This is a genomic window from Bradyrhizobium sp. Mp19 (assembly GCF_029952935.1).
GTDB classification, from domain to species: domain Bacteria; phylum Pseudomonadota; class Alphaproteobacteria; order Rhizobiales; family Xanthobacteraceae; genus Bradyrhizobium; species Bradyrhizobium elkanii.
In genome coordinates this window covers 1-56,364 of the sequence record NZ_JASAUT010000010.1, presented here as the reverse complement: position 1 = coordinate 56,364, position 56,364 = coordinate 1, and the positions used below count along the sequence as shown (strand labels likewise).

At 65.0% G+C, this 56,364-nt stretch carries 52 protein-coding genes, 1 tRNA gene and 2 pseudogenes (1 of these 55 only partly in view); 20 read left to right on the top strand and 35 right to left on the bottom strand.

The window, feature by feature from the left end:
* The 4 genes from atpD to QJT82_RS14830 all read left to right on the top strand — a co-directional run.
* Positions 1-289, top strand: partial view of a F0F1 ATP synthase subunit beta gene (gene atpD / locus QJT82_RS14845; RefSeq protein ID WP_016843821.1) — the final stretch only. 1,154 nt of this gene lie to the left of the window's left edge; only the last 289 of its 1,443 coding nucleotides appear in the window; its start codon lies off the left edge, out of view; its stop codon occupies positions 287-289.
* A gap of 117 nt (positions 290-406) precedes the next feature.
* Positions 407-814: a F0F1 ATP synthase subunit epsilon gene (locus tag QJT82_RS14840; RefSeq protein ID WP_028340802.1), complete on the top strand. Its 408-nt coding sequence runs from the start codon at positions 407-409 to the stop codon at positions 812-814.
* Positions 815-960: 146 nt separating this feature from the next.
* Complete coding sequence (locus QJT82_RS14835) at positions 961-1,173, top strand: hypothetical protein (protein ID WP_245288722.1); 213 nt, start codon at positions 961-963, stop codon at positions 1,171-1,173.
* 104 nt (positions 1,174-1,277) lie between these two features.
* Complete coding sequence (locus tag QJT82_RS14830; protein WP_028340801.1) at positions 1,278-2,273, top strand: helix-turn-helix domain-containing protein; 996 nt, start codon at positions 1,278-1,280, stop codon at positions 2,271-2,273.
* Here QJT82_RS14830 and QJT82_RS14825 read toward each other — a convergent pair.
* From QJT82_RS14825 to QJT82_RS14770, 12 genes and pseudogenes are all read right to left on the bottom strand, one after another.
* Positions 2,231-2,731, bottom strand: a complete 501-nt coding sequence (locus QJT82_RS14825) for an RNA pyrophosphohydrolase (RefSeq protein WP_028340800.1) — start codon at positions 2,729-2,731, stop codon at positions 2,231-2,233. The two genes, QJT82_RS14830 and QJT82_RS14825, sit on opposite strands and share 43 nt — an antisense overlap.
* A gap of 33 nt (positions 2,732-2,764) precedes the next feature.
* On the bottom strand, positions 2,765-3,268 hold the full coding sequence (locus tag QJT82_RS14820) for an RNA pyrophosphohydrolase (protein WP_016843816.1): 504 nt from the start codon (positions 3,266-3,268) through the stop codon (positions 2,765-2,767).
* A gap of 81 nt (positions 3,269-3,349) precedes the next feature.
* Entirely contained in the window at positions 3,350-4,564 is a 1,215-nt protein-coding gene (locus tag QJT82_RS14815; RefSeq protein ID WP_028340799.1) for a divergent polysaccharide deacetylase family protein, read from the bottom strand.
* 152 nt (positions 4,565-4,716) lie between these two features.
* Positions 4,717-6,077, bottom strand: a pseudogene (locus QJT82_RS14810) (S41 family peptidase).
* Complete coding sequence (locus QJT82_RS14805) at positions 6,074-7,480, bottom strand: peptidoglycan DD-metalloendopeptidase family protein (RefSeq protein WP_028340798.1); 1,407 nt, start codon at positions 7,478-7,480, stop codon at positions 6,074-6,076. Before QJT82_RS14805 ends, QJT82_RS14810 begins: the two are co-directional and overlap by 4 nt.
* A gap of 40 nt (positions 7,481-7,520) precedes the next feature.
* Positions 7,521-8,003, bottom strand: a complete 483-nt coding sequence (rlmH, locus tag QJT82_RS14800; protein WP_028340797.1) for a 23S rRNA (pseudouridine(1915)-N(3))-methyltransferase RlmH — start codon at positions 8,001-8,003, stop codon at positions 7,521-7,523.
* Positions 8,004-8,053: 50 nt separating this feature from the next.
* Positions 8,054-8,422: a ribosome silencing factor gene (gene rsfS / locus QJT82_RS14795; RefSeq protein WP_028340796.1), complete on the bottom strand. Its 369-nt coding sequence runs from the start codon at positions 8,420-8,422 to the stop codon at positions 8,054-8,056.
* Between the two features lie 186 nt (positions 8,423-8,608).
* Entirely contained in the window at positions 8,609-9,232 is a 624-nt protein-coding gene (locus QJT82_RS14790; protein ID WP_028340795.1) for a nicotinate-nucleotide adenylyltransferase, read from the bottom strand.
* Between the two features lie 45 nt (positions 9,233-9,277).
* Complete coding sequence (locus QJT82_RS14785) at positions 9,278-10,570, bottom strand: glutamate-5-semialdehyde dehydrogenase (RefSeq protein ID WP_028340794.1); 1,293 nt, start codon at positions 10,568-10,570, stop codon at positions 9,278-9,280.
* Positions 10,571-10,693: 123 nt separating this feature from the next.
* Entirely contained in the window at positions 10,694-11,836 is a 1,143-nt protein-coding gene (gene proB / locus QJT82_RS14780) for a glutamate 5-kinase (RefSeq protein WP_028340793.1), read from the bottom strand.
* 82 nt (positions 11,837-11,918) lie between these two features.
* Positions 11,919-12,968: a GTPase ObgE gene (obgE, locus tag QJT82_RS14775; protein ID WP_028340792.1), complete on the bottom strand. Its 1,050-nt coding sequence runs from the start codon at positions 12,966-12,968 to the stop codon at positions 11,919-11,921.
* 262 nt (positions 12,969-13,230) lie between these two features.
* A complete protein-coding gene (locus tag QJT82_RS14770) occupies positions 13,231-13,710 on the bottom strand; it encodes a MaoC family dehydratase (RefSeq protein WP_028340791.1) in 480 nt (159 codons plus the stop codon).
* Positions 13,711-13,864: 154 nt separating this feature from the next.
* On the opposite strand from QJT82_RS14770, the gene QJT82_RS14765 reads away from it, so the two are divergent.
* Positions 13,865-14,779 (top strand): DMT family transporter, encoded by a 915-nt coding sequence (locus QJT82_RS14765; protein WP_028340790.1) that lies wholly within the window; start codon positions 13,865-13,867, stop codon positions 14,777-14,779.
* A 105-nt stretch (positions 14,780-14,884) separates the two neighbouring features.
* On the opposite strand, the gene QJT82_RS14760 is transcribed toward QJT82_RS14765, so the two are convergent.
* The 4 genes from QJT82_RS14760 to QJT82_RS14745 form a co-directional block, all read right to left on the bottom strand.
* Complete coding sequence (locus QJT82_RS14760; protein ID WP_028340789.1) at positions 14,885-15,481, bottom strand: GNAT family N-acetyltransferase; 597 nt, start codon at positions 15,479-15,481, stop codon at positions 14,885-14,887.
* A gap of 170 nt (positions 15,482-15,651) precedes the next feature.
* Positions 15,652-15,921 (bottom strand): 50S ribosomal protein L27, encoded by a 270-nt coding sequence (rpmA, locus tag QJT82_RS14755; protein WP_016847848.1) that lies wholly within the window; start codon positions 15,919-15,921, stop codon positions 15,652-15,654.
* Between the two features lie 102 nt (positions 15,922-16,023).
* The gene (rplU, locus tag QJT82_RS14750; RefSeq protein WP_028340788.1) at positions 16,024-16,491 is read right to left on the bottom strand and encodes a 50S ribosomal protein L21; all 468 of its coding nucleotides are present in this window, start codon (positions 16,489-16,491) and stop codon (positions 16,024-16,026) included.
* Positions 16,492-16,747: 256 nt separating this feature from the next.
* Positions 16,748-17,698: a GlxA family transcriptional regulator gene (locus tag QJT82_RS14745; protein WP_028340787.1), complete on the bottom strand. Its 951-nt coding sequence runs from the start codon at positions 17,696-17,698 to the stop codon at positions 16,748-16,750.
* A gap of 123 nt (positions 17,699-17,821) precedes the next feature.
* Between QJT82_RS14745 and QJT82_RS14740 the strand changes: the two genes are divergently transcribed.
* Both QJT82_RS14740 and QJT82_RS14735 read left to right on the top strand, forming a co-directional pair.
* On the top strand, positions 17,822-18,625 hold the full coding sequence (locus QJT82_RS14740; RefSeq protein ID WP_028340786.1) for an SDR family oxidoreductase: 804 nt from the start codon (positions 17,822-17,824) through the stop codon (positions 18,623-18,625).
* A 165-nt stretch (positions 18,626-18,790) separates the two neighbouring features.
* Positions 18,791-19,948 carry an ROK family protein gene (locus QJT82_RS14735; RefSeq protein WP_028340785.1) on the top strand — a complete coding sequence of 386 codons (1,158 nt, stop codon included), beginning with the start codon at positions 18,791-18,793 and terminating at the stop codon, positions 19,946-19,948.
* Between the two features lie 433 nt (positions 19,949-20,381).
* Here QJT82_RS14735 and QJT82_RS14730 read toward each other — a convergent pair whose 3' ends face one another.
* Positions 20,382-21,245 carry an alpha/beta hydrolase gene (locus QJT82_RS14730; RefSeq protein ID WP_028340784.1) on the bottom strand — a complete coding sequence of 288 codons (864 nt, stop codon included), beginning with the start codon at positions 21,243-21,245 and terminating at the stop codon, positions 20,382-20,384.
* A gap of 213 nt (positions 21,246-21,458) precedes the next feature.
* Here QJT82_RS14730 and QJT82_RS14725 point away from each other — a divergent pair.
* Positions 21,459-21,548, top strand: a tRNA-Ser gene (locus QJT82_RS14725).
* Positions 21,549-21,787: 239 nt separating this feature from the next.
* Here the strand turns inward: QJT82_RS14725 and QJT82_RS14720 are convergent.
* Entirely contained in the window at positions 21,788-22,543 is a 756-nt protein-coding gene (locus QJT82_RS14720; protein WP_035632987.1) for a helix-turn-helix transcriptional regulator, read from the bottom strand.
* Positions 22,544-22,794: 251 nt separating this feature from the next.
* Here QJT82_RS14720 and QJT82_RS14715 point away from each other — a divergent pair, with 251 nt between their 5' ends.
* On the top strand, positions 22,795-24,210 hold the full coding sequence (locus QJT82_RS14715; RefSeq protein WP_028343794.1) for an MFS transporter: 1,416 nt from the start codon (positions 22,795-22,797) through the stop codon (positions 24,208-24,210).
* 25 nt (positions 24,211-24,235) lie between these two features.
* Here QJT82_RS14715 and QJT82_RS14710 read toward each other — a convergent pair.
* Both QJT82_RS14710 and QJT82_RS14705 read right to left on the bottom strand, forming a co-directional pair.
* A pseudogene (locus QJT82_RS14710) lies at positions 24,236-24,325 on the bottom strand (IS5/IS1182 family transposase); the annotation flags it as partial.
* Between the two features lie 4 nt (positions 24,326-24,329).
* On the bottom strand, positions 24,330-25,307 hold the full coding sequence (locus tag QJT82_RS14705) for a dienelactone hydrolase family protein (protein ID WP_063607120.1): 978 nt from the start codon (positions 25,305-25,307) through the stop codon (positions 24,330-24,332).
* A gap of 677 nt (positions 25,308-25,984) precedes the next feature.
* Here QJT82_RS14705 and QJT82_RS14700 point away from each other — a divergent pair.
* Positions 25,985-26,962, top strand: coding sequence for a LysR family transcriptional regulator (locus QJT82_RS14700; protein WP_196238229.1), 978 nt, complete (start codon positions 25,985-25,987; stop codon positions 26,960-26,962).
* A gap of 256 nt (positions 26,963-27,218) precedes the next feature.
* Here the strand turns inward: QJT82_RS14700 and QJT82_RS14695 are convergent, their stop codons facing one another.
* The 4 genes from QJT82_RS14695 to QJT82_RS14680 all read right to left on the bottom strand — a co-directional run bounded on the left by QJT82_RS14695 (position 27,219) and on the right by QJT82_RS14680 (position 33,466).
* Positions 27,219-27,629 carry a hypothetical protein gene (locus QJT82_RS14695; RefSeq protein ID WP_155258727.1) on the bottom strand — a complete coding sequence of 137 codons (411 nt, stop codon included), beginning with the start codon at positions 27,627-27,629 and terminating at the stop codon, positions 27,219-27,221.
* Positions 27,630-27,797: 168 nt separating this feature from the next.
* The gene (locus tag QJT82_RS14690) at positions 27,798-29,387 is read right to left on the bottom strand and encodes an ABC-F family ATP-binding cassette domain-containing protein (RefSeq protein ID WP_028343797.1); all 1,590 of its coding nucleotides are present in this window, start codon (positions 29,385-29,387) and stop codon (positions 27,798-27,800) included.
* A 132-nt stretch (positions 29,388-29,519) separates the two neighbouring features.
* On the bottom strand, positions 29,520-30,839 hold the full coding sequence (locus tag QJT82_RS14685) for an Hsp70 family protein (RefSeq protein WP_028343798.1): 1,320 nt from the start codon (positions 30,837-30,839) through the stop codon (positions 29,520-29,522).
* A 251-nt stretch (positions 30,840-31,090) separates the two neighbouring features.
* A complete protein-coding gene (locus QJT82_RS14680; protein ID WP_259245070.1) occupies positions 31,091-33,466 on the bottom strand; it encodes a glucose/quinate/shikimate family membrane-bound PQQ-dependent dehydrogenase in 2,376 nt (791 codons plus the stop codon).
* 340 nt (positions 33,467-33,806) lie between these two features.
* Between QJT82_RS14680 and QJT82_RS14675 the strand changes: the two genes are divergently transcribed.
* Positions 33,807-34,556 (top strand): class I SAM-dependent methyltransferase, encoded by a 750-nt coding sequence (locus QJT82_RS14675; RefSeq protein ID WP_028343800.1) that lies wholly within the window; start codon positions 33,807-33,809, stop codon positions 34,554-34,556.
* Between the two features lie 5 nt (positions 34,557-34,561).
* Here the strand turns inward: QJT82_RS14675 and QJT82_RS14670 are convergent, their stop codons facing one another.
* Complete coding sequence (locus QJT82_RS14670; protein WP_028343801.1) at positions 34,562-35,050, bottom strand: SRPBCC family protein; 489 nt, start codon at positions 35,048-35,050, stop codon at positions 34,562-34,564.
* A gap of 7 nt (positions 35,051-35,057) precedes the next feature.
* A complete protein-coding gene (locus QJT82_RS14665) occupies positions 35,058-36,014 on the bottom strand; it encodes a LysR family transcriptional regulator (RefSeq protein WP_028343802.1) in 957 nt (318 codons plus the stop codon).
* A gap of 100 nt (positions 36,015-36,114) precedes the next feature.
* On the opposite strand from QJT82_RS14665, the gene QJT82_RS14660 reads away from it, so the two are divergent.
* Together QJT82_RS14660 and QJT82_RS14655 are read left to right on the top strand one after the other, a co-directional pair.
* The gene (locus tag QJT82_RS14660) at positions 36,115-37,296 is read left to right on the top strand and encodes an MFS transporter (RefSeq protein ID WP_028343803.1); all 1,182 of its coding nucleotides are present in this window, start codon (positions 36,115-36,117) and stop codon (positions 37,294-37,296) included.
* A gap of 22 nt (positions 37,297-37,318) precedes the next feature.
* Positions 37,319-38,353, top strand: coding sequence for an aldo/keto reductase (locus tag QJT82_RS14655; RefSeq protein ID WP_028343804.1), 1,035 nt, complete (start codon positions 37,319-37,321; stop codon positions 38,351-38,353).
* 19 nt (positions 38,354-38,372) lie between these two features.
* Here QJT82_RS14655 and QJT82_RS14650 read toward each other — a convergent pair whose 3' ends face one another.
* On the bottom strand, positions 38,373-39,275 hold the full coding sequence (locus QJT82_RS14650) for an AraC family transcriptional regulator (protein ID WP_028343805.1): 903 nt from the start codon (positions 39,273-39,275) through the stop codon (positions 38,373-38,375).
* A gap of 303 nt (positions 39,276-39,578) precedes the next feature.
* On the opposite strand from QJT82_RS14650, the gene QJT82_RS14645 reads away from it, so the two are divergent.
* Both QJT82_RS14645 and QJT82_RS14640 read left to right on the top strand, forming a co-directional pair.
* Positions 39,579-41,219 (top strand): NAD(P)/FAD-dependent oxidoreductase, encoded by a 1,641-nt coding sequence (locus tag QJT82_RS14645; RefSeq protein WP_028343806.1) that lies wholly within the window; start codon positions 39,579-39,581, stop codon positions 41,217-41,219.
* A gap of 40 nt (positions 41,220-41,259) precedes the next feature.
* Positions 41,260-42,453 (top strand): serine hydrolase domain-containing protein, encoded by a 1,194-nt coding sequence (locus tag QJT82_RS14640; RefSeq protein ID WP_028343807.1) that lies wholly within the window; start codon positions 41,260-41,262, stop codon positions 42,451-42,453.
* Positions 42,454-42,479: 26 nt separating this feature from the next.
* Here the strand turns inward: QJT82_RS14640 and QJT82_RS14635 are convergent, their stop codons facing one another.
* The 3 genes from QJT82_RS14635 to QJT82_RS14625 are packed head-to-tail and all read right to left on the bottom strand — an operon-like array spanning position 42,480 to position 45,461.
* Positions 42,480-43,613: a threonine synthase gene (locus QJT82_RS14635; RefSeq protein WP_028343808.1), complete on the bottom strand. Its 1,134-nt coding sequence runs from the start codon at positions 43,611-43,613 to the stop codon at positions 42,480-42,482.
* Between the two features lie 13 nt (positions 43,614-43,626).
* A complete protein-coding gene (locus QJT82_RS14630; RefSeq protein WP_028343809.1) occupies positions 43,627-44,283 on the bottom strand; it encodes an HAD-IA family hydrolase in 657 nt (218 codons plus the stop codon).
* 17 nt (positions 44,284-44,300) lie between these two features.
* Positions 44,301-45,461 (bottom strand): DSD1 family PLP-dependent enzyme, encoded by a 1,161-nt coding sequence (locus QJT82_RS14625; protein WP_028343810.1) that lies wholly within the window; start codon positions 45,459-45,461, stop codon positions 44,301-44,303.
* 71 nt (positions 45,462-45,532) lie between these two features.
* Here QJT82_RS14625 and QJT82_RS14620 point away from each other — a divergent pair, with 71 nt between their 5' ends.
* A complete protein-coding gene (locus tag QJT82_RS14620; RefSeq protein WP_028343811.1) occupies positions 45,533-46,456 on the top strand; it encodes a LysR substrate-binding domain-containing protein in 924 nt (307 codons plus the stop codon).
* A 14-nt stretch (positions 46,457-46,470) separates the two neighbouring features.
* Here QJT82_RS14620 and QJT82_RS14615 read toward each other — a convergent pair whose 3' ends face one another.
* On the bottom strand, positions 46,471-48,516 hold the full coding sequence (locus QJT82_RS14615; RefSeq protein WP_028343812.1) for an acetoacetate--CoA ligase: 2,046 nt from the start codon (positions 48,514-48,516) through the stop codon (positions 46,471-46,473).
* Between the two features lie 182 nt (positions 48,517-48,698).
* On the opposite strand from QJT82_RS14615, the gene QJT82_RS14610 reads away from it, so the two are divergent.
* Together QJT82_RS14610 and QJT82_RS14605 are read left to right on the top strand one after the other, a co-directional pair.
* Positions 48,699-49,700: a glycoside hydrolase family 3 N-terminal domain-containing protein gene (locus QJT82_RS14610; protein WP_028343813.1), complete on the top strand. Its 1,002-nt coding sequence runs from the start codon at positions 48,699-48,701 to the stop codon at positions 49,698-49,700.
* Between the two features lie 96 nt (positions 49,701-49,796).
* Entirely contained in the window at positions 49,797-49,979 is a 183-nt protein-coding gene (locus QJT82_RS14605; protein ID WP_028343814.1) for a hypothetical protein, read from the top strand.
* A gap of 95 nt (positions 49,980-50,074) precedes the next feature.
* Here QJT82_RS14605 and QJT82_RS14600 read toward each other — a convergent pair whose 3' ends face one another.
* Positions 50,075-50,470 carry a hypothetical protein gene (locus tag QJT82_RS14600; RefSeq protein ID WP_245288879.1) on the bottom strand — a complete coding sequence of 132 codons (396 nt, stop codon included), beginning with the start codon at positions 50,468-50,470 and terminating at the stop codon, positions 50,075-50,077.
* 608 nt (positions 50,471-51,078) lie between these two features.
* Here QJT82_RS14600 and QJT82_RS14595 point away from each other — a divergent pair.
* Positions 51,079-51,681: a helix-turn-helix transcriptional regulator gene (locus tag QJT82_RS14595; protein ID WP_028343816.1), complete on the top strand. Its 603-nt coding sequence runs from the start codon at positions 51,079-51,081 to the stop codon at positions 51,679-51,681.
* Positions 51,682-51,800: 119 nt separating this feature from the next.
* On the opposite strand, the gene QJT82_RS14590 is transcribed toward QJT82_RS14595, so the two are convergent.
* From QJT82_RS14590 to QJT82_RS14580, 3 genes are all read right to left on the bottom strand, one after another.
* Positions 51,801-52,049, bottom strand: coding sequence for a hypothetical protein (locus QJT82_RS14590; protein WP_028343817.1), 249 nt, complete (start codon positions 52,047-52,049; stop codon positions 51,801-51,803).
* Between the two features lie 155 nt (positions 52,050-52,204).
* A complete protein-coding gene (locus QJT82_RS14585; protein ID WP_028343818.1) occupies positions 52,205-52,924 on the bottom strand; it encodes a Crp/Fnr family transcriptional regulator in 720 nt (239 codons plus the stop codon).
* A gap of 189 nt (positions 52,925-53,113) precedes the next feature.
* Entirely contained in the window at positions 53,114-53,824 is a 711-nt protein-coding gene (locus tag QJT82_RS14580; protein WP_035632992.1) for a Crp/Fnr family transcriptional regulator, read from the bottom strand.
* 550 nt (positions 53,825-54,374) lie between these two features.
* Between QJT82_RS14580 and QJT82_RS14575 the strand changes: the two genes are divergently transcribed.
* Entirely contained in the window at positions 54,375-55,898 is a 1,524-nt protein-coding gene (locus QJT82_RS14575) for a flagellin (protein ID WP_028343820.1), read from the top strand.
* Positions 55,899-56,364: the final 466 nt, after the last annotated feature.

Sequence of the window (56,364 nt, the reverse complement as noted above, 5' to 3'; positions counted from 1 at the left end):
GCTGCAGGACATCATCGCCATTCTCGGCATGGACGAACTGTCGGAAGAGGACAAGCTGACGGTGGCCCGCGCCCGCAAGGTCGAGCGCTTCCTGTCGCAGCCGTTCCACGTCGCCGAAGTCTTCACCGGCTCGCCCGGCAAGTTCGTCGACCTCGCCGACACCATCAAGGGCTTCCGCGATCTCTGCCAGGGCAAGTACGACCATCTGCCGGAAGCGGCGTTCTACATGGTCGGCACCATCGAAGAAGCCGTCGAGAAGGGCAAGAAGCTGGCGGCTGAAGCCGCCTAAAGCTTTGGGATGTCGTCATCGCCGGACTTGATCCGGCGATCCATCGCACGCGAAGTATTTTGACTGATGGACCCGCGGGTCGAGCCCGCGGGTGAGCGCGCAAAGAACGGAAAGACCATGGCCACCTTCCACTTCGATCTCGTCTCTCCCGAAAAGCTCGCCTTCTCCGGCGAGGTCGATCAGGTTGACGTCCCCGGCGTGGAGGGTGATTTCGGTGTGCTCGCCGGACACGCTCCGGTCATCGCCACGGTTCGTCCGGGCATCCTGACGATCACGGCGGCCGGCAAGCGCGAGAAGGTGATCGTGCTCGGCGGCCTTGCCGAGGTCTCGGACAAGGGCCTCACCGTGCTCGCCGACGTCGCGACCGCGCTTGCGGACATCGATCGCGCGAAGTTCGCCGAGACGATCAACGAGATGCAGGAGAAGCTCGCCGAGAAGGAGGGCTCCGAGCTCGACCACGCGATCGAGCGGCTCGACCACTTCAAGAGCATCCAGCAAGAGCTCAACACGACGGCTATGCACTAGGGCGCGGTTGCTGACCGGCGATCGCGCCTTTGCGTCGAGTGAGCCGACCCCCTTAGTGGAATAGCTCACGTTTTTTTTTCGATCATCGCCTGCAAAGGCTTGAATAATTCAACGCTCGCCACGCCCTGGCGAGCGTTCAATGCTTATTGCGCGCGGGATCGTCTGGCGGCATTCTCCCCGGCATATCTTCCGGGGCTGATATTCATGAAGCGCAGGTCGCAGCGATCCTCGCGGCCGATATTGCAAGTCAGAGCCGATTGGTTGCCGACGATGAGGAAGAGACGCTGCGGCGGCTCGCCTCTTCTCGACAAGCCGGCATCTTCGCGGTCGGCCTGAACGAACGACCTGCAAATATGTGAAGCAGTTTACAGCAGGGATCGTGCACAAATGACAAGCTGCAGCGCGATGACGATTTGGCCCGACCGCATCGCGATTTCATTCCTGACATAACGGACAAGCTGCCGTGCTGACTTTCTCCACCGATGCTCTCCGCCCGCAGGACCGTTTCGAGCACTGGTGCGAGGTGCGGGGCAAGAGCCTGTTCGGGGTCACGATCGAACTCGAGCGCGACAAGAGGGCCGATTTCCGCGGGCGCTTCTCCGCGACGCCGGTGGGTAGTGCCGTGCTGGCGCAAATGTCGGCCTCCTCCTACCGCGTCAGTCGGACCTCATCCGACATCGCGCGCGTTCCGAGCAACAGCCTGCATCTCGCCTGGCAGGTGCGCGGCCCCGGCCACATGAATATCGGCCGCGATCGCGTCCAGTTCGTGCGCAACGGCGACCTGGTGTTCGGCCATTCCAATCTTCCGTTCGCCTCGACACCCGAACGGACCGATGGCTTTGACTTCTTCAGCCTCAAGATTCCCGTCACCGACGAGCTCGTGCTCGGCGCGCGGATCGAGGACGCGCCGCCGGTCGCGCTGGCGCGCGATGCGAGCCTGACCCGGCTTGTCGGCGCCATGTTCCGCTCGATGACGCGAGATCTTGCGCAAGCCGGGCAGTTCGCCGGCGACGTTGCGCATATGGTCCGCCTGGCGTTGCTCGCGCGCGGCCGCGTGCGGCCACGCCAGGACGAAATCCGTGCCGCGCTGCATGCGGGCTACCTGCATGCCGCGCGCGAAATTCTGCTCCGCGACCTGCATCGCGCCTCGCTCACGCCGGCCGCGGTCGCCGCCGAGCTCGGCATCTCGCTGCGGCAATTGCATGCGCTGTTCGAGCCGACCGGCCTGTCCTTTGCGCGGACGCTGACGGCGGCAAGGTTGAAGGCGGCGAGGCGTGCGCTCTACGCCATAAGGGAGCGCAGCATCGACGAGATCGCGTTCTCGTACGGCTTCGACAGCATCGCGACCTTCTATCGCGTCTTCCGTTCGACCTACGGCATGACGCCGGGCGACGCGCGGCGCATTCCGCCGCAGGATCAGCCGGCGAATCCCGCGAACCGGGTCGCGACCGCGCGATAAACGTCGCGGCGGAACGGCACCACGAGATCGGCAACGCGATCGAGGCGCTCCCAGCGCCATCGATCGAATTCAGCAGGCTGGCCGTTGCGCGGCGTCAATGGATCGATCTCCTCGTCGCGCCCGGTGAAGCGCAGCGCAAACCATTTCTGCCGTTGGCCGCGGAATTTGGCCAGCCGGTGCGATGCCGGCCCGTCATAGGCGGGGAATTCGTAGGTCATCCAGTCGGTCTCGCCGAGATAGTCGGCATTGACCGCCCCGGTCTCCTCCCACAATTCGCGCATCACGGCCTGGCGCGGATCCTCGCCGGCGTCGATGCCGCCCTGCGGCATCTGCCATTCGAGGCCGGGCAACACGATCTCCGGACCGTCGTCCTTGATCCGGTGGCCGATCAGCACGCGTCCGTCGGCGTTGAACAGCGCGATGCCCACATTGGGGCGATAAGGCTTATCTGATGACATCTCGGTGGCTACGTCGCGCGTCTACCCGGTCGGCTACTTGGCTGCCAGACCGGCAAATTCCTTCACGACGCGCTCATAGACCGGACGCTTGAACGGCACAATCAGCTCCGGCAGATTCTTCATCGGCTCCCAGCGCCAGGTGATGAACTCGGCCTTGTGGCCGCCGCCCGGATTGGCGACGTTGATTTCGTTCTCATCGCCGGTGAAGCGCAGCGCGAACCACTTTTGCCGCTGTCCGCGATAGCGGCCCTTCCAGGCGCGGCCCGCAACGGTGCGCGGGATATCGTAGATCAGCCAGTCCGAGACCTCGCCGAGCTTCTCCACGGACTTGATGCTGGTCTCCTCATAGAGCTCGCGCCGCGCGGCCTGAAACGTATCCTCGCCGGGATCGACGCCGCCTTGCGGCATCTGCCAGACATGCGCGTCGTCGACATGCTCGATGCCGCCTGCACGGCGTCCGATGAAAACCAGCCCCGCTGTATTCAGCAGCATGATGCCGACGCAGGTTCGATAGGGCAGGTCTTCATAACGTGCCATGCTGCCGCTACCTCGCACAGTTCCGGCGCCGCCCGACCCGGCCCCCCGGCAAGGTCTCGCGCAACACCAAAGGATTGATCTTTAGCCCGATTTTGATTTCAGCATCGCCGTTGTCAATGGCACAAGCATAATGCCCTTGGAGTCCAGTGTCTTGAGCCAGGCCCCGAGCCGCTCGATCGAGACCGGCAACGCCGAGGCGACGCCCACCGCCGTGCCGCGTTCCTTGGCGATCGTTTCCAGCTTGACCAGCGCGCGGTCGATTTCCGCCGACGTTGGCACCGCGTCGATGGCGAAATCGGCCTTGGCGAACGGCAATGACTGGCCCGCGGAGAGGGTCTGCGCGACGCTACGCGGGGTGGAACCGTCGTCGAAATAGCTCAGGCCGCGCTTGGCCGCTTCGCGGACGATGGGCTGCATTACGGGATCGGCCGCGACGAACCGGCCTCCCATGAAATTGGCGATCCCGGCATAGCCTTGCAGGCGGCTCAGGTGCCAATAGAAGCGGTCGAGGTTCTGCTCGCTGCTCAGCGTGGTCAGCAAGGTTTGCGGCCCGGGATCGTTGTCGGGATAGTCGAACGGCTCCATCGGGATCTGCAGCAGGATCTCGTGGCGCTGGGTCCGGGCGCGTTCCGCAAGCTTGCCCGGATCGGAGCCATAGGGCGTGAAGGCCAGCGTCACCGCCGGCGGCAGCTTCATGATGGCGTCGGTGGTCTTGGCGGCGCCGACGCCGAGGCCCGCGACCACGATGGCGACCACGGGCATGCGGGCGGCCTTGGCGCGGTCAGCCTCGGCCGCGTAAACCGTAAACGGCTTCAGGCCGTCGGCGACCACCGGGATCATGCCATAGCGTGACTTTTCCAGCAGGCGCGGATCGATGCCGGTCATCGCGAGTGGCGGCGTATCGCCATCGGCCTTGTCGGCCGGATCGCCGGCGCCGATCACCACGTCCTGGCGCTTGCCGCTGGAGCCGTCGATGATGGTGACGGTTCTCGCGTCGCTGGCTGCGGCCGGCGCCTTGGCGGCGGATTTGGCCGCCGGTTCGGCCGCCGCCTGGGCAGCCGGAGCGTGCTTGTCGTCAGCGGCGGCGGGCGGGGGATTGCGGAGCGTGACACGGGCGATCGGCTCGCCGCCGAGCGGGTTGTCGTTGAACAGCGCGATGCCGACAAAGCCGACCAGCACGAGCCCGAGCAGCACGGCGAGCGCCTGCATCGCCGTGAATGGCAGGCGAAAACGGCGCGTCCTGCCCACGGTCGTCTGCCCAAGCGGCGTGCTCAGTTCGTCGGCCGCCTCTGCCATGACCCTCCCCGAATCAACAGCGCGAACGATAGCACGATGCGGTGCATTCCCGCGCGCCGGCCTGCCCGTCAAAGCACGGTTACGGGTGGACACACCGAAAGCAGAAAGGGCGGCCCGCGGGCCGCCCTGTTCGCCGAATCGATCGGATTAAATCAGTTCGCGGCCTTGTTGCCCGGCTTGTCGACCGCGGCCTTGTCGCGCGCAGCCTCCGGCGCCGCTGGCGCGCTCGAGGTCGACTTGATGCCGTGCAGAAGGTCATCGGCCATCTTCAGCGCCTTGTCGTCCTTGGCGTCCGGCGGGACATAGGACTGCGAGCCGGTCTTCTCGTCGCCGTCAAGTCGGATCGTAGCCATGTCGTTCTGTGAGCCAAGGAGTTGCCAGACATATTTGTCTTCCTAAGACCGCTTGGCCTCCGACTTGGCACGATGCCCTTGGCCTGGATCGACTTGCCCGACGGCGTGTAGTAGCGCGCGGTGGTCAGGCGCAGCGCGCCATTGCCCGAGCCGAGCGGGATGATGGTCTGCACCGAGCCCTTGCCGAACGAACGGGTGCCGACCAGCGTCGCCCGCTTGTGGTCCTGCAGCGCGCCGGCGACGATTTCGGAGGCCGATGCCGAGCCGCCGTTGATCAGCACGATCACCGGCTTGCCCTTGGTCAGGTCGCCCGGATGGGCGGCGCGGCGCTGGGTTTCCTCGGCATTGCGTCCGCGGGTCGAGACGATCTCGCCACGCTCCAGGAAGGAGTCGGACACCGTGACCGCTTCTTCGAGCAGGCCGCCGGGGTTGTTGCGGAGATCGATGACGTAGCCCTTCAGCTTGTCGCCGATCTGGCCCTGCAGATTGGTGATCTCCTTCTTCAGGCCTTCGGTGGTCTGTTCGTTGAAGGTGGTGATGCGGATATAGGCGATGTCATCGGCCTCGACGCGCGCGCGCACCGAGCGGACGCGGATGTTGTCGCGCACCAGCGTGACGTCGATCGGATTGTCCTGGCCCTTGCGGATGATCTTGAGCTTGATCTTGGTGTTGACCGGACCGCGCATCTTCTCGACGGCCTGGTTCAAGGTCAGGCCCTGCACGGCCTCGTCGTCGAGGGTCGTGATGATGTCGTTGGCCATGATGCCGGCCTTCGAGGCCGGGGTGTCGTCGATCGGCGAGACCACCTTGATCAGGCCGTCTTCCATCGTAACTTCGATGCCGAGGCCGCCGAACTCGCCGCGGGTCTGCACCTGCATGTCGCGGAAGCTCTTGGCGTCCATGTAGCTCGAGTGCGGGTCGAGGCCGGACAGCATGCCGGAGATCGCGGATTCGACCAGCTTGCTGTCATCGGGCTTCTCGACATAGTCGCTGCGCACCCGCTCGAACACGTCGCCGAACAGATTGAGCTGGCGATAGGTGTCCGACGTCGCGGCACGCGCGCTCGATCCCATCAGCACAGCGCGGGGCTGCGTGACGAAAAGCGTCAGGGCCGCGCCGGTGGCGGCGCTAAGGAGAATTACCGAAGTCTTGCGCATCATCCGCGAACCTTTTCGCCTTCATTTGCGGCCCACCATGGACCTGGATCGATTGGAGTGCCGTCTTTCCGGAACTCGACATAGAGCACTGGCTGGCTCGCATTGGTGGCGAGAATGGATGCAACTTGGGACGTCGACCCCATGGTCGCAACCGGCTCCCCCGTAAGTACAAACTGGCCGATGTTTACCGAAATACGCTCCATCCCGGCGATCAGGACATGATACCCGCCCCCGGCATTGAGGATCAAGAGTTGTCCATAGCTGCGGAAAGGACCAGCGTAAACAACCCAGCCGTCACACGGGGTTGTGACCTGCGCGCCCGGCTTGGCTGCCAAAGAAATGCCTTTTTGTACGCCCCCCGCGCCGTCGGAACCGCCAAATTCGCGAATCTTGGTGCCATTCACGGGATAGGAGAACAGGCCTTTGGCCGAGGCGAAAGCGACCGCCGGGCTCATGCGGGCCGGGTCCTTCAGCGCCCCCAGATTCGGCTTGCCGTTAACCGTCGCCGGCGCTCCCTGGAGGCTGGCCGTGGCGGCGGCCTTGGCCGCGCTCTTGAGGTCCTGCTCCATCTTGGCGATCAGGCTCTGCAGATTGTCGGCCTGCTTCGACAGCGCGATGGCGCGGGCGCCTTCGGCCTCCATGTCCTTTTCGGCCGCGCTCTGCTGCCGCTGCCGTTCGTCGACCAGCGCCGCCAGCCGGGTCTGGTCTTCCCTCAGCTTGTCGCGGTCGGCCGCCAGCGCATCGCGTTCGGTCGAGATGGTCTTGCGCAGCGCCACCAGTTCGCCGAGATCGGCCGCAAGCTTCTCGGCGCGGACGCGCAATTCCGGCACCACGGCGCCGAGCAGCATCGCGGTGCGCAGCGATTGCAGCGCGTCCTCGGGCCGCACCAGCAGCGCCGGCGGCGTGCGCCGCCCGGCGCGCTGCAGCGCGGCCAGCACCTCGATCACCTCGGAGCGGCGTGAATCGAGCGAGGCGCGGATTTCGCGCTCACGGCCGTCGAGCGGCTGCAGGCGCGCCTCGGCGTCCGCGGTCCGGGTCTCGACGCCGCGCACCTGGCCGGCAATGTCGATCAGCTGCTGATTGAGCTTGCTGCGGTCCTGGCCGATCGCGGCGATATCGGCCTTCAGCTTCTCCTGCAGCTCGGTCGCCTTGCGCTGCTGCTCGCGCGCGGCCTCGAGTTCCTGCTCGCGCTGCTTGATCGCATCGGGCGATGTCTCTGCTGTCGCGGCCTGCTGTGCGGGCGGCGCGGGCTGTTGTGCTGATGGTGTCGCTTGCGCATGCACCGCGGCCAGCGGATAGGCGGCGAACATCGCGATCGACAGCGGCAGCGATGCCGGCAACCGGCGGCGGCGCGCGGTGCCGACATGCGAAGCCGAATACGAAGCTGTGTCCCGCTTGTGCTGCATTCGCGTGAGTTCAGCGCTTTCGACTGTCCGTCACCACGCCTTACGCGCGATGATAGGGGTGGCCGGCCAAAATGGTCGCGGCGCGATAAATCTGTTCCAAAAGCATGACGCGGACCATTTGATGCGGCCAGGTCGCGGAGCCGAATGCAATTCGCAACAAAGCCTTGCGCTGCAATTCAGGCGAAAGTCCGTCCGCGCCGCCGATCACGAAGACAGTATGTGCTGTTCCCTCGTCGCGCCAGCGGCCGAGCTGCCGGGCAAAGCTCGCGCTGTCGATGCTCTTGCCGCGTTCGTCGAGCGCGACCAGCGCGTGCTTCTCAGGCAGCAGCGCCGAGATCGCCGCAGCTTCTTCGGCAATCCGCGCGGCGGTGTCGCGCGCGCGGCTTTCCGCGATCTCATGGACGTCGAGGCCGCGAAACCCGAGCTTGCGGCCGATATCCTCGAAGCGCTCGCGGTAACGCTCGGCGAGCTCCCGTTCAGGGCCCTGTTTCAGACGGCCGATGCAGATCACGACAAGGCGCATCAACGCAGACTAGCTGCGCTGCAGCCGATTCGCATCGGCTACGATACCCCTTAGACCGCCGCGACCGCCGGGTTCTGAGTCCACAACCGTTCGAGATTGTAGAACTCGCGCACCTCAGGCCTGAACACATGCACGATCACGTCGCCGGAATCGATCAGCACCCAGTCGCAATTGGGCAAGCCCTCGACATGGATGTTCCTGATCCCGTTCTCCTTGAGGCTCTTCGTCACATTTTCCGCGATCGCGCCAACGTGCCGGTTCACACGGCCCGTGGTGACGATCATGTAGTCGGAATATGCGGATTTGCCCCGAAGGTCGATGGTGACCGTCTCTTCCGCCTTCATGTCCTCGAGGCGGGAGAGGATCAGGCTCAGCGTCTTGTTGGCATCCGGTTTGTCGGCGTCCGGTTGCGCCTGCAAGGCCGCGGTTTTCGTCGATGTTTTACGCGCAGTCTTTGGAACCTTGGGTAAAACAGACTTTGACAATACAGATGTGGCCAGGGACCATTCCTTTCACTGTATCGCGGGTGCCGAATCCTCGGCCCCACGCACCATACTACGCATGTGGGGTTAATGGTTTCAATATTCCAGTAACCCTTTTGCGCCTCATCCCGTTCTCCAGCTCCCGTCCGGGTTCCGAAGTCCGGTCGAAGACAGATTGGATTTCATTCCTGTCAGGAACACCCAGGCCGGCGCCTGCTGGTCGGCCAGCCGTGTCGCCTGATTTTCGGGCATGCGATAGCGCGCGAGCGCCTGCGCCGCCGGTGCGGCAAGGGCGCGGAAGCTTTGCGGCGGACGGTCGATCACGGCAATCGGCACATCGGACGCGATGCGCCGCCAATCTTTCCAGCGATGAAATTGCGCGAGATTGTCAGCGCCCATGATCCAGACGAAGTGCACGCCGGAGACACGGCGGCGCAAGTGGATGATCGTGTCCACAGTGTAGCTGACGCCAATGACAGCTTCGAGACAGCTGATGTCGATGCGCGGATCGTCGGCAACGCGGCGCGCGGCCTCGGCGCGCTCGGCAAGCGCGTGCAGGCCGTCATGGTTCTTCAGCGGATTGCCCGGCGTCAGCAGCCACCACACGCGGTCGAGCTGCAGGCGCTTGAGCGCAAACAGGCTGATGGCGCGATGCGCGGCGTGCGGCGGATTGAACGAGCCGCCAAGCAGCCCGATGCGCATGCCGTTGGTATAGAACGGAAGCGCCTGGGCTGCGGATAACGACACGCTCGATGCTTGCTGCAATGGCTTACCGTGCGCGTGCGACAATGATCACGGCCGCGTCTGCCCGGTGCCGTGGACGCGGTACTTGAAGCTCGTCAGCTGCTCGGCGCCGACGGGCCCGCGGGCGTGGAATTTGCCGGTGGCAATTCCGATCTCCGCGCCGAAGCCGAACTCGCCGCCGTCGGCGAACTGGGTCGAGGCGTTATGCAGCACGATCGCCGAATCGACTTCGTTGAGAAATCTTCGCGCGGCCGCGGCATCCTCCGTCACGATCGCATCGGTGTGGTGCGAGCCGTGATTTTGAATATGCGCAATCGCTTCGTCGAGACCGTCGACGATCTTCGCCGAGATGATCGCGTCCTCATATTCGGTGTCCCAGTCCTCGTCGGATGCGGGCTTCACCCTCGCATCGACGCCCTGCACGACGTCGTCGCCGCGCACCTCGCAGCCTGCATCGATCAACAGCTCGACCAGCGGTTTCAGCTGCGTCCCGGCAGCCTTGCGATCGACCAGCAGGGTCTCGACGGCGCCGCAGACGCCGGGACGGCGCATCTTGGCGTTCAGTACGACCGACTTTGCCATGTCGAGCTTCGCACTGGCATCGACGTAGATGTGGTTGACGCCTTCGAGATGCGCGAACACCGGCACGCGTGCCTCCGCCTCGACGCGTGCGACGAGGCTCTTGCCGCCGCGCGGCACGATCACATCGATGCCGCCGTTCAATCCCGTCAGCATCAGGCCGACGGCCGCGCGGTCGCGGGTCGGCACCAGGGTGATCGCGGCCTCAGGCAGGCCGGCTTCGCGCAGGCCCTGCACCAGGCAAGCATGGATCGCGCGGCAGGAGCGGAAACTGTCCGAGCCGCCGCGCAGGATCACGGCGTTGCCGGACTTCAGGCACAGCACACCGGCGTCGGCGGCGACGTTGGGGCGGCTCTCGAAGATCACGCCGATCACGCCGAGCGGCACGCGGACGCGTTCGATGGTCATGCCGTTCGGCCGCTGCCAGCTTTCGGTGACGGCGCCGACCGGATCGATGATCTCGCGCACGGTCGCAACGCCATCGGCCATGCCGGCGACGCGCGCCTGGGTCAGCGTCAGGCGGTCGACGAAGGCAGAGCTCATGCCGCCCGCGCGCGCCTCGGCGACATCCTCCGCATTGGCGGCGAGGATGGCCGGCGCGTTGGCGCGGATCGCGCGTTCGATCGCGGCGAGCGCCCGGTCCTTCTGCTCCGGCGGCGCCAGCGCCAGCACGCGCGCCGCGGCGCGCGCCTTGGCGGCGAGGTCGGTCATCAGGGCAGTAAGATCGGCGTTGCCGTCGATCGCCTTCAGGGGGGCGCTCATGAAACTACCAGCTTTGGACTAAGGCCATGTTCTAGCATGGCAATTGAAGGGTGGCGAGGCGCGGAACCGGCATGGCAGGTGGGCGGCAGGCCGCCCCGCTCGGCCAATGGCCTATCCAGTGGCTTATTTGGGCGGGATCGTGCCGGCCGGGCCGATCACGAGGTCGTCGCGATGGATCATCTCGGAGCGGCCGCTGATGCCCAGAATGGCCATCACGTCGGGCGAGGAGCGGCCCTTGATCTTCTCGGCGTTCTCGGCGTCGTAGGCGACCAGGCCGCGGCCGATCTCATGGGTGTCGGGGCCGCGGACCACCACGGCATCGCCGCGGGCGAACTGGCCGTCGACCCGGATCACGCCGGCCGGCAGCAGGCTCTTGCCGGCGCGCAGCGCCGCCACCGCGCCGGCATCGATGGTCAGCGTGCCCTTCGGCTCGAGCGAGCCAGCGATCCAGCGTTTTCGCGCGGTGACGGGATTGGCGGGCGTCAGGAACCAGGTGCAGCGGCCGCCATCGGCGATCGCAGCAAGCGGATGCTCGATCTTGCCGGACGCGATCAGCATGTGGGTGCCGGCGGTGGTCGCGATCTTCGCGGCCTCGATCTTGGTGGTCATGCCGCCGCGCGACAGCTCCGAGCCTGCCGAGCCGGCCATCCCCTCGATCTCCGAGGTGATGCTTTCGACCACCGGGATCAGCTTGGCGTCGGGATCGAGCGCGGGCGGCGCGGTGTAGAGGCCGTCGATATCGGACAGCAGGATCAGAAGATCGGCGCTCGCCATGGTGGCGACGCGCGCGGCGAGGCGATCATTGTCGCCGTAGCGGATCTCGGTGGTCGCGACCGTGTCGTTCTCGTTGATCACGGGCACCGCGCCCCATTCCAGCAGCTTGGCGATCGTCGAGCGCGCGTTGAGATAGCGGCGGCGCTCCTCGGTGTCCTGCAGCGTCACCAGGATCTGCCCGGCGCCGATGTCGTGATGGCCGAGCACCTCCGACCAGATCCGCGCCAGCGCGATCTGGCCGACCGCTGCGGCAGCCTGGCTCTCTTCGAGCTTCAGCGGGCCGCGCGGCAGCTTCAGGCGGCTGCGGCCGAGTGCGATCGAGCCCGACGACACCACCATGACCTCGCAGCCCCGCTTGTGCAGCTTTGCGATGTCCTCGACCAGCGCGGCGAGCCAGGACGCGCGCACTTCGCCGGCCTGCGAGTCGACCAGCAGCGATGAGCCGACCTTGACGACGATGCGGCGAAAGTTCTTGAGCGCGGGGCGTTTCATGGATTTGGTCTGGCAGGAAGGTGGAAGCAATAGACGCCACAATGTGGCTTGGGAAGTCCAGGCGTTGCGCGGCTTGTGCCGTTCAACCCTGCGGCACCGGCGTCGCCCACGGGTCCGCCTGGCCCTTGGCCTTGTTGGACACCGGCGCTTCGCCGATCACGTCGACCAGCGCGCGCAGCGCATCCTGCACGCCTTCGCCGGTCGCGCCTGACAACAGCAGCGGCGTCTTCTTCGCCGCCCGCTTGAGGCGTTCCTTCTGCTTCTTCAGTTCGTCGGGCGCGACCGCGTCGATCTTGTTGAGCGCGACGATCTCGATCTTGTCGGCGAGCTGGCCTTCATATGCCTCGAGCTCGGTACGCACAGTCTTGTAGGCCTTGCCAGCATGCTCGCAGGTCGCATCGACCAGATGCAGCAGCACGCGGCAGCGCTCGACATGGCCGAGGAAGCGGTCGCCGAGGCCGGCGCCTTCATGCGCGCCTTCGATCAGGCCGGGGATGTCGGCGAGCACGAACTCGCGGCCGCCGAAATTCACCACGCCAAGCTGCGGATGCAGCGTGGTGAACGGATAGTCGGCGATCTTCGGCCGTGCCGCGCTGACCACCGAGAGGAAGGTCGATTTGCCGGCATTGGGCAGGCCGACCAGCCCGGCATCGGCGATCAGCTTCAGCCGCAGCCAGATCCAGCGCTCTTCGCCCGGCGCGCCGGGATTGGCGTTGCGCGGGGCGCGATTGGTGGAGGATTTGAAATGTGCGTTGCCGAAGCCGCCATTGCCGCCCTTGGCCAGCACGAAGGTCTCGCCGAGCTCGGTGAAGTCGTGCAGCAGGGTCTCGCGGTCCTCGTCGAACACCTGGGTGCCAACCGGCACTTTCAGCACGATCGACTTGCCGTTGGCGCCATGGCGGTCCTTGCCCATGCCATTGCCGCCCTTAGGGGCCTTGAAGTGCTGCTGGTAGCGGTAGTCGATCAGCGTGTTCAGCCCGTCGACGGACTCGATGATGACGTCGCCGCCGCGGCCGCCATTGCCGCCGGAGGGACCGCCGAACTCGATGAACTTCTCGCGCCGGAACGCGACGCAGCCATTGCCGCCGTCGCCCGAGCGAATATAGACCTTGGCTTCATCGAGGAATTTCATGGTTTTCAACTATAGCGTTTTCAAGCGAAGTGGTCGCCGGTTCGCGTGAAGAAAACGCGTCAAAACGAGAATCGAGAGTGCACCGGTTCTGATCTCATCAGGACCGGTGTGCTCTAGTTAGGGCAGGGTGGCCGCGGCGGCAACCCGGAAAGGCCCTGACTTCAGCGAAAAGCCTTAATTTTCGGGCCTTTTTACGGCCCAAGCTCCTTGTTTGAGCATGATCTTATCGGAAAACCGCTTCACACTTTTCCGGATCATGCTCCTAGCTGGGCCGCCGCCGGACCAGGAATTTCTGCATCCCCTCTAGCACCAGCTCGCGGCGCTGGTTGTGCACGGTCGAGCGCAGCGTCACGACGCCGGTGGTCTTGCCCGGTGACAGCTCGATCACCTCCAGCGCGGGGTAGATGGTGTCGCCGGCATAGACCGGTTTCAGGAACTTGCTCGATTGCTCGAGGAAGCCGATCAGCGATTCCTCCACGACATAGGGAAACAATCCGGCGCCGGGCGCGGTGTGCACCAGGGTCTGGAAGCCGTGGGCGAGCAAATCAGGCATGCCGCGCGTGCGGCAATACTCGACGTCGTAATGGATCGGATGGGTATCGCCGCTGGCGGTCTGGAACGCCGCGAACACGGCCGAGGTCTGGGTCCGGCTCGGAATCACGAAGCGCTCGCCGAGCACGAAATCCTCGAACCAGCGCTGCGCGGGGACCATGCGATGCTGGGTGGGGTCGAAGTCGCTCATGCGGCGTTTCCTGCTCTTTTTGTTGCCGGGATCAGCTACCGGTATCGCAGCGACGCAGGTGCGGCAATCCGTTCAATTCGTCATGCCCGGGCTTGTCCCGGGCATCCACGTCTTTAAAACCGGACGACTCGGGAACAAAAGCGCAAGTCTACTCATGAGCCTGTTCGCAAAACTGTCCTCCTACGACGACCGATCGGCGCGGCTCGCCGGCATCGGGTTGATGCTGCTGTCGATCTTCATGTTCTCGTTCGGCGACGCGATGGGCAAATTCATCGTCGCCACCTATTCGGTCGGGCAATTGCTGTGGCTGCGCGCCTGCGCGGCGCTGCTCGTGCTGCTGCCGATCGTGTGGCAGCGGCGCGCGGATTTCCTGCATCTGGAGCGGCCGTGGCTGCAATTGCTGCGCGTCACGCTGTCGACGCTGGAGGTTGCGGCATTCTTCCTGGCGACCGTCTATCTGCCGCTCGCCGACGTCATCACCTATTATCTGGCCGGACCGATCTTCGTCACCGCGATGTCGGGCCTCGTGCTCGGCGAGCATATCGGCTGGCGGCGCTGGACCGCGATCCTGGTCGGCTTCTGCGGAGTGCTGATCGCGCTCCGGCCGTCGGCGCAGACGATCAGCTGGCCGGCGATGATCGCGCTTGGCGGCAGCCTGTCGTTTGCGGTGCTGATGCTGATCACGCGCTCGCTGCGCGCGACGCCCGATATCGTGCTGGCGACGTCGCAATTCGGCGGCACGTTCATCCTGGGCCTCGTGCTCTCGCCGTTCGGCTGGGTGACGCCGTCAGCCGGCAGCCTCGTGCTGTTCTTCACCGCCGGCATCATCTCGGTCGCGGCGCTGCTTTGCGTCAATCGTTCGCTGAAGCTCGCGCCGGCGAGCGTGGTGGTGCCGTACCAGTATTCGATGATCGTCTGGGCGGTGATCTTCGGCTTCGTGGTGTTCGGCGACGTGCCGTCCTGGGCCACCATCATCGGCGCCGCTGTTATCATCGCGGCCGGCCTCTACATCTTCGTGCGCGAGCAGCAGCTCGGACGCCCGGACTCCGCGGTGAACCCGCCGGCGTAAGGTTGTTCGACAAATTCCGTCATTGCGAGCGAAGCGAAGCAATCCATGGCGCCACAAGCGGAGAGATGGATTGCTTCGTCGCTTTGCTCCTCGCAATGACGGGGGCTAGCTCTCCCGCCGGATCGAGTTGTTCCAGCTCTTCAGCGACGCCCAGACGCCGCGCGACAGGCGGAAGCAGTCGACCGGGCTCGAGGAGCCCAGCGCCTCGAAGCGGTGCAGCTCGACGCCGCCCCACTGGAAGCCGCACTTCTCGAGGATGTTGCGCGACGACGGGTTGACGACGCGGGCGCCCGAGATCAGCTGGTCGAGATCGAATTCCTCGAAGAAATAGTCGATCACCGCGCGCGCGGCCTCGGTGCCAAAACCCTGGCCCCAATAGTCGACGCCGAGCCAGTAGCCGAGTTCGGCCGATGTCTCCTCGCGCCAGTCGATGCCGACCATGCCGATCGGCGTGTGATTATTCTCGATCAGGAAAACGGTTTCGCGTCCGCCGGCGCCGAGCGCGCGCACGAAGTCGATGGCGTCGTCGTGGGTATAGGGATGCGGCAGGCGGCGGGTGTTCTCCGCGATGCGGCGGTCGTTGGCGAGGCGTGCGATTGCTTTTACGTCCGCGAGCGTCGGCTTGCGCAATGTCAGCCGTTCGGTCTCGAGGACGCATGCTCTTGCCTCGCGCAAGGTCGGCGTCGGGATGTCCTGCAACATGTCGAGCTCCTGTGATGCGAAAAATCGTTACGCAACGCTTGGAACGTCACGCGCGGTCGAAGTGGAACGCGCGCAACAAAAAGGGGAGGCCGGTCATCCCGCCTCCCCTTGGAGCCCTTTGCGACTCCGCCGGTTCAACAGGACCCGGCGGACTCATGTGTGTCCACCGTCTACTCGGCCGCCTCTGCCATCGGAATAACCGATACGAATGTGCGGCCGTTGGCTTTGGCACGGAACTCGACATGACCCTCGACCTTGGCGAAGAGAGTATGATCGGTGCCCATGCCTACATTAAGGCCGGGATGCCAGGTGGTGCCGCGCTGACGCGCGATGATGTTTCCGGGGATCACGCGCTCGCCACCGAACGCCTTGATGCCAAGGCGCTTGCCTTTGGAATCACGCCCGTTGCGCGATGAACCGCCTGCTTTTTTGTGAGCCATGGCTCGTCTCCGACTTCGCTTTGATCTCTAGATCAATTCCTTGACGGAATCATTTCACGTTTTGTCACGCTTCACATCTGAAAGCGCGACGATCACTTCTTCTCAAGCCTTGGCCGCGGCCTTCTTGGCCGGAGCCTTCTTGGCGGCCGGCGCCTTTGCGGGCGCCTTCTTCTTGGCCGCCTTCGGCGCTGCGTCCTCGCCATCGGCGGGCGCTGCGACCTTTTCCTTCTTCGGCCGCGGGCCGACGGTCGGCTTGGCGTTATCGGCGAGAATCTCGGTGATGCGAAGCACCGTGAGCTCGTCGCGATAGCCGCGCTTGCGGCGTGAATTCTTGCGGCGACGCTTCTTGAACGCGATCACCTTGGCGCCGCGCTTGTGCTGCAGCACTTCGGCCGCAACGGTGGCGCCTGCCACGGTGGGCGTTCCCAGCACCGGCGTGTCACCGCCGAGCACCAGAACTTCGCCTAGCTGCACGATCGTGCCGACATCGCCGGCGATCTTGCCAATCTCGAGTACATCATTCGGAACGACACGGTACTGCCGGCCGCCGGTTTTGATGACTGCGAACATCGTTTGATTCCTTCGTGTTCGGTTCCGGCCTCGGACGGATCGCCCGGGTCGGCTTTTTGTTCAGTCGCTATGGGTTATGTGTTTCGCGCGAAGGGAATGAATTCCCAAACTGGATCGCACAAAAACGATCGGCGCGAGAAATCCCCGCGCCGGATGGGCGGACTTATAGCCGCAAACCGCGGAGAGTCAAGGTAAAGCAGGGCAAAAACCGGCCAAAAATGAAGGGTTTGGCGTGGTTTTGGTCCCGGATCGGCCCTCAGGCCGCGGTTTGCGTGGCGGCCCGCGCGTGACGACGGATGGCCTGCGGCGGCTGGCCCAGCACCCGCAAGAACGCCCGCCGCATCCGTTCGCGGTCGGCAAAGCCGGTCTCACCAGCAATTTCGTCCATCGAATGGCGGCCGTCACCGATCAATTCGCGCGCCGCCTCGACCCGGAGCTGCTCGATCGCCTTGGCCGGCGACTGGCCGGTCTCTGAACGGAAGGCGCGGCTGAACTGGCGCGGGCTGAGCCTTGCGACGGCGGCCAACTCCTCGACCGAGAGCTCGTTGCGCAGATGCGCCTTGGCGTAATTGAGCGCGTTCTGGATACGATCGGATTTCGGGTCGAGCTCGAGCAGCGCCGAAAACTGCGACTGTCCGCCGGTGCGGCGGTGATAGACGACGAGCTTGCGCGCCACCGAACGGGCGACCTCGAGGCCGAGGTCATGCTCGACCATCGCCAGCGCCAGATCGATCGTCGCGGTCATGCCGGCCGAGGTCCAGATCGGCCCGTCGACGATGTAGATGCGGTCCTGCTCGACCTTGAGCCCGGGGAATCGTGCCTGCAATTCGGGGGCGAATTGCCAGTGCGTGGAGACGCGCCGGCCGTCGAGCAGGCCGGCTTCAGCCAGCGAGAAGGCACCGATGCAGGGCGCGGCGATCCGCTGCGATGTCCTCATGGCGCGTCGCATGTAGTCGATCAACTTCGCCGACGCCGGATGAAGCTCGTGGCCGGCGCCGATGAACACCGTGTCGAAGCTGCGATCGCCAAAGGCTTCGGTTTCGACATTGAAGCCGGCGGATGACCGCACCGGGCCGCCAGTCTCCGACAGCAGCGTGACCTCATAGAACGGCTCGCCCGCGATCAGGTTGGCGACCTCGAAGGCAGTGATGGCGGTGAAGCCCATCACCTGGAATTCCGGGAAGACGACGAAGCCGATGTGCTGCATGGAACCCTCCAACGACATGCGTGTCCTAAAAAGGTGTATATATGACATTTGAGACATACAAGGGGGCCTGTACAACCTGAGCAGCGGCCAAGACCGGCCGCCCAGGTCAAACAGGAGACCAACATGACCAAGTCAGCCAAGGGAACGGCGCTCGTTACCGGTGCGTCGTCCGGAATCGGTGCCCTCTACGCGGACCGGCTCGCACGGCGTGGCTACGATCTGATCCTCGTCGCACGCAACCGCGAGCGCCTCGATGGGCTTGCCAGGCGTCTGTCGGCGGAGACAGGCCGATCGATCGAGATCGTTGCCGCCGACCTCGCCAAGCGCGGCGACGTGTCGCGGATCGAGTCCATTCTGCGCAGCAACGCCGGCATCAGCGTGCTGGTGAACAATGCCGGTGTCGGTGCGACCGCGCCGCTGCTCGCATCCGATGTCGACAAGATGAGCGACTTGATCGCGCTCAATGTCGACGCGCTGATGCGCCTGACCTATGCGGCGGTGCCGGGATTCGTGGCGCGCGGCGGCGGTACCATCGTCAACATCGCCTCGGTGGTCGGCGTCGCGCCGGAGATGCTCAACGGCGTGTACGGCGGCAGCAAGGCTTTCGTCCTCGCCTTGACGCAGTCGCTGCAGCATGAGCTCAAGGACAAGAACATCCGGGTCCAGGCGGTGCTGCCGGGGGCCACCGCGACCGAGTTCTGGGACGTGGCCGGTACGCCGGTCGCGCATCTGCCCGGCGAGATCGTGATGAAGGCCGAGGACATGGTCGACGCCGCACTCGCCGGTCTCGACCAGGGCGAAGTCATCACCGTGCCGTCGCTGCCGGAGGCTGCCGATTGGCAAGCCTATGAAACGGCCCGCCAGAGGCTGATGCCGAACCTGTCACGCAGTGCGCCCGCGGCGCGCTACGGGGTGAAAGCCGCCTGAGACCCGCGAAATTGCGTCCCGCGCCGGCCAGACGGCGCAGCGCGGGACGCAACCATTTGAGTTCCCCGCCGTTAGAGCATGATCCGGAAAAGTGTGAAGCGGTTTTCCGAAAAGATCATGCTCCAACATTGGCGTTGGGAACCTCAAGCGGGCAGGCACGGGCGAATGGCCGAAGACGCAGGATTGACCACGGGCATCGCGCACCACGGTGCCGCGCGGCTGCCGTCTGTCGACATCGACAGCTTCAACATCGAGCTGAAGGACGACGAGGGCTTTCTCGGCGATCGCGCCTCCAAGGGCGCCTTCCGCAAGATCCTCGACCGCTGGCGCAAGCCGCTGCGCAAGTCGGACGAGGATCCGTTCGGCGACGAGCCGTCGGACAAGATCAGCAAGAAGAAGCTCGATGAGCTGCTGGTCGGCGACGACACCGAGGCCTCCGCGGTCGTGCACAGCGCGATCGAGGAGTTTGCCCAGGAGCTCGCCTATGTGACGCGGCGCTTCCTCAACACCAAGGCCTGGGCCAAGACCGAGCGCATCGTGGTCGGCGGCGGCTTCCGCGACTCCAGGCTCGGTGAGCTCGCCATCGCGCGCACCGAGATCATCCTGAAGTCGGAGGATTTCAAGGTGGATTTGCTGCCGATCCGCTTTCACCCCGACGATGCCGGGCTGATCGGCACGCTGCACCTCGCGCCATCGTGGATCTTCGAGGCCCATGACGGCGTCCTCGCCGTCGACATCGGCGGCACCAATATCCGCTGCGGCGTGGTCGAGACGCGCTGGAAGAAGGCGCCCGATCTCTCCAAGGCGGCAGTCTGGAAATCGGAGCTGTGGCGCCACGCCGATGACGAGCCGACGCGCGAGGGCGCGGTGAAGCGGCTGGTGAAGATGCTGAAGGAGTTGATTGCCGCCGCCGAGAAGGAGAATCTCAAGCTCGCGCCGTTCATCGGCATCGCCTGTCCCGGCGTCATCAATGAGGACGGATCGATCGAAAAGGGGGCGCAGAACCTGCCCGGCAATTGGGAGAGCAGCAAATTCAACTTGCCGGCGAGCCTGGTCGAGGCGATCCCGCAGATCGGTGATCATGACACCGCGATCGTGATGCATAATGACGGCGTGGTGCAGGGGCTGGCCGAGGTCCCGTTCATGCAGGATGTCGCACGCTGGGGCGTGCTGACGATCGGAACCGGGCTTGGCAATGCCCGCTACACCAATCGCAAGCGGGACAACGGCAAGGACGAGAAGAAGGCCGAGAAGAAAGACAAGGACGACGAGAACGAAAAGAACGAGAAAAAGGCCAAAAAAGCCAGGAAGGCCGATGCGTGAGCCGCGCGGGCTGCAGCGTTCGTGCGCGCTCCATCCGGGCTACGGTCTGCCTTCTCCTTCCCCCTGAAAGGGGGAAGGTCGGGATGGGGGTCAGCCGCAGGCGATGCTGCTTACGGAGAGAGCAGATCCCCACCCGCTTTGCTCTGGCGAGCAAAGCGACCTCCCCTTTCCAAGGGGAGGTAAGCATGTGTAGCCCGGATGCAGCAAAGCGAAATCCGGGGCACCTTCATCCGCAGATCCAGCGGCCCCGGATTACGCGCGGTAAGGTTGATCGGTTAGGTTAAGATCGGGTTCGCGTTGCCGATCCAGCGCCGGCCGCTACCGTGGCCCGTGTCGCTCCCGCCGACCGGCGAAGCCGCACTTCCCGGCCAGCAATATTAAGAAGCGGCACGGGACCGCCAGTTTTTGTCGCGTCCTGGCGGTCCCACCACTTCTACTTCCAATTGATCCGCTCGAAGAAGCCGGCGATCTCGGCGGCCGCGCGGTCGGGGTCCTCGCGATGCGGGAAATGCCCGACATCGGGAAACATCTCGAGGTCCAGATCGGAGAAGGTCTCGCCCAGCCGGTCGGTCCAGGCATAGGGAAACAGCGGGTCGTGCTCGGCCCAGCGGATGCAGGTCGGAACATCGATCCGCGGCAGCGCCGGGGCTTCGCCCTGCATCATCCTCACGCGCCCCGCATGTGACGCGCGATAATGCGCAAAGCCGCCGGCGAGGTTGCCGGGCTTGAAGAAATTGTCGGCGAAATCCTCGATGACGTCGTCGAACGCAGCCTTGCGGTGCGACCAGTTGTGCAGGAAATGACCGATATAGGTGCGGCAGCTGTCTCTGTTGGCGCCGACCAGCGCGGGCGCCATCTCCATCTGGTGGAACGACTGGTACCAGATGTGGTTCAGCCGGTCGGGCGCGGCCATCCGCGGCCCGATGCCGGGATAGACGAAATCGAAGAAAAACAATCCGGCGATGCGCTCGGGCGCCTTGCGGGCGAGTGGCTGCATCACGGCGCCACCGACGTCGTGGCCGACAACGCCGGCCTTGTCGACGCCGAGCGCGTCCAGCAGCGCCAGCATGTCGTCGGTATGCTGATCGGGGCCATAGGCGCCGTGCGGCTTGTCGCTGTCGCCGAAGCCGCGCAGGTCGGGGGCGATCAGGGTGTAGCGGCCGGCGAGGCGCGCCATCACCGGCTTCCAGGTCAGCCAGAATTCCGGCCAGCCGTGCAACAGCAGCAGCGGCCTCCCAGTGCCGGTCCGCGCGACGTGGAACGCCGCACCATTGGCTCGAATCGTCACATGCTCCATGGCCCGCTCCTGCTCCGGCTGGTTCGCTCGCGCGCCGATCGAACCAGAACCGTTCCGCTAGCGCTTTGTTTCCGCGCGCTTTCTCCCGCCGCTCCGGTGCTTTGACGGGACGAGGCGGCAGTGACGGAAATATTATTGCAGCGCCTTGTCTGTCCCGCCATCCTCGCCTAGAACACGCCCCGACCGCGGGTGGCGCAAATCACCCGGGCCACTGGAGAGGTGGCAGAGTGGTTGAATGCACCGCACTCGAAATGCGGCATAGGTGCAAGCCTATCGGGGGTTCGAATCCCTCCCTCTCCGCCACCCTTCGCCTGCCGGGCTTCGGGTGGCAGGCTACCCTTTCGGACCAGGGCGAAGGGTGTCTCCCGAAGCTTCGGAGAAGCGTAGGCAATGCCCCCTGACATTCCAACGATCTCGACCGCTCGCCTGATGCTTCGTGCGCAGGTTGTCCATGACTTCCCCGCCTGCCAGGCGTTCATGGCTTCGTCCCGGTCCGCCGGCACGGGCGGTCCGTTCCGGGTATTGGACGTGTTGGAGCTCTCTCAACCCGAGATAACCGCTACCCGGCCTCTGGACAGTGATGCAACCTGCCCTTCGCGGTCGTCCCTCGGGAGTGCGCCCTCGAGGCCGAACGTTGTGGCAAGTCCTCTAACACCAGCAGGCGTCACGACGAGCGCGCGGCTATCCCGGACATGCTCAACCCAATCGTGCTCGAGAGCGTGATGAAGGATGGCAGCGCCGAGCGCCCCGGCCAGATGCGGCCGGCGCTCGCTCCAGTCAAGACAGGGGCGACAGAACACCCGGCGCTTGGAGGCGAGGCGAAGATCGACGCCTAACTCATCGAAGAATGACCGACCAGCATCGGTGAGTTGTCCACCATCCTCGTCGAGCAGAATGAACGACTGTTGGACCAGCCGGTCGGCGATTGCGACGGCGATACGGCCGGCCATGTGGTCATAGCACGTCCGCGCGTGTCGGAGCGTCTCTCCGCCGCGCCAGAGATTGCGCTGCCGGGCGGGGCCGTCCTGCGCCACCACCATGAGACCTTCCAGCACGCGTGCGACGTGCGGAGAGGCCAAGCGAAAATATCGTCGTCGGCCCTGCTTTGCGAGCGCAAGCAATCCGGCGTCGCTGAGTTTCGCAAGATGGCCACTCGCTGTCTGCGGCGCCACGCCAGACACATAGGCGAGCTCCGAGGCGGTCAACGTTCGGCCATCCATCAGCGCACTGAGCATGTTGGCGCGCGCCGGATCGCCGATGAGTGCCGCGACTTGGGCGATCTTGGGTCCCGTATCCATGTGTTTCTCCTACGCCGATGAGAACGCAGTGCCAAGCACGAATACTTCGGCCAAGACCGTAGTGTTTCTGCAAGACCGATTCAATCGCGGGACATAGGTTGTTTGGACACCACGAAACCCAAGCGAAAGGCATCGCCGCGACGGGACGAAAGATCGTCTCGCGGCTCCAAGTATTCGATTGGCATCGAATGATAACCGCAAAACGGGCTGGTCTGGGCCATCAAAATCTCACAGACAACCGAGTGTGATCAATGCAAACAACTTCGCTCAACACAAGGCAGCCGGAACAAGCCGGCTCTGACAGCGCGTCATCCCGTTCGCCTCTTGCCGCGGCGCTGGCGCTTGCAGCCACGAGCCTCGGCCTCGGCGTCGTGCAGTTGGATATCACCATCGTTAATACAGCGCTGAGCAGCATCAGCACCTCGCTCGGCGGCAGCGTGGCCGAGCTGCAATGGGTGGTGACCGCCTATACCGTCGCATTCGCTGCCTTCATTTTGACCGCTGGCGCGCTCGGTGATCGCGTTGGCGCCAAACGGATATTTATAGGGGGCTTCGCAATCTTCACGTTGGCTTCGCTCGCCTGCGCCTTGGCTCCGTCCGCGATGTTCCTGATCGCTGCTCGCTCCGTGCAGGGCCTGGCGGCGGCAATCCTGGTGCCGAACTCGCTGACGCTACTCAATCACGCCTATACCGATCCGAAGGCGCGCGGCCGCGCGGTCGGCTTCTGGGCCGCAGGTGCGAGCGTCGCACTGACTGCGGGGCCGCTAGTTGGCGGCGCGCTGATCGCGCTGGTCGGCTGGCGTGCGATCTTTCTTGTCAACTTGCCGATCGGCGCCGCCGGCCTCTGGCTCGCCTGGCGTTACGCCGAGGAGACGCCGCGGCTCGCGCAGCGTGAGATCGATCTGCCGGGACAGATCGCGGCGATTGCAACCCTCGGCACGCTGGCCGGCGCCCTGATCGAGGGCGGCGCGCTGGGCTGGAGCCATCCGCTCGTCATCATGGGCTTCGCGGGGGCGGCCGTAATCGGACTCCTGTTCGTATGGCGCGAGGCGCGCGCGCCGCAACCGATGCTGCCGCTGTCGCTGTTCCGCCATCGCATGTTCGCGCTGACCGCCCTGGTCGGGCTTCTCTTCAACATCGCCTTCTACGGCCTGATCTTCGTACTCAGTCTCTACTTCCAGAACGTCAATGGCTGGTCGCCGTTCGCAACGGGCCTCGCCTTCGTGCCCATGATGGCCATGGTGCTACCCGCCAACCTGATCACCGCGTCGGTCAGCGAGCGCCTCGGCGCGCCGCAAACCATTGCGTTGGCTTGTATGATTACCGCCGCGGGCTGCGTTGCGCTGCTGCCTATGGCCTCAGGAACCAGCTACGGGGCGATCGGCGCTCAGCTGCTCATCCTCGGCGGCGGGCTCGGCCTGCTCGTGCCGTCCTTGACCTCGACGCTGCTCGGCAGTGTCGAGAAGTCGCGATCCGGCATCGCCGCCGGTGTATTGAACGCGACGCGGCAGGCCGGCAGCGTGCTTGGCGTTGCCCTGTTCGGCTCGCTGGTCGCAGGGAACAACGCGTTCATGGCAGGCGTGCATGCCTCGCTCGTGATATCGGCCGCCGTGTTGCTCGCAGGTGCGGTCGCGATCTGGCAGGGCCGAGCAAAGGAGGGGCGATGAAGGGGGCAGGTCGGGCTCATGTGGTGATCCCGTTGAAGGACCGCTCAACCCGATCGCGAGCGCGGTAAAGATTCGGGCTGAAGCAGATCGGATTGCGGCGATTGCCTTTCGGCGGGCTCCTACGGCTGAAGCTGGAAAACCTCCATCAGGAAATCCCGAACGAATAGGTGAGCCTGATTGCTCGCAGCTTCGTTGTAGGCGAGCGTCGGATCCCTTTCGACGCAGGCATCGGCGTAGCTGAAGGGCTTCTGCGTCTCGTGGTTGAGGATCTGATGATCGTCCGCTTCTACAAGCCGGCAACGCCGCGTCGTCACGGCTCCCTTCAACGTCTGCGGGGTCCGGAGAGACGGGGCGTCGAAGACGTGATAGGCGTCGGGAAACTCGATCAGCTTGACGTCCTTGTGCGCGCCGGTCAGTCGCTCAACATAGGCGCGGCAGGGTGCCACGGGATTGTAGTTGTCCGAGCTGCCATGGAGGATGCGGATAGGCTTGTCGCTGACCTCGGTGTCACCCCGGTACGTCGTCGTGCAATCGGGATAGAAGGCGATGTGCGCCGCGAAGCGCAGGTTGTTGGCCGGACCCAGCGTCCCATACAGTCGGTTCATGGCCGAGTACAATGCCGATTGTCCACCCCTGGAGAAGCCCATCACCGCTATGCGATTCGGGTCGATTCGCGGATGCTTGGCCAACAGGTCGAGGGACCGATAGGCATCGGCAACCATGTTCAGACGACCAAGCCGCGCCTGGTCGAGGACGGTCGAAATAATTCCTCGTCCTGAAAAGCTGTCGACGGCAAATGTCGCGATACCGAGTTGGTTGAGGGCTCTCGACCACTCGTCAATCGAGCCGCCAACGCCGCCCATACCTCCCGCGCCATGGAGCAGGATAACGGCGGGCAACCTGTCAGCGCCGGCCTTCGGGATGTGCAGCTCGCCCGCGATCGTCACCGGTTGGCCGTTGCTGCGCCCCGCCAGGAAATCGGAATCAGCGAGCGTGACCGACGCAATGGGGTAGACCTCCAGGCGTGCCATCTGGGCCGTGGCCGACCCAACGATTGCCACAAGAAAAGCAAGCGCTATCGCAGACTGCTTGATCACATCCCTCTCCTGTGTCCGATCAGCCTTGATTTTGAGATGAACCCTTAGAGACCCAGAGCTGCGGCGTTGTCGCGCTCGGCCTGACGTTGCCGAACCATTGCCAGTTCTCGGCGACAGGCAGCGAACCCGGCTGTTCCGGACTGTGTACCGAATTGCTCGCAGAAGCTGCGATCCTCCTCCGCGATGGTCTGCGCAAGGCGCTCCCTCGCCGCTGCATGCATTGCGGGGCCGGAAATGAAAAGGATGTACAAACCGAGAGCGAGGAATGACGCGGCGAACAGCGCGTATCCGAGCATGGCACGCGACGCTTCGCGCGGTCGGGGGTGAGAATTCGTTCGCATTCACTGCTCACATAGCCGCTTGTATCGATGCGGATGGCGTGAAAAGGCTTGTTGCCAGTGTTCTCGATCGCGTGCTCGGCTTGAGCGACGCTGCGCCAGCCAGGCCTGCGCACATTGCAGTGGTCTGGGCAAAGCTGCCCGACGTCACCATCGTGCCGGCCAATGCGGCGATCGCAGCAAACGCAGGCTTCCGCATCACGCTTCCCCGACAAGCAAATTCTGGATGCAGCGTAGGCACGGAGGCCGGGTCGCGTCGAGCAGCTTGGCCGAATTTCAGTCGTGAGTTAATATCACGAATAGGGGCGCCCGCCCGCCTGGCACATGGGGGATTTCGTCTTGAATCGCGGTCATCGCCTTGAGATGCTGATCAGCGCGGCCGACAGCGGCAGCTTCGCTGCGGCGGCGCGGATCATGGACTTGACGCCCTCGGCGGTCAGCCGCGGCATTGCCGAACTGGAGCGCGAGCTCAAGGTCCCCTTGTTCAACCGGACGACGCGTCAGCTCAAGCTCACCCAGGAAGGGGCCGACGTCTATCGCAGGGCTGTCGACATCGTCGCTCGAATTGCCGAGCTGACCGATGGCTTCACGAACAGGCGCGGGCGAGTCAGCGGCATTGTGCGAGTAGGTGTGCAGGCGCCGCTCAGCCGCTATGTCCTGATGCCGAGGCTGGCCAGTCTGAATGATCGGCACCCCGAGTTGCTCGTCGAAACGCGTCTGACGCAGGACCCTCGCGACATGCAGTCTGAGAACCTCGACGTTCTGCTGTACGTCGGCGAACCTCCTCCGTCGCGGCTCGTCGCGCAACGGCTAGGTCAGGGCAAGCCGGCAGCGTATGCCTCGCCGGACTATGTGCGTCGCTTCGGTGCACCAGAGCACCCTGCCGATCTCGTCAATCATCGCTGCCTGCTGTTTCGTCCAGCCTGGTCGACCGGTCCCTTTGACCATTGGAAATTCGAGCGCAAGGGGAAGCTCGAGACGATACGGGTGCGTCCTTCGTTCGTCACGCCGGATCGCGAAGGCCTGATCGTAGCGGCCTGTGCTGGCGCTGGCGTCATCTACATGGCCTGCTTCGATCCGGCCATCCTGACGGCGGGCCGGCTCACCCGACTGCTGCCGGAATGGTCTTGCCCGCCGAGCTTTGGCATCCACGTGATGTACCGTCGCGGCAGTACCGGCATTCCGCGCGTGGCGGCATTCTTGCGCTTTTTGCGCGAGGCCTTCGCCGACTTCGATCCTGACGAACTCACGGTGCTCCATGCCGACGCGGTGGCGAAATTCAGCTCTCCGCCGCGGGTGGCTCTGGCGAAAGTGTGAATCTCCCTCGCTATCCGTTTCCATGATCTGTCTGCTGGAGACTGGTTCGCCGTATCAGGAACGGCCTCCGCTTCACGCCGCGTATGGCCGCAAGCGAGGCAGCGCGTCGAAACGTGACATGCCCTGCGAACCTTCGTCCGGAGGATGTTGCTCCGATTGACCGCCGCTCAGGCCGGAGCGGTGGCCGCCGGCTACTTTGCATGGGGTTGTTTTCGATATTTTGGTGGGAGCCGGCCTTCGGCCCGCCTCGGTAACCTTAATTTTCCGTTTCGATTGTCGATAAAGTTTTATCGATTATTCTCGTGGCCATTGAGCGGTATGACGAACCGCGCGATGAGAGGCAACAGCCGAGTGGCTGGACGACTTCTCTGAAATCGAAGGGTGGGCAGAGCGCAGTGCCAGCCACCTTTCGGGCTGTCCGGCGGCGGCCGGCGGGGCAAATCAATTTTGAAGTGCTTTTGATTGCCAGGTTGCGGCGCATATCGCTCCGCATGAAGCCTTTCAATTGGGATGTTCCAAGATGACGCTCGCGCATTTCCTGATCGCGGCCGGTGGCGGCTTTTTGTTGCTCGCCGGCTTCGTCGCATTTGCCCTCTGGAGAAACGCGCTCCATTCGACGGCGCGGATTTAGCAACAGGCGAAATTCAGCTCCGACGGCCTTGCTCAAGGGGACGAGCGAGGCTGGCGGAATGGCCGCACCGCCGCGCGGCCTGACAGCCGAGCACCGCGCCTTACGCCCTGCCCCAAGGCGATGCGTGCTCGGCTGTTCAATTCCGGATCAATCTTCGTCGTTCGAAACATTGATTGCGTAAGGGCAATTCCTCCGCTCTCCGCGTCACCTCCACGACGCGAGATCCAGTCTGCGCGTGATCGCGATGGCCTCGAGGAAGGCCTCGTCGTGGCTGACAACCAGCAGCGCGCCGTCATAGGCGCGCAAGCCGGCCTCGACCGCTTCCATGGATTCGATATCCAGGTGATTGGTCGGCTCATCGAGGATCAGGAAAGGCGGAGGCCTCACGCCGCCCAGCACACAGGCGAGACCGGCGCGAAGCAACTGGCCGCCGGAGAGGCTCGCAACGGCCTGCAGCGCGGCATCGGCGCGGAACATGAATCGCGCCAGCGCCGCGCGGCAAGCGTTCTCGCCGGCATCCGGATTGATGCGCCGGAAATTCTCCAGGATCGAGGCCGACGCATCGAGCAGGCTGACTGCCCGATCGAACATGGCAAACCGGGTCATCACCTCGACGGTGCCGCGCGCCGCGGTCAGATCGCCGCTGACGAGCTTGAGCAACGTCGTCTTGCCGGCGCCGTTGGGGCCAGTGAGCGCGACACGCTCCGGACCTAACATGGAGAAGGTGAGATCGCGCAGGATCGGCACGTCCGTGCTGTAGCCGACATCGGCCGCGTCGATTCGCAGCACCATCCTGCTCGCCGGCAGATGCGTCGAAGGCAGCTGCACCGAGAACGGTTGCAGCACCTCGATGCGCTGCCGCGCCGCGGTGGCAAGCTCGAGCGCTTGCGTCCGCCGTCGTTCGGCGAGGCGGGCGTTCTCGCCGCCGGTGTCCTCGCTGCGGTCCTTGCGCAGCCCGGCGGCGATGCGCGGCAGATCACCCTTGGCGCGCTTCCTTGCACCTGCGCCGTCCTTGCGCGCCTTCCGTTCGTTGGCTTCTCTGGCGTTACGGTCGATCTCGGCGATGCGCTTCTCGGCATCTGCCAGATCGTGCCGTGCTGCCGACAGCTCGACGGCCTTGCGCGCGCGGTACGCGCCCCAATTGCCGCCGTAGCGCCTGGCTTGCAGCGAGGTCAGTTCGACGATCGCATCCATGGTCTCCAGCAATTCGCGGTCGTGGCTGACGACGATGGCACCGTGTTGCCAGTCGGCGAGCAGGTCGATCATCGCCTTGCGTCCCGCACGGTCGAGATTGTTGGTGGGTTCATCCAGCAGCAGAAAATCAGGCTGCGCGAAGGTCAGCGCGGCGAGGCGCGCGCGGGTGGCCTGGCCGCCGGATAGCGTCGCCAGCGGCGCGTCGAGCGCATCGCTCAGTCCGACGCGCTCGAGCGCGGCCGCGATGCGGGTGTCGAGCGTCCAGTCGACGTCGGCAATCTCCTCGGTGCTCGCAAGGCCCTGTTCGGCACGGCGCAGCGCGGCCAATGTGCGGCGCGCGCCGAACAGGTCGACGACGCGTTCATCCGGCTTCAGCTGAACCGTCTGATGCAGCATCCCGACGCGTCCCTGAACCGAGACCGTGCCGGATTGCGGCGTGCGCACCCTCGCGATCAGGCCGAGCAGCGTCGTCTTGCCGACGCCATTCCTGCCGACAAGGCCGGTGCGTTCAGGTCCGAAGCTCAGATCAATATTGGAAAGCAGAACCCGGCCGTCAGGCGCGGACAGGGTCAGGTGAGAGAGCGCGATCGATGCAGGCATGGATATCCCCGAGGGCAAGGCTGATGGGCGTTGCTGTCAGGGTGAAATCCATGGCCGTCGGCATCCTCAGGGATTGATGATTGGCGTGATGTAGTCGTCTATTGCGCCGGGATCAAGGCGCGAAGCGCATCGTCACGCGGCTTCGGCGAAGGTCCAGCGGTCGGGATCGGGCGTGTGGCCGATCAAAGCGAGGCCGTAGGCGATCGATTCGAATTGATCCGCCGAGGTCAGCCGCGCTTCACCAAAGTGCTCTGCAAACAGCCGCTGCACGGCCGGCACGAACGAGGTGCCGCCGGTCAAAAACACCTTCTCGACGTCGCGCGCGGTGATGCCTGACTTGGCCAGCGCCTCGTCCACCGTCGTGCCCAGCCGTTCGATGTCGTCGGCGATCCAGGATTCGAAATCGTCGCGCGTGACGGTCGCGCCGATATCGATGCCTTCGCGGGCGAAGCGGAACTCGACGCGGTCGCGGTTCGACAGCGCGACCTTGGTGTCGGACACGGCGCGATAAAGCGCGAAGCCGAGATCGTGGTCGACGATGGTGATGAAATCGTGCAGTGGCGCCGGATCGAGCGCGGTGCGTGCGAGCTGCTGCAACTCGCGCAAATCGCCATTGCCCCTCATCATCGCCAGCTGATGCCAGCGAGCGAGGCTCGAATAATAATGATTGGGGATCGGCAGCACCTTGTCGAACGAGCGGTAGTTGGTGCCCTTGCCGAGCCGCGGCGAGACGATGTGATCGACGATGCGGTAATCGAAGGTGTCGCCGGCGATGCCGATGCCGGCATGTCCCAGCGGCTCGGCGCGCAGCACGCCGCCCTTGCGCGAGAACCGCATCACCGAGAAGTCGCTGGTGCCGCCGCCGAAATCGGCGACCAGCACGGTGGCGTCGTGATCCAGTGTGCGCGCGAAGGAGAACGCCGCGCCGACCGGCTCGTAGACATAGCGCGCATGGCCGGCGCCGAGCCGTTCGAACGCGGCGCGGTAGCGCTGCATCGCGAGCTCGTCATTGGGATTGCCGCCGGCAAACTTCACCGGACGACCGACCATGATGGTCGGCGCGCCGAGATCGAAACCGTCGCCGGCATGGCGCGTCAGCGTGCGCAGGAACGCCGCGAGCAGGTCCTCGAACTTGTAGCGCTGCCGGAAGATCTGGGTGGTGTTGAAGGCCGAGCTTGCCGCGAAGGTCTTGAACGACTGGATGAAGCGATGGATCGTGCGTCCCTCGAGGAACTGCTCGATCGCCCACGGGCCGCCCTCGGCGCGCGGATGCAGGCCGGCGCCGGGCCGTTCCTCCCAGAAGCACAGCGCGGACACATAGACGCTATGCGTGCGGCCGCCGTGGTCGAAGCGAACAGCCTCGACGCGGCCGTCGCCGTCGGACAGCGCGACCACGGTGTTGCTGGTGCCGAAATCGACGCCAATCGAGACGGCGGGCGGGGCGCTCGACATGTCATGCTCGGATTGTCTGTGAAAGGGGGCGGACCTTTAGCGGCTTTGGCCGGATTTGCCAACCCGTCTGGACGCTATCCGGTTGGGCCAGTTCCACCTCCCCTTGGAAAGGGGAGGTCGCTTTGCTCGCCAGAGCAAAGCGGGTGGGGATCCGCTCCTTCCGCAGAGAGCATCGCCTGCGGCTGACCCCCATCCCGACCTTCCCCCTTTTGGGGGAAGGAGAAGGAAGCTGACGGCGCCGATGAAGCGGCTCAATCCCTTAATGCGTAGGCGATGACGTAGTCGCCGGGCTTGGTGCCGAACGAGCCGTGGCCGCCGGCGGCGGTGACGACGTATTGCTTGCCGCCAGCCTCGTAGCTCATCGGCGTCGATTGGGCGCCGGCCGGCAGGCGATCCTCCCAGAGCACCTTGCCGTTGCGCACATCGTAGGCCCGGATCGTGTACTCATAGGTCCCGGTGTAGAACGCAACGCCGCCGGCGGTGGTGATCGGCCCGCCCAGCATCGGCACGCCCATCTTGAATGGAAGCGGCAGCGGCGTGGTGTCCCGGATCGTGCCGTTGGGATGCTGCCAGACGATCTTCATCGTCTTCAGGTCGATCGCGGCCATCGAGCCCCATGGCGGCCGGTAGCACGGCACGGAGAGCGGCGAGAGGAAGCTCGAGATACCGACGCCGAACGGCGTGCCATACATCGGCTGCACCCCGACCTCGCTGCCGACCGGTTTCTCGGCCGTCGGCGCCGGAGGATTAAGCGGACCGCGCGGAATGAGCCTGGAGGCGAACGGCAGCGACATCGGATTGGCGATGGCGACCTGCCTGACAGGATCGACCGCGATGCCGCCCCATTCGAACATGCCGAGATTGCCCGGGAAGACCAGCGTGCCCTGCAACGACGGCGGCGTGAAGGTGCCTTCGTAGCGCAAGCGGTGGAACATGATCCGGCACAGCAGCTGGTCGAAGATCGTGCCGCCCCACATGTCGGCGCCGGTCAGCTTCGCCTCGGGGCGGAAGGTCAGTTCGGAGAACGGCTGGGTCGGTGCCGAGCGGTCGCCGGGCGCGGGCCCTTGCGGCACCGCGCGTTCCGGCGCCGGCACGATCAGCTCGCCGGTCCTGCGGTCGAGCACGAAGATGTTGCCCACCTTGGTCGGCTGGATCAGCGCGGGAACGACGCCCTTGGCCGTCGTCACATCGACCAGGCTCGGTTGCGAGGGAACGTCCATGTCCCAGAGATCATGATGCACGGTCTGGTACGACCAGGCGCGCTTGCCGGTGTCGACATCAAGCGCGACGATGGCACTGGAATAGCGCTCGACCAGCGCGTCGCGATTGCCGCCCCAGATGTCCGGTCCGTTGTTGCCGGTCGGGATGTAGACCAGATTCAGTTTCGGATCGAACGAGGCCGTGATCCAGGAATTCGGTGAACCGTTGGTGTAATGCCGCGTCGGCGACGGCAGTGCGTTCTCGTCCGCCGCGCCGGAGTCCCAGGCCCAGACCAGTTTGCCGGTGTAGACATCGAAGCCGCGGATCACGCCCGACGGCACCTCGACCGCATAATTGTCGATCACCGCGGCAGCCACGACCAGGATCTTGTCGCTGACGACCGGCGGCGACGTCGGCTCGAAGAAGCCGGCGGTCTTGATCCCCATCCCCTGCTGCAGGTCGAGGCTGCCGTGATCGGCGAAACCATCGCAGAGCTTGCCGCTGTCGGCATCGAGCGCGATCATGCGGCCGTCATTGACGGGCAGGAAGATCCGCCGCGGGCATTCGGCCGGCGCCGGATTGCCGCCAGAGTCGACGGCGCCCGATGCGGTTTCATGATAGGAGACGCCGCGGCAGGTCATGTGCTGGAACGTCTTGTTGTGCACAAGCTTGGGGTCGTAGCGCCAGCGCTCGGTGCCGGTCTTGGCGTCGAGCGCGAACAGCACCTGGTGCTGCGAGCAGAGATAGAGCGTATCGCGCACCTTGATCGGGGTGACCTCGAAGGTCGTCTCGCCGGAATCCTCTGGCGTCTTCACGTCGCCGGTGCGGAAGGTCCAGGCGACCTTGAGGTTGACGACATTGTCGGGCGTGATCTGCTTCAGCGGCGAATAGCGCTGTCCGAATTGCGTGCGTCCATAGGCGCGCCAGTCGCCGTCCGGCTGCGGGTCGGCTTCGCTTTGCGGCACGGCGGAGCCGGACTCGGCAATCGTGCCGTTGATGTCGTGATAGCTGGACAGCAGCCCGGCGCTGAGCACCGCCGCAGCGGCGACGACGCCGATCCAGAGTGGCGCTGTTGCGCGCATGTAAGGCACCGGCCCGCTTCGTGTCAGGGCGCGAACGATCACCGGCGTGAGCAGCCAGAGCGCCATGGGGAAGATGATGTCGCCACGCGCCGCGAGCGGCCACCAGTCGAACCGCACCTCATGGACGGCCCACGCCAGCGTGCCGAGCAGCACGATCGCAAACAGCCATAGCGCCTGATGGCGCTGCGCCAGCAGCAGCATAGCCGTGGCGAGAATGCCTACGCCGAGGACAATGTAGAAGATGGATCCACCCAATGCGGCGAGCCAAATGCCGCCGCCGGCGAGGACCAGGCCGATCAAGGCGTAGACGATAGCTGTGATGAGGACTGCCCTGGATCGCTGCATGGTCGCTCCGGTGCGGGGCGGGATCGGGCTTGTCCCGCACAAGCGCGACAGATCGTGTCCGCCATCGCGAACTGTCGTTCAGTCGACCGCAACTTGCAACCTGGAACTGCGACGTTGATACAACACAAGCACGTAAGGTCCATGCGAAACCCGCCGAAGCAAATCATTCAAAATGCGCGCACCTTCAACAGGCAGCAGCAGCAGAGTTGCGGCGCTGACGCAAAGGTGAGAGGTTTTCAGCGGATTTTGAATCGACGCGCTCTTCCAGCCCTGTGCAGGCGCAGCTCTATACCGTTCCACAGATCGCACCGCGGACGGTTGGCACGCAGGAGAAGCAACAATGACACTGAACCCCACTGCCGAGAATTATCGTGTCGCGGTCGCCGCCTACGAGGCGGGCCGACCGAGCTACCCCGCGGAGATCGTCGCCGCGCTGCCGCTTGCGGCCGCGCGCTGTGTCGTCGATCTCGGTGCCGGAACCGGCAAGTTCACCCGCCTTCTGCTGCAGCATTTGCCCGCGACTGCGCGCCTGGTCGCGGTCGAGCCCGTTGCCGAGATGTCGGCAAGGCTGGCGAAGGAGGCCGGGGTGGAGGTCATCAACACGCGCGCCGATGCGATCAATCTCGAAACCGGCAGCGTCGACCTCGTCACCTGCGCCCAGGCGTTTCACTGGTTCGACAACGAGCCGTCGGTTGCCGAGATCGCGCGACTGCTGCATCCCGGCGGAACGCTTGCGCTGGTCTGGAACAACCGGGACGACCGCACGCCGTGGGTCGACGCGTTGTCCGTCATGATCGAGGGCTATGCGGGCGACACGCCCCGGCAACGGACCGGACGCTGGCGCTGGATCCTGAAGGACCCGCGCTTCGTGCTCGAGAGGGAAATCGTGCAGGACCATCCGCACCGGATGAAGCGAGGGGATGTGTTCGAGCGCATCGCATCGACGAGCTATGTCGCCAATCTTCCCGATGCGGAGAAGGCGATCCTGCGCGAGAAGACCGGCAGCATCCTGCGTGAGGCCGGTCTCGGCGACGCCGACGAAGTGGTGTTCCCCTATGTCACGCAGCTCTTCCTGCTGAAGCGGGCCTAGGCGCGCTATTGCGCGGCGCATCCTTGTTCGACGGTCTGCTTCAGGCGCGGCAGCGTCATGCGCCAGTAAAAGGCAACGTGTTTGGCGCCTGAGTCGGGCCCGATTTCCCAGCCGCTTCCGCGGCGGATCGGCGAAGGCGGCACCTGCTGGGTGACGGTCAGCACGGTTTCGCCGCCGTCAGGCACGAGCGTCATCGTGATCGTCGCATAGGATTGCGGAACATCCCGCAGGCCAGAGACTTGCGACCAATAGGAGTATTCGAGCCGCATCGGCGGCTCGACATGGAGGACGCGGCCCTTGTCGCGATAGCGCTTTGCGCCGATCTCCGCCTCGATGTCGATCGGCGCGCCGATCCGCCAATCGGTCGTGAAATGCGCGTTGCGCCATCTCTCGCCCGCCTTGGGGTCCACGATCGCGTCCCACACCTGCGTTGGCTCCGCAGCGATCCGGATCGTTTCGGTGACGGACTGGAAGGCCGAGGGCTCGTGCGTCATCGGATGCTCACTTGTCGCCCACGACTTTCCATTTTCCATCGGCGGCGCGGCGCAGCGAGCGATCGCCGATGCGGATGTGCTGTGCAAGAAAATCGATGAAAGCGCGGACCCGCGCCGGCAGCGGGCCGGCATGGCCGACATAGACCGCATGGATGTCCTCGCGGTCGCCGGGGTTGAGATTTTGCAGTACCGGCACCAGACGCCCGGCCTCGATATCGGGGCCGATGTGGAAGAGCGCCAGCCGGCCGAGCCCGATCCCGCCAAGCGTGAGCTGACGCGCGGCTTCGCCGTCGCTGGCGCGGGCCACCGGCGGCGGCAGCGCTTCCTCGATCCGTTCAGCGCGGCGGAACGGCCAGCCGCGGATGCTGCGCGGAAAGGTCCAGCCGATGCCGCGATGGGCGGCGAGGTCGGCCGGCGTCTTCGGCGTGCCGAAGCGGGCGAGATAGGACGGCGCGGCGACCACCGCCATGCGGCTGGTGCCGAGCTTGCGCGCGATCAGCCGCGAGGCGCCGAGCGGGCCGGCGCGGATCGCGATATCCGCGCGTGCCTGCATCAGATCGACCAGCGTGTCGGTCAGCACGATGTCGAGCGTGATGTCGGGATGCTCGCGCATGAAGCGCGGCAGCAGCGGCATCACATGCAGCATGCCGAACGGAATGTTGCTGTTCACGGTGAGATGGCCGCGCGGCACGCATGAAGCGGCCTCGCGTTCGGCCTCGTCGATATCGGCGAGGATCCGCTGGGCGCGCTGGTAGAAGGCCTGGCCTTCCTCGGTGAGCTGCAGCTTGCGCGTGGTGCGGTTGACCAGCCGCGTGCCGAGCCGCGTCTCGAGCCGCGAGACCAGCTTGCTGACGCCCGACGGCGTCTGGCGCAGGCTGTTCGCGGCAGCGGTGAAGCCGCCGAGATCGACGACGCGGACGAATACGTCCATCTCGCCGGAGCGGTTGGTGTCGGTGCGGGCCATCTTGAATTCAAGTCACAAATGATTGGATTGCGGCCATTCTAATCCTTCCTCGCCCGAACCGCTATCTCGCTTTGCGGAATCCTTTTGTCCGGAGCGACACATGCCTGCTGCAGTCCTTGCCTTGACCGCCGGTGCCTTTGGTATCGGCACCACCGAATTCCTCATCATGGGACTGCTGCTGCAGGTCGCCGCCGACATGCAGGTATCCGTATCCGCGGCGGGCCTGCTGATCTCCGGCTACGCGCTCGGCGTATTCGTCGGCGCGCCGATCCTGACGCTGGCAACGCGGCGGATGCCGCGCAAGGCGGTCTTGCTGGCGCTGATGGCGATCTTCACGCTCGGCAATGCGGCGTGTGCGCTGGCGCCGAGCTACGGGCTTTTGATGGCGGCGCGCATTCTCACCTCGCTGGCGCACGGCACCTTCTTCGGCGTTGGCTCCGTGGTGGCGACAAGCCTCGTCCCAGAGGACAAGCGCGCCTCGGCGATCGCCACGATGTTCATCGGGCTCACGGTCGCGACCCTGCTCGGCGTTCCCTTCGGCGCCTGGTTCGGCCTGATGCTCGGCTGGCGCGCGGCGTTCTGGGCAGTGGCGGCGATCGGCGTGATCGCATTCATCGTGCTGGCCGTGCTGGTCCCCGGCCATGTCGGCGCCAACGACAAGCCCGCGCCGCTGCGCGAGGAGCTCGCCGTGCTCGGTCGCCCGCAGGTCCTGCTTGGGCTCGCCATGACGGTGTTCGGCTTCGGCGGGCTGTTCGCGGTCTTCACCTATGTGCAGCCGATCCTGACGCGGCTCACCGGCTTCTCCGACGCCGCGGTGTCGCCGATCCTGCTGGTGTTCGGTGCCGGCCTTGCGATCGGCAACGTCGCGGGCGGACGGCTCGCCGACAAGGGACTTGCGCGGGCGCTGCTGGTATCGCTCGGCGGCCTCGCCGCCGTGCTCGTCGCGCTGACGGCGGTCGTCTCGATCAAGGCATTGGCGGTCGTGCTGCTGTTCATCCTCGGCATCGCCGCGTTCGCGACCGTCGCGCCGCTGCAGCTCCGCGTGCTCGAAGCCGCCGGCGTCGAAGGGCGGACGCTGGCCTCCAGCCTGAACATCGCAGCGTTCAATCTCGGCAACGCGCTCGGCGCCTGGGCCGGCGGCGTCACCATCGATCGCGGCCTCGGCCTCGGCGCGCTGCCGCTGGTGGCAGCCGTCATCACTGCAATCGGCCTGTTGCTTGCGCTGTGGAGCCTGCGCCTCGATCGGCCGATCGCGCTCGCCGCGCAGTGCCCGGCGGAATGAATCGGATCAAGGGAGTATGACCATGGAATACCGCAATCTCGGTGCATCCGGCCTGAAAGTCCCGGTGCTCAGCTTCGGCACCGGCACGTTCGGCGGCCAGGGGCCTTTGTTTTCGGCCTGGGGCCGCAGCGGCGCCAGCGAGGCGCGACGGTTGATCGACATCTGCCTCGAGGCCGGCGTCAATTTGTTCGACACCGCCGATGTCTATTCGAACGGCGCGTCGGAGGAGATCCTCGGCGCCGCGATCAAGGGCCGCCGCGATAAGGTGTTGATCTCGACCAAGACCGGCCTGCCGATGGGCGACGGCCCGCTCGATGCCGGCACGTCGCGATATCGCCTGGTCGCCGCGGTCGACGCCGCGCTGCGCCGGCTCAACACCGACTTTATCGACCTGCTGCAGCTTCATGCTTTCGATGCCTTCACGCCGGTCGATGAAGTGCTGTCGACGCTCGACGCGCTCGTGCGCGCCGGCAAGTTGCGCTATGTCGGCGCCTCGAATTTCTCCGGCTGGCATCTGATGAAATCGCTCGGTGTCGCCGAGCGGCACGGCTGGCCGCGCTACGTGGCGCACCAGGTCTATTATTCGCTGGTCGGCCGCGACTATGAATCCGAGCTGATGCCGCTCGCGCTCGACCAGGGCGTCGGCGCGCTGGTCTGGAGTCCGCTCGGCTGGGGCCGGCTTACCGGCAAGATCAGGCGCGGGCAGCCATTGCCGAAGACCAGCCGCCTGCACGAGACCGCGCAGTTCGGGCCGGCGGTCGACAATGAGAAGCTTTACGCGATCGTCGACGCGCTGGACGCCGTCGCCACAGAGACCGGCAGCAGCGTGCCGCAGGTGGCGATTGCCTGGCTGCTGACGCGGCCGAGCGTTTCGTCCGTGATCATCGGTGCACGTGATGAGGTGCAACTGCGCGACAATCTCGGCGCGGTCGGATGGTCACTCTCGGCGGACCAGATCGCGCGTCTCGACCGCGCGAGCGCGGTGATGCCGGCCTATCCGTACTACCCCTACCGCATCCAGGAAGGCTTCGCGCGGCTCAATCCGCCGGCGGTGTGAGACCGTCGCAGACCCGGTTTCACGCCTGGACGGTGTGCTCACAGACCTGCCGGCGATATTCCGCCGGCGTGACGTTCATGTGCTGCCGGAACACGCGATTGAGGTGGCTTTGATCGGCGAAGCCGGCGAGCAACGCGATCTCCTTCAGCGCGACGCGGTCCTTGCGCAGATGGTGGCACGCATGCTCGACCTTGCGCCGCAAGACATAGGCATGCGGCCGCATGCCGTAATGGACGCGGAACTTACGGGCGAACTGGACCGGCGTGCAATTGCAGATGTTCGCGAGCTCCTGCAGCGTGATGTTCCGGAAGATGTTCTGCTCGATATAGTCCTCGATCAGCCGGGCATGCGCCGGGCGGAAGCGTCCTTGCGCGCAAGGCATCTTGAACTCGATTGCCGCATATTTCCGCAGGATGTGCACGCTCGCCTGCAGCGCCAGCGCGTCATAACAGAGGCGTCCGCCCGGACCTCCTGAGGCAACCTCCTGAACCATCTGGTCGTTGATCCACGTCAGCATCGGATCTTCGGCCTTGAGCAGGTCGTGCAGCTCGATCGCCTCGGCATCGCGGTCGAAGGCATCGCTCGCCGTCTTCATCATGAGGGCGGGGGAGATATAGAAGTGCGTGACCTCGATGTCATTCTTCCAGTGCCAGCTTGATGGCTCTGCGCGGGTCAAGAGTGACGTGACGCCGCGACCGACGTGATCCTGCTTCCATGCGCCGGTGACACGGCGGTTCATCGACGTCACGCCGTCGCGATAGAGCACCAGGAGGAAGTTCTCCGACGGCGGGACCCAGATGTCGGACGGCGCATAGCGGAAGATGCGCAGCCGGAAATCGTTCCTTCCGACCGAGGCGCTATCCAGCTTCAGCTCGCCGGGAGCGTAGCGCGGCAGCTCCTCGACCGTGATCAACTGGCCCATCGCGCGAGCCTCCTCCCTGGGATTCGTGGCGCGGTTGACCGCTTGTTCTTGGCCGGACGGCTAAGCGCAGAATAGGCCGCTTTCGCCATTTGCCAAGGAGACCAATGGCCGGTCGGGCAATTGAACGGCGGCGTTCCAGATATTGTCGGTTTCATCCAAGCCGCGCGGTCGAACGGCCCGTAGCCTGCTCTGCGTTTCGGCGACAGCGCGAGCGGTCGAGGCCCAAATTGACGCAACGCACCATCATCCGGCGACACCGCGGGTGGGAAGGTGCGTGCGAGAAGCCAGACACAGGAGGAAATCATGACCGAGACCGTCACAAGGTCGAATGGAAGCAATGGTGCGCATGCAACGACCAAGCTCGACGCCGTGGTCGTCGGCGCCGGCGTCGCCGGTCTCTATCAATTGTTCCGCCTGCGTGAGCAGGGACTGAGTGTGAAGGCGATCGACGCCGGATCAAGCGTCGGCGGCACCTGGTACTGGAACCGCTATCCCGGGGCGCGCTTCGATTCCGAAGGCCACACCTATCAGTACCTGTTCTCCGAGGAGCTCTACAAAGGCTGGAGCTGGAGCGAGCGCTTCCCGGGCCAGCCGGAAATCGAGCGCTGGCTGAACTACGTCGCCGACCGCCTCGACCTCAGGAAAGATATCCAGTTCGGCACCACGGTGAAGAGCGCGCATTTCAATGAGGCGACGCAACGCTGGCTGGTCGCGACCGACCAGGGCGATGTGATCGATACCCAGTTCCTCGTCACCTGCTGCGGCATGCTCTCGGCCCCGCACGTGTCCTTCCCGGGACAGGAGACGTTCAAGGGCAAGCTGTTCCACACCGCGCGCTGGCCCAAGGGGCCGATCGAGCTCGCCGGCAAACGCGTCGGCGTGGTCGGCAACGGCGCGACCGGAATCCAGGTGATCCAGTCGATCGCTGGTGAGGTCGGCCATCTCAAGGTGTTCATCCGCACCCCGCAATACATCATCCCGATGAAGAACCCGAAATGGGGTGCGTCGGACGCCGAGGCCTACAAGTCGAAGTTCAAGTTCCTCACCGAGCGGCTGCCGAAGACGTTCACCGGCTTCGAATTCGACTTCGAACACGCCTGGGCCGACCTGACGCCGCAGCAGCGCCGCCAGGTTATCGAGGACTGCTGGAACGACGGATCCCTGAAGCTGTGGGTCTCGTCCTTTGCCGAACTGTTTTTCGACGAAGCCGTCAACGCCGAGATCACCGAATTCGTGCGCGAGAAGATGCGCGAGCGGATCAAGGACCCCAAGCTGTGCGAACAGCTGATTCCCGCCGATTACGGTTTTGGCACGCACCGGGTGCCGCTGGAGAGCAATTTCCTCGAGGCTTTCCACCGGCCCAATGTCGAGATCGTCAGCGTCAAGAACAATCCGATCGCCCGCATCACGCCTGAGGGCATCCAGACCGCCGACGGCACGGTGCATGAGTTCGACGTCATCATCCTGGCGACCGGCTTCGACGCCGGAACGGGGGCGTTGACGCGGATCGACATCCGCGGCCGCGACGGGCGATCGCTGAAGGACGATTGGGGAAGGGACATCCGCACCACGATGGGCCTGCAGGTCCATGGCTACCCGAACCTGTTCACCACAGCGGTGCCGCTCGCGCCCTCGGCCGCACTCTGCAACATGACCACATGCTTGCAGCAGCAGGTGGAGTGGATTGCCGATTGCATCAGATATCTGCGCGGCAAGAACCTGAACGTCATCGAGCCGACCAGGGATACCGAGGATCAATGGGTGGCGCATCACGACGAGACCGCCAACGCAACGCTGATCGCGAAGACCAACTCCTGGTACCTGGGCTCCAATGTCGAGGGCAAGCCGCGCCGGGTGCTGTCCTATTGCGGCGGCGTCGGCACCTACCGCCAGAAATGCGACGAGGTCGCCGCCAGCGGCTATCGCGGCTTCGCCACGCAGTAGGGCTACGCGGGTCAACATCAAAAAACACAGGAGGAAGACAATGAGCACGAATTTCAGTGCATCCGCCGATGCAATCCTTGACGGTGTCGTGACTTCAAACCCGCGCGTTCCCGGCGTCGTTGCGATGGTGACCGACCGTCATCGCAACATCTATGAAGGTGCCGCCGGCAAACGCCGGCTCGACCAGCCCGCGGATATGACGACCGATAGCGTGTTCGCGATCTTCTCGACCACCAAGGCGATCACCGGGACGGCCGTCCTTCAGCTCGTCGAGGAAGGCAAGCTCGATCTCGACGCGCCGGCCAGGACCTACGCGCCCGACATCGGCAAGCTCCAGGTGATCGAGGGTTTTGACGACAAAGGCGAGCCGCGGCTGCGTCCACCGAAGCGCGACATCACCACCCGCATGCTGATGGTCCATTCCGCGGGTCTGAGCTACGACTTCATCAATCACACCTATAACCGGCTGGCGCAGGAGAAGGGGCAGCCCAGCGTCATCACGGCGTCCAAGGCGTCGCTGATGACGCCGCTGCTGTTCGATCCGGGCGAGCGCTGGGAATACGGCGCCAACATGGATTGGTGCGGCCAGATCGTCGAGGCCATCACCGGCAGGCGGCTCGGCGAAGTCTTCAAGACACGCATCTTCGAACCGCTCGGGATCATGGATACGACGTTCGAGCTCACCGACGCGATGCGCCGCAAGCTTGCCGGCATCCACGCCCGCAATGCCGACGGCTCGCTCACGCCGATGGATTTCGAATTGCCGGCCAAGCCCGAAATTCACATGGGTGGCCACGGGCTTTACGGCACCATCGGCGACTACATGCGCTTCATCCGGATGTGGCTGAACGACGGCGCCGGCGAGCACGGGCGGGTCCTGAAGGCGGAGACCGTGCGGATGGCGGAGAAGAACCATCTCGGCAACAACAAGGTCACCGCGATCACCGGCGTGATCACCTCACTTGCCAGCGACGCCGAGTTCTTCCCCGGTCAGTCGAAGTCCTGGGCGCTGAGCTTCATGATCAATGACGAGCAGGCTCCGACCGGCCGCCCCGCCGGCGCGCTGGGCTGGGCCGGGCTCGCCAATTTGTTCTACTGGATCGATCGGCAGAACGGTTTTGGCGGGTACTGGGCGACGCAGATCCTGCCGTTTGGCGATCCGACATCCTTCGTCGGCTACATCAATTTCGAAACGGCGTTCTACGAATCCCTGAGGCTGCGCAAGGCGGGTTAGAGATAGCGCATCGGAGCGCGCCAAAGCTAGCTCGCTCCGAGCAACTCCGTGATCAGTCCCGCAGCCTTGATTCCGGTGCCGCTGATGATGACGACGGTGCGCTCCGCCGGCCGGATCGCGCCGCGCGCCTTCAGGACGTCAAGCGCGGCGGCGGCCGAGGCCGAGGTCGGCTCGACGAACAGGCCGATCTGCGCCAATCGCTTCAACGCGGCGACGATGCCGTCTTCGGGAATTGCCACCGTGCCGCCGCCGCTCTCCTTGAGTGCCGCGATCATCTGCTTCAGTCGCAGCGGATGCTTGATCGCGGTGCCCTCGGCGATGGTCTTGCGGACCGCGCGCTCGACCGGCGTGTCGACACCGGCGGCGAAGCTGGCATCGACCGGCGAGCAGTTGAGCGGCTGCGCCGCGAACAGCCGCGGCAGCCGCGTGATCTGCCCGGCCGCCAAGAGCTCCTTGAAGCCGATATAGCAGCCGAGCAGGCTGCTACCGGCGCCGACCGGCATGATGACATTGTCGGGCGCGATGAAGCCGAAATCTTCCCAGATCTCGTAGGCCAGCGACTTGGTGCCCTGCAGGAAGAACGGCTGCCAGTTGTGGCTGGAGTAGAAGATCTGCTTCGACTGGCGGATCGCTTCCGCCTCGGATTCCTCGCGCGGGCCTTCGACCAGCTGCACCTCGGCACCGAAGGCGTGCATCTGCGCCACCTTCATCGGCGACGTCGTCGCCGGCGCAAGGATCCTGACCCGCATGCCGCCTGCCGCGCCATAGGCTGAAACCGACGCGCCGCCATTGCCGGAAGAGTCCTCCAGCACCGCATCGACGCCGAGCTGGCGCAGGAACGACAACATCACCGTGGTGCCGCGATCCTTGAAGCTCGCGGTCGGATTGAACCATTCGAGCTTGAAATGCGGCCGCAGATCATCCCACGCCTTCTCGACGGCAGGCGTGCAGCCTTCACCCATCGTGATCGGCTGCCTGATTTCGACCGGCAGCGCCGCGCGATAGCGCCACAGCGATCGCGTCGCGCGATCGATCTCGTCGCGGGAGATGCCAGGCAGCGGCGTTATCAGGAGCGGCTTGCCTTCGTCGGAGCACCAGCGCGGGATATCCAGCGGATAGAGTTTTCCGTCGAGCGGGTCGATGTAGCTGGGTGAAGGCATCGCTATTCAGTCCTCAAGGCACGGTCCGGCCGGACACGTCGCGAGCGAGCACGAAAGCCGGCAAGGTCGCAAGGTTGTCACGAACCATGATCGGGGCGGGCACCCCTTCCGGCAGGTTCATTGCGGCCCGATTATGCCACCAAGTCGGCAGATGCACACGTGCCGTGCCGAACAGATCATAGGCCGATCCTGCAACGAACAGGCATCGATTGGCCGGGACCGGCAGTTCGTCGAGCGCGAGCCGATAGGGTTGCGGCTGCGGCTTGTAATAGCCGGCGCGCTCGGCCGTCACGAACACGGTGAGGGGAACGCCGAGGCGATCGGCGGCGATGCGGCCGAGCCGCTCCGAGCAGTTCGTCACGACGCCGAGCGCGACGCCGGCACCGTGCAGCGTTTGCAGGACATCGCGCACCTCGGGCCAGGGATCGAGCTCCGCATAGCGTGCGCCGAGCTCCACGGCGCGTTCGAACGGCAGCCCAACGTTGCGCGCGGCCTCGCCCACCAGGTCTTCATAGGGCCGGTAGCGCCCGGTGGCATAGGTGTTCTTGAGATACTCGGCCCGCCAACGCAGCCCGGCTTCGTCGGAGCCCGCGACCTTGTTCCAGAGTGTCCAGCTGTCGAGCAGCGCCGTCAGCAGATCGAACAGAACGGCGTCATAGGCTCGGGTCATGGGCTGCGCTCCGCCTCCTACCATCCGCGAAACCGCTCCCATTGCCGGACCGCGCCGGAGCCGGCGGCGACGACATGGTAGCGGTCGTGCTGGGCTCCGGTCGCGCAGGCATGGTTCGGCAGGATCCGCAGCTTCGCGCCGACCGGCAGCGCCACCTGCGGCGCCGTGCTGCCGGGGCGGAGCGCGATGATGCCGTGCTCCTGATTGGTTTCGGTCACGATCAGGTCGCGATAAGGCCGTCCATCGATGTCGCAGACGATGCCATAGCCTTGGTCGACCGGCTGCTTCGCGGTGCCGCGATCGCGCGACAGCGCCATCCAGCCGGCGTCGATGAAGGTCCAGCCGCGGTCGGCGCGATGGCCGATCACCGTCGCGAGCACCGACAGCGCGATGTCCTCGACCGCGCAGACCTCGATCCCGGCCATCACAAGGTCGAACATCACGAAGACGCCGGCGCGCACCTCGGTGACACCATCGAGCCGGCGCGCGAAATGCGCTGTCGGCGTCGAGCCGACGCTGACCACCGGGCAGGGCAGCCCGGCCGTGCGCAGCGATTCGGCGCAGGCGACCGCGGCGGCGCGCTCCTGCTCGGCGGCCTGCTCGAGCGCCGCCACGCCGCGGCAGGAATAGGATTCGCCGGCATGCGCCATGACGCCGCGCAACTCGGCGCCGCCTTGATGCAGCGCGCGGCCGATCTCGACCAGCAGCGGGTCGTGCGCGCCGACGCCGGCGCGATGGCCGTCGCAGTCGATCTCGATCAGCACGGGAATGGGGTCGTTCGAAATGCGGGCCATCGCGGTGACGGCGGCGGCCTGCTCGAGACTGTCGAGCACCACGGACAGGTCCACGCCCCGCCGCCGCAGCGCCGCGATGCGATCGAGCTTCTGCGGCGCGATGCCGACGGCATAGAGGATGTCTTTAACGCCCGCCGCGGCAAACATTTCGGCTTCTTGCAGCGTGGAGACCGCGGCCGGACCAGCCGGACTGTCCATCACGGCGCGCGCCGCCGGAATGGATTTCGCGGTCTTCAGATGCGGGCGGAGCGGCACGCCGAGCCGCGACAGCCGCGTCTTCAGGCGGGCGATGTTGTGCAGCATCCGGTCTTCGTCGAGCACGAGGCAGGGCGTCTCGATCCCGGCGAGCGGATGCGGTGCGTTCGAGGCAAGGGGTGATGACATGCGGCAAGACTAGCCGCTTCCATGCTAAGCACAATTTACCGAATGTCATTCTTATATTAAGCCTGAACTTAATGCTCTCGACCGACGATATCCGCTTTTTCCTGGCGATCGCTGTGGCGCGGTCGCTCGCGGCCGCGGCGCGGGCGCTCGACGTCACGCCATCGGCAGTGTCGCAGCGGCTGCAGAGCCTCGAGCAGCGTTTGGGTGTTCAACTGGTCAGCCGCTCGGCCCGGCGGTTGACGCTGACGGACGAAGGCGAACTCCTGATGCAGCGCGGGGGCGCGCTGCTCGACGAGGCCATGGAGTTGACGGAGGCGCTGCGGGCGCGTCGCGGAACCATCGCCGGGCATCTGAAGATTCTCGCGCCACTCGGCTTTGGCCGCCGCTACATCGCGCCGGTCGTTGCCAGGTTCCGATCCCGCCATCCCGACGTGTCCGTCGAGCTCGAGCTGTCCGATCGGCCGGGGCGTGCGGCTGCCGGCGCGTGGGACGTCATGATCCATATCGGCGCGCTGCAGGATTCCACGCTTCGCTTGCTGCGCCTTGCGCCCAATGAACGCCTGCTCTGCGCCTCGCCGGCCTATCTGAAGCGCCGCGGAACGCCGGCGAGCCCGCAGCAGCTGCGCGGACATGATTGCATCGCACTGCGCGAGAACGAGGAGGACGTGACGCTGTGGCGGTTCTCCCGCAGGCGTGGTGCGGCGGAGCCTGATGTCGTCAGGATCGAGCCGATGCTGTCGAGCAATGACGGCGAGGTCGTGAAGGCCTGGGCGCTCATGGATCACGGCCTGATCGTCAGGTCGGAGTGGGATGTCGCCGAGGACCTCGCCTCTGGCCGGCTGGTACGGGTTCTGCCGAACTTCCGCCTGCCGCCGGCCGACATCGTCGCGCTCCTCAATCCGGGCCGCGGCGGGCGGGCCCGGCGCACGCAGGCTTTCGTGGAGCATTTGCGCGCCGTCCTCGCGCCGCCGCCATGGCGCAGCAGGCCACGCTGACAGACGGCGATTGCTTACGCCGCGCCGGCCTGCCGGCTCAGATAGCCCTTGGCAAAATCGAGATACCAGTCGAGGCAGCCGGGATTGGCCATCGCATCGCGGTTGATGATCTTCTCGACGGGATGGCCGAGCAACAGCTTCTTGACCGGCAGCTCCTGCTTCTTGCCGGACAGCGTGCGCGGAATCTCCGCCACGACGAAGATGTCGTTGGGCAGGAAGCGGCGCGACAGGCCGGCCTCGACCGCCTTGTTGATCTTGCCTCTCATCGCGGCATCGAGCGCAATGCCCTCGCGCAGCACCACGAACAGCGGCATGTAGCTGTCGCGGCCGAGATATTCGAGGTCGACCACCATCGAATCCAGCACCTCCGGCAGCGCCTCGATCGCGGAATAGAGCTCGCTGGTGCCCATCCGCAAGCCATGGCGGTTGATGGTGGCGTCGCTGCGGCCATAGATCACGCAGGAGCCGTCGGGATTGATCTTGAGCCAGTCGCCATGTCGCCACACCGGGCCGCGGCCGGAGCCGTCGAAATTGTCGGGATAGGTCTCGAAATAGCTGGAAAGGTAGCGCGCGTTGCCGGGATCGTTCCAGAACCGCAGCGGCATCGAGGGCAGCGGCTCGGTGCAGACGAGCTCGCCGACCTCGTCGATCACGGCGCGGCCCTGCTCGTCGAACGCTTCCACCGCGCAGCCGAGCAGGCGGCACTGCATGATGCCCGGCGTCTGCGGCAATTCGCGATTGCCGCCGATGAAGGCGCCGGCGAAGTCGGTGCCGCCGGAAATATTGGCCCACCACATATCGGCTTGCGCGGCGTTGCCGTTCTGCTTCGCTAGCGCGGCGAAGCGCTCGTTGAACCAGGCTTGGGTGTCGGCGCTGAGCGGCGAGCCGGTCGAGCCGAGCGTGCGCAGGCCTGAGAGGTCGCCGACGGCAGCGAGATCGATCTCCGCCTTGGTGCAATTGGCGAAGAATGCCGCGCCGGCGCCGAAGAAGGTGGCCTTGGCGTCGGCGACGAAGCGCCACAGCGTGGTCCAGTCCGGCTTGTCCTTGGTGCCGCCGGGACTGCCGTCGAAAATGCAGCAGGTCGTACCGTTGAGCAGGCCGTTGGCTTGGCAATTCCACATGATCCAGCCGGTCGAAGAGTACCAGTGAAAGCGTTCGCCGAACGAGTTTGGCTGATAGCTGCAGCCGATATCGTTGTGCAGCGTCGAGAGCGGCAGCGCCACGACGATGATGCCGCCATGGCTGTGCAGGATCGGCTTCGGCAATCCGGTGGTACCCGAGGAATAGACGATCCAGAGCGGATGATCGAACGGCAGCCATTCCGGCTCGAAGGCGTCGATTTCCGCGCTCCGGCCCGCGAGAATCGATGACAAGCGCGTCTCGGACGGCGCGGCGTCGCTGTGCAGGATGACATGCTGCACGGTCGGCAGCGCGCGCCGCAATTCCTCGATCACACCTTGCCGGTCGTGGCGCCGGCCGGCATAGGTCACCGCGTCGCAGGCGATCAGCACCTTCGGCTCGATCTGCTTGAAGCGATCGATCACCGCGGGCGCCGCCATGTCGGGCGCACAGACGCTCCAGACCGCGCCGAGGCTCGCGGTCGCGAGGAACGCGATGATCGTCTCGGGGATGTTCGGCAAGTAGGCGGCGACCCGATCACCGGCGCCGACGCCGTTGGCCTTCAGATGCAGCGCCAGCGCCGCCGATTTGCGCTGCAGTTCGGGCCAGCTCGTCTCCGAGAGCTTGCCGTCCTCGCCGCTCGAGATCAGGGCCGGCAGTCCTGCGGCATGCGCCGGCGCGACATGGCGGAAGACCTGGCGCGCGTAGTTCACCGAAGCGCCGGGAAACCACACCGCGCCCGGCATCTTGCGCTCGGCCAGCACCGCCGAATGCGGCGTCGGCGAGCGCAGGTCGAAATAATCCCACACGCTCTGCCAGAAGCCGTCGATATCGGTGACCGACCAGCGCCGCATCGCCTCGAAATCCGCAAATTCAAGGCCGCGCGTCTGCTTCAGCCATTGGCGGTAAAGGGCCATTTGCGGGACGTAAGCTGCTGTCATGGGCGTTTCCGAAAGTCCTTGTGTCGTGGCAGGCGATCGAGGCCCGCCGGCGTGTCTTAACATAGTGATGCAAGCGCGGGGAACGCAGTCGAACCGCTGCCTGCGTCATATTCTTACCGCCACCGCAGCGTGCTATTCCATCGGGCGCGGCTGATTCCATGCGGCAACCGAATCGAGCGGCCATGTCCATCGGCGAACTTTTCATCCTCGGCTTCCACGGCAAGGTCATTCCGCCCTGGCTGAAGGAATTTGCCGCGCAATTCGGGCTCGGCGGGGTGATCCTGTTCGACTATTCCTGCCAGACCCGGCAGTACGACAACAACATCGCCTCGCCCGCGCAGGTGCAGTCGCTCTGCGCCGAGATCGCGGCGCTGCCGTCGCGGCCGCTGGTCTTCATCGACCAGGAGGGCGGCCTGGTGCGCCGGCTCAAGGACACCTGCGGTTTTCGGCCGCTGCCGAGCGCGAAGGAGTTCAATCTGCTCGCGCGCGCGGAAAAGCAGACGGTCCTGGCCGCAAGCTACGGCGAGTTGCGCCGGCTCGGCATCCGCTACAATTTCGCGCCCGTCATCGACGTCGACTACAATTCCGACAATCCCAACATCGGCAGGATCAAGCGGTCCTATTCGCCCGATATCGGTGAGGTCGAGGCCAATGCCCGGCTGGTCGACGCTGCGGCGCGGCAGGCGGGAGTAGGCCTCTGCCTGAAGCATTTTCCGGGCATCGGCGGCGCAAGCGTCGATTCGCACATGGAGTTCATGGACATTTCCGATGCGCTGCGTCCAGAGCAGGAGGAGCTGTTCTACGCGCTGGCGCCGCGCACCTATGGCGATGCGGTACTGGTCAGCCACGCCATTGTCCGCCAGTGGGACGCGCAGCATCCGATGACACTGTCATCGGCCGGGCTCGGCCGGCTTCGCCGCCGCCTGCCCGAGACGCTGCTGATCACCGACGACATGCAGATGCAGGGGCTGCAAAAGGCGCTCGGCACAAGCGCGGCCAGCCTGCAGTCGATCGCCGCCGGCATGGACATGATCTGCATCGGCAACAATTTGTTCGACCAGGAGCAGGAGATGGCCGGCATCGCCGCGGCGGCCGCGGGTGCGGTGCAAGACGGGGCGCTGGATCGCGCCGCGGTCCAGCGCTCCATTGCGCGGGTGCGAAAGCGCAAGGCGCTGCTTGCCTGATGGCATTGAACGAAATTCCACGCCGAGCGACCACAAGAGGTGGAACCAAATTTCATTGCCGCGATTTAACAATGACGCTCATCGGGGCTGACAACCATGAAGATGCTCAAGCGTCTCTTCCGATTGACCTGGCTACGCCGGGCCGCGCGCAAACCAGCCGATTTTCCGCCTGCCTCCATCGATCCCGACGAATTCAGCCGCCTGCTTTGCAGCGGGCGCGCCGAGGATTTGCGGACACTGGCAAAGAAGTTGAGCCAGCGCTCGCGGGCCCACGCCTAGGCGGTGGATCGGATCCAATCACGCGGCCGGTTCTCGGCTAAACCGGCAAGTACGACGCGCGGCCGTGACTCCGGCGTCGGTCCCGATGCGATCAGCTACTGCTTTGCTTTTTCATGATTGCCGATCCCGACCGCCTTGTAGTCGTAGGTCGGGTAGAACTCGGTGTGGTAGGCGCCCCAGGCACTGTTCTCGATGATGCGGTTGACCTCGCGCAGCCGCGATGCCGGCAGCCGCAGCGTCACCACCTGGCCGATCCCCATCATCACGTACCAGCTGACGACCTCGACCCCCTCGGGCGGAAACGCCTTGTAGAAGCCCTGCCGCTCAAGCTGGGCATTGAGCTCACCGAGCGGTCGTGACTGATCATGCTTGAAGAAGATGGTGAGCATGACCGCGTTGTCGGGCGTCGGCGTTGCATCGCTGGTCGGCGCGGTCTGGGCCCGCGCGCCGGCGCCAAGCAGCAGTGCCGCGGCGAGCGCCGCAATCGTCATCCAGGATATCCAGGATCCGTTCCGCCCTCGCTTCATGGCCGCGCCCTTGTTGCTGATCGGGAGGCGGCGATCATCGCGACGCCTGTCGGGGCTGTAAATTGACATTCGCCTGATCCGATGCCTGCCCAATGCGCACCCGATGCCCGGTTGATGTGAACCGTCTCATAGGTGCGCGCGCCCGCGTGCGGTATGCCGAGGCCATCCCGATCCCGAGAGGGATGATCGATGACGACCCGGCGAATGGCGTATTGGTGGTTCAGGTTCGTTCTTTCGGGCCGGTTCCTGCAGAAATTCCTTCGGCTCCGGCGCCCCTGAGGCGATACCGGGCCGCGAATTCCGGCCTTTTCAATCCGGAAGCAGGGGCCGGAAACGGCTGGCCAAACCGTCCAAGGTCGATGCCAGGCGGAGAATCCCGCCGATGGTAACCTCGCCCACCCGTCCCGTAAGAATACTGTAATTCGACTCAAATATGCGAGATTCGTTGCCAAATCAGCGGTAATCTGCGCCTGCTTGGCAGGTCGGGGCCCGAGGTCACAGTTGCGTCACCCGTAGTTTTACTGAGTCTCGTGTTAACGCGGCCACAAGTTCACCTTTGGTAAACCATACTTATGACGCAACATGACAATCGGGCCGAGGCGCGCCTTCCGGCATGGACGGGTGGAACCGCGACGCTCGAGCCGCAGCCGCCTGAGGCTCAGGGAGCCGCTGCGCCGCGGCCGCAGGCGGACGCCGGTGCCGCGATCGTCCGGCAGTTCAATGGGCCGGTGACGGCGCTGCTGCTCTATATGAACGAGCTCAAACAGCACAGCCAGCAATTCGCACACGCGCCCGGCAATGGCGTCTATCTGCGGCAGGTGATCGAGAACGCGCTCGAGCAGACCGAGCGGGTGTCCGCGATGCTGAAGCAGATTTCCGACCTCTATCCCAATGCCGTCCCGGCCGCCGATCTCAAGCCGCCGGGCGACGACAAGCCGGCAGGCTCCCGGTCGCCGGATGTCATGTTCGCGCCGGAAGCCGGCCGCAAGCCGTTGACCAAGCGCGAGCGTGAAGTGCTCAGCCTGATCAGCGACGGCTATTCCAACAAGCAGGGCGCGCTGCGGATGAACATCAGCCCGCGCACGTTCGAGAGCCATCGCGCCGAGGCCATGCGCAAGCTCGGGGCGCGCAACACCGCCGATCTCGTCCGCAAGGCCTTGTTGCATTCCGCTTAGAGCGTTTTCAGGCGAAGTGGTTCGCGTGAAGCAGACGCGTCGAAACTGAAATCCGGAGCCCCGTTCCGATTCCATCGGAGCGGGGCTCTGGGCGTGTTCGGTTCGTTAGAACCCGGTTCTCAGAAATCGTCTTCCGCGGCGAAGCACAGGCGCGGCGCGAGCCGCGCGGCCGGCGCGGCGGCCTTCGGTTCATCCGGAACGATCGTGACCACCCATGCCGCCGTCGCGCCAGACTTGCTTTCGACGATCGCGCGCACGCGTCCGGTGACGGTGGCGCCGGCCGACCGTACGGTGGCGGGCCGGCCGTTGAACTGGGCCATGCGGAAGCGCCGGGCCTCCTTCCGGTCGGTCGTCTGGTACGTGAACATCGGCTCCCCCGTGCGTCCACGCAACTGTGGGGATGCAGCGTTATCCGACGGTGAAAATCGCACGCCGTAGAAGTACGGCTTGCACGGCGGTCAGAGCGCTTTTGAGCGAAGCGGGTGCCGGCTCGCGCGAAGACAACGCGGCAAGATAACTAACTCTAGCGGCCGACTTCCTGACAATTCAGCAGTCCCGCATATTGCGCCTTGACCGCAGCGTAGCATTCGCATGCGGTCCTGATCAGCCCATCCGCGTTGGTGATCTCGATGTGCCCGCGGCTGTAGTGGATGAAATTTGCCTGTTGCAAGGTATGCGCGACCAGCGACACGCTGTTGCGGCGCGCACCAATCATCTGCGCCATCGCCTCCTGCGTCAGGACGATCTTGTTGCTGCCGGAGAGATCGCGCGTGTGCAGCAGGCATCGCGCCAGCCGTGACTCCACGGTGTGCGCGGCGTTGCAGCCGGCCGTCTGCTGGATCTGGGCGTAGACGGCGAGCCCGTGCCGGATCAATCTCGCGCGAAGCGTCGGGCTCTGGCCGGCAGCCGCGCGCAACGGCTCGAGTTCCACAGTCGAGGCGACGCCGGGCACCAGCACCGTGGCGTTGTTGAGGACAGGTCCTTCGACGAGCGGGGCGAATGCGCCGTAGATGCTGTCGCGGCCGACCATCGCGACCTGCACGCGCTCGCCTTTTGCGAGCCTGACCACCAGCGAGATCACGCCCTTGTGCGGCATGTATGTCCGCTTGAGCATCTCGTCGGTCTCGACCAGGACCGAATTGGCCGCGAGGTCGACCGTTCGCAGATGCGGCCGAATCAACTCAAAATCGCTTGCCGAGAGCGACGCCAGAAATCCGTTGGGTGATCGAGGAACCGTTTCCAAAGCAACCTCCAGCCTTCCGGCAAAGCTTGTCTCTGGGCCCCAGGGCTGACGTGCGGCTGGACGTCCTTGCAACCTATTCTGGCACGTCAGGCTTCCGATGGAAACATGTCTTGGTTCCAATAGGAATAGACCTATCGCCGCACGTCCGCGTTGTCTGGCCGGTCACGTTGGGGCAGGGTGGCGCGCCGGTCAGTCTTCCGGCCCGATCAATTGTTCGGCGTGCGCCTTGACCGTCGTGTAACATTCACACGCCGCCTTCCGCAGGCCGTCGATATCGGTGATCTCGATATGACCGCGGCTGTAACGCAGGATGCCGGCCTGCTGAAACCCATGTGCGACAATCGAAACCGCATTGCGCCGGACGCCGATCATCTGCGCCAGCATCTCCTGGGTTAGCGGCAACGCCTCGCTGCCGCACAAATCGCGTGCGCGCAGCAGCCATCGCGACAGCCGTGCCTCCACCGGATGGGAAACATTGCAGGCGACGGATTGTTGCGTCTGCGCCATCAGCGCCTGCTCATAGAGCGCAACGAGGGTCCGGAAATCCGCGCTGCGATCGACTGCCTCGCGGAAATCTTCCGCCCGCACCATCGAGGCCGAGCCCGGCACCACGACAATCGCGTCGGCAAGCAGCGGCCGCTCGTGCAGGGCGGCAGACGCGCCCACGACGCCATCGCGACCGATGGTTGCAATCTCGACAGATTGCCCGTCGGACAGATTGATCATCATCGAGACCACGCCGCTATGCGGAAAATAAACCCGCTGCACCGGCGCGCCGGCATTGGCGAGCGCCGTTTCCCTGGTCAGGTCGACGGTTTCCAGAAGGGGATGAAGTTGCGCGTACTCCGTGGAGGGAAGGGCTTGCAACAGACGATTGGGCGGACGCGATACCGCGGACATTGGTGCTCCTGCCGAGGGCGGGAGCACTGCGGTCTCGCATCACCTACTCTTGGCGTGTGGAATGATTGCGAACATAGCTTGCCTGTCCAATTGCACAAGGGTTGTGGTGTTGAAACTATACCCTCTAGAGGGCAGACGGCGTGGCCGCCGCCGGCACCGGTGATCGACGTCGATCCGCGCGGCGCGCGATACGAGCGCGACTTTGTCTCTCATTTATTGATTTCCATTAACTCTGTTCCTCGCCGGCCTTTGCATCGTCGCGACTTGCAACGCCGGCTATCGACGCGCCGGGGCGGCAGCGCCGGGATGCCGCAAGTCCTGCACATGCGCAGGAAATTCGCGGCCATGAAGTCGGTCCGGCGCCGAACGCGCGCTGCCGCGGTCAGCCATCGCGCTGGGCGCCCGTCGAATCACCGGCAAGGCCGTTCTGGGTATTTGTACGGATCAGCCCTTTAACGAACGGGTAGCGCGGACGGACCAGTGTGGCGTGGGTCGCCGTGCGAAATTTACGGCGTCGCGTCAATCGTGTTCATCCAGAAGGGTATCCAGTATGTCCGGCATCGTTCTTTCGGCATCGGTCCGTCAAAACCTGCTTTCGCTGCAGTCGACCGCTGACCTGCTCGCCACCACGCAGAACCGCTTGTCCACCGGCAAGAAGGTCAACACTGCTCTCGACAATCCGACCAACTTCTTCACGGCGCAGTCGCTCGACAACCGCGCCAGCGACATCAACAACCTGCTGGACGGCATCGGCAACGGCGTGCAGGTGCTGCAGGCCGCCAACACCGGCATCACCTCGCTGCAGAAGCTCGTCGACAGCGCCAAGTCGGTCGCCAACCAGGCCCTGCAGGCCGCCGTCGGCTATTCCGCGAAGTCGCAGGTGACGACCGCTGCGATCCCCGGCGCCACCGCTGACAACCTGCTCGGCACCGCGACCCCGACCAACGCAACCCTCACCAGCACCGCCGCCTATACCGGCATCGACCTCACCGCGGCCGGCGCGAACCTGACGTTCCAGATCAACAGCCAGACTGTGACCTTGAATTCGGGCACGAACTACTCCGCCACCCAGGTGCGCGACGCCATCAACACGCAGGTCGGCGCCAGCGCCAAGGTCGCCGCCTCGATCGACGGCACCGGCAAGCTGGTCCTGACCAGCACCAACACCGCCGGCGCCGCGGACTCGCTCACGGTCGGTACGTTCAGCTCGGGCGACGCGACGCAGCTCGGCCTCCCGGCCGGTGCGACGGCGACCGCAAACGGCACGGCCGGCGCGAGCCCGCTGGACACGCTCACGCTGACCATCGGCGCGACCGGCAACGGCACTGCGACCAACATCACCTTCGGCACCGGTGCCGGCAAGGTGAAGTCCCTCAACGACCTGAACGCGGCACTCGCGGCCAACAACCTGCAGGCCTCGCTCAGCGCGGCCGGTGCGCTCACCATCAGCACCACCAACGATGCCGCTTCGGCGACCATCGGCACGATTGGCGGCACGGCGGCCGGCGCCGGCAAGCTGTTCAACGGCCTCACGGGCAGCGCTCCGGTGCAGGACCCGACTGCGCTGGCGAACCGCGCCAACCTGGTCAACCAGTACAACAACATCCTGGACCAGATCACCACGACCGCCCAGGACGCGTCGTACAACGGCATCAACCTGCTCAACGGCGATCAGCTCAAGCTGACCTTCAACGAGACGGGCTCCTCGACGCTGAAGATTCAGGGCGTGACCTTCGACGCCACCGGCCTCAACCTCACCAAGCTGACCGCCGGCACGGACTTCGTGGACAACGCTTCGGCCAACGCCACCCTGAAGACGCTGAACAGCGCGAGCGGCCTGCTGCGCACCCAGGCTTCGACCCTCGGTTCGAACCTGTCGATCGTGCAGATCCGCCAGGACTTCTCGAAGAACCTGATCAACGTGCTGCAGACCGGCTCGTCCAACCTGACGCTGGCCGACACCAACGAGGAAGCGGCCAACAGCCAGGCGCTGTCGACCCGTCAGTCGATCGCGGTGTCCGCGCTGGCGCTGGCCAACCAGTCGCAGCAGAGCGTGCTGCAGCTGCTCCGCTAAGCGTAGCCGCGACAGACATCGACTATCGAGGCGGCGGAGGAGACTCCGCCGCCTTTTGCTTTGGTTGCGCTTGACCATCCCGCCGGCTTCAACCAATGGGCGATCGCGTTCCGATGCAGGCGGTCGGCATGTCGCGAACGTTTCGCACGACTTAGCGGTCCTCAATTCCAATTAGTTCAAATTGCGATGAGCGATGGAACGGCCTCTTTCCCGTTCGGGTGGTAAGGGCCTGTCCTTGTGAGACTGGCCGTGATGTCGTGATGCGTCGTCGAACTGCTGAAGGGCTTCATCGTCCGTATTTGCACGGACGGCAAAATTAACGTCGCCGTGAAACCGGCCAAGTTATCGATGCAAGGCGAGCGTTCCGTAGCACCTTGAGGGGACCTATCCATGGACGATCTGTTGCGCGAGTTCCTGACGGAGAGCAGCGAGAGCCTGGATACGGTCGACAACCAGCTGGTGCAGT

Excerpts from the sequence above, each read along its gene's own strand:
- QJT82_RS14760 (WP_028340789.1), bottom strand. The coding sequence starts at position 15,481 with ATGTTGCAGGACATCCCGACGCCGACCTTGCGCGAGGCAAGAGCATGC.
- QJT82_RS14575 (WP_028343820.1), top strand. The coding sequence starts at position 54,375 with ATGTCCGGCATCGTTCTTTCGGCATCGGTCCGTCAAAACCTGCTTTCG.
- QJT82_RS14605 (WP_028343814.1), top strand. The coding sequence starts at position 49,797 with ATGAAGATGCTCAAGCGTCTCTTCCGATTGACCTGGCTACGCCGGGCC.
- QJT82_RS14660 (WP_028343803.1), top strand. The coding sequence starts at position 36,115 with ATGCCTGCTGCAGTCCTTGCCTTGACCGCCGGTGCCTTTGGTATCGGC.
- QJT82_RS14685 (WP_028343798.1), bottom strand. The coding sequence starts at position 30,839 with ATGTCGAGCGCCCCGCCCGCCGTCTCGATTGGCGTCGATTTCGGCACC.
- QJT82_RS14625 (WP_028343810.1), bottom strand. The coding sequence starts at position 45,461 with ATGTCATCACCCCTTGCCTCGAACGCACCGCATCCGCTCGCCGGGATC.
- QJT82_RS14715 (WP_028343794.1), top strand. The coding sequence starts at position 22,795 with ATGCAAACAACTTCGCTCAACACAAGGCAGCCGGAACAAGCCGGCTCT.
- QJT82_RS14785 (WP_028340794.1), bottom strand. The coding sequence starts at position 10,570 with ATGAGCGCCCCCCTGAAGGCGATCGACGGCAACGCCGATCTTACTGCC.
- QJT82_RS14630 (WP_028343809.1), bottom strand. The coding sequence starts at position 44,283 with ATGACCCGAGCCTATGACGCCGTTCTGTTCGATCTGCTGACGGCGCTG.
- QJT82_RS14675 (WP_028343800.1), top strand. The coding sequence starts at position 33,807 with ATGACACTGAACCCCACTGCCGAGAATTATCGTGTCGCGGTCGCCGCC.
- QJT82_RS14730 (WP_028340784.1), bottom strand. The coding sequence starts at position 21,245 with ATGGAGCATGTGACGATTCGAGCCAATGGTGCGGCGTTCCACGTCGCG.
- QJT82_RS14665 (WP_028343802.1), bottom strand. The coding sequence starts at position 36,014 with ATGGCCCGCACCGACACCAACCGCTCCGGCGAGATGGACGTATTCGTC.
- QJT82_RS14805 (WP_028340798.1), bottom strand. The coding sequence starts at position 7,480 with ATGCAGCACAAGCGGGACACAGCTTCGTATTCGGCTTCGCATGTCGGC.
- rplU (WP_028340788.1), bottom strand. The coding sequence starts at position 16,491 with ATGTTCGCAGTCATCAAAACCGGCGGCCGGCAGTACCGTGTCGTTCCG.
- QJT82_RS14690 (WP_028343797.1), bottom strand. The coding sequence starts at position 29,387 with ATGCCTGCATCGATCGCGCTCTCTCACCTGACCCTGTCCGCGCCTGAC.
- QJT82_RS14740 (WP_028340786.1), top strand. The coding sequence starts at position 17,822 with ATGACCAAGTCAGCCAAGGGAACGGCGCTCGTTACCGGTGCGTCGTCC.
- QJT82_RS14635 (WP_028343808.1), bottom strand. The coding sequence starts at position 43,613 with ATGCCTTCACCCAGCTACATCGACCCGCTCGACGGAAAACTCTATCCG.
- QJT82_RS14600 (WP_245288879.1), bottom strand. The coding sequence starts at position 50,470 with ATGACGATTGCGGCGCTCGCCGCGGCACTGCTGCTTGGCGCCGGCGCG.
- QJT82_RS14615 (WP_028343812.1), bottom strand. The coding sequence starts at position 48,516 with ATGACAGCAGCTTACGTCCCGCAAATGGCCCTTTACCGCCAATGGCTG.
- proB (WP_028340793.1), bottom strand. The coding sequence starts at position 11,836 with ATGAAACGCCCCGCGCTCAAGAACTTTCGCCGCATCGTCGTCAAGGTC.
- QJT82_RS14770 (WP_028340791.1), bottom strand. The coding sequence starts at position 13,710 with ATGAGCGACTTCGACCCCACCCAGCATCGCATGGTCCCCGCGCAGCGC.
- QJT82_RS14655 (WP_028343804.1), top strand. The coding sequence starts at position 37,319 with ATGGAATACCGCAATCTCGGTGCATCCGGCCTGAAAGTCCCGGTGCTC.
- QJT82_RS14620 (WP_028343811.1), top strand. The coding sequence starts at position 45,533 with ATGCTCTCGACCGACGATATCCGCTTTTTCCTGGCGATCGCTGTGGCG.
- rpmA (WP_016847848.1), bottom strand. The coding sequence starts at position 15,921 with ATGGCTCACAAAAAAGCAGGCGGTTCATCGCGCAACGGGCGTGATTCC.
- QJT82_RS14580 (WP_035632992.1), bottom strand. The coding sequence starts at position 53,824 with ATGTCCGCGGTATCGCGTCCGCCCAATCGTCTGTTGCAAGCCCTTCCC.
- QJT82_RS14720 (WP_035632987.1), bottom strand. The coding sequence starts at position 22,543 with ATGGATACGGGACCCAAGATCGCCCAAGTCGCGGCACTCATCGGCGAT.
- QJT82_RS14595 (WP_028343816.1), top strand. The coding sequence starts at position 51,079 with ATGACGCAACATGACAATCGGGCCGAGGCGCGCCTTCCGGCATGGACG.
- obgE (WP_028340792.1), bottom strand. The coding sequence starts at position 12,968 with ATGAAATTCCTCGATGAAGCCAAGGTCTATATTCGCTCGGGCGACGGC.
- QJT82_RS14590 (WP_028343817.1), bottom strand. The coding sequence starts at position 52,049 with ATGTTCACGTACCAGACGACCGACCGGAAGGAGGCCCGGCGCTTCCGC.
- QJT82_RS14825 (WP_028340800.1), bottom strand. The coding sequence starts at position 2,731 with ATGTCATCAGATAAGCCTTATCGCCCCAATGTGGGCATCGCGCTGTTC.
- QJT82_RS14645 (WP_028343806.1), top strand. The coding sequence starts at position 39,579 with ATGACCGAGACCGTCACAAGGTCGAATGGAAGCAATGGTGCGCATGCA.
- rlmH (WP_028340797.1), bottom strand. The coding sequence starts at position 8,003 with ATGCGCCTTGTCGTGATCTGCATCGGCCGTCTGAAACAGGGCCCTGAA.
- QJT82_RS14765 (WP_028340790.1), top strand. The coding sequence starts at position 13,865 with ATGAGCCTGTTCGCAAAACTGTCCTCCTACGACGACCGATCGGCGCGG.
- QJT82_RS14670 (WP_028343801.1), bottom strand. The coding sequence starts at position 35,050 with ATGACGCACGAGCCCTCGGCCTTCCAGTCCGTCACCGAAACGATCCGG.
- QJT82_RS14610 (WP_028343813.1), top strand. The coding sequence starts at position 48,699 with ATGTCCATCGGCGAACTTTTCATCCTCGGCTTCCACGGCAAGGTCATT.
- QJT82_RS14650 (WP_028343805.1), bottom strand. The coding sequence starts at position 39,275 with ATGGGCCAGTTGATCACGGTCGAGGAGCTGCCGCGCTACGCTCCCGGC.
- QJT82_RS14640 (WP_028343807.1), top strand. The coding sequence starts at position 41,260 with ATGAGCACGAATTTCAGTGCATCCGCCGATGCAATCCTTGACGGTGTC.
- QJT82_RS14815 (WP_028340799.1), bottom strand. The coding sequence starts at position 4,564 with ATGGCAGAGGCGGCCGACGAACTGAGCACGCCGCTTGGGCAGACGACC.
- QJT82_RS14840 (WP_028340802.1), top strand. The coding sequence starts at position 407 with ATGGCCACCTTCCACTTCGATCTCGTCTCTCCCGAAAAGCTCGCCTTC.
- QJT82_RS14745 (WP_028340787.1), bottom strand. The coding sequence starts at position 17,698 with ATGCAGCACATCGGCTTCGTCGTCTTCCCGGAATTCCAGGTGATGGGC.
- QJT82_RS14680 (WP_259245070.1), bottom strand. The coding sequence starts at position 33,466 with ATGCAGCGATCCAGGGCAGTCCTCATCACAGCTATCGTCTACGCCTTG.
- QJT82_RS14735 (WP_028340785.1), top strand. The coding sequence starts at position 18,791 with ATGGCCGAAGACGCAGGATTGACCACGGGCATCGCGCACCACGGTGCC.
- QJT82_RS14820 (WP_016843816.1), bottom strand. The coding sequence starts at position 3,268 with ATGGCACGTTATGAAGACCTGCCCTATCGAACCTGCGTCGGCATCATG.